58 protein-coding genes (2 of these 58 cut by a window edge) are annotated in these 54986 nt (G+C 65.1%); 26 read left to right on the top strand and 32 right to left on the bottom strand.

Annotation, left to right across the window (positions count from 1 at the left end; translation table 11 throughout):
* The 5 genes from gatA to JEY66_RS21320 all read right to left on the bottom strand — a co-directional run.
* A protein-coding gene (gatA, locus tag JEY66_RS21340) for an Asp-tRNA(Asn)/Glu-tRNA(Gln) amidotransferase subunit GatA (RefSeq protein WP_018271960.1) crosses the window boundary here: on the bottom strand, window positions 1–1034 show its 5' portion. Its footprint begins 442 nt before the window's first position; only the first 1034 of its 1476 coding nucleotides appear in the window; it begins with the start codon at window positions 1032–1034; the stop codon falls past the left edge of the window.
* Complete coding sequence (locus JEY66_RS21335) at window positions 1031–1261, bottom strand: hypothetical protein (protein WP_016843981.1); 231 nt, start codon at window positions 1259–1261, stop codon at window positions 1031–1033. Before JEY66_RS21335 ends, gatA begins: the two co-directional genes overlap by 4 nt.
* Window positions 1262–1339: 78 nt before the next feature.
* Entirely contained in the window at window positions 1340–1627 is a 288-nt protein-coding gene (gatC, locus tag JEY66_RS21330; protein WP_016843980.1) for an Asp-tRNA(Asn)/Glu-tRNA(Gln) amidotransferase subunit GatC, read from the bottom strand.
* Between the two features lie 372 nt (window positions 1628–1999).
* Window positions 2000–3079 (bottom strand): NAD(P)H-dependent flavin oxidoreductase, encoded by a 1080-nt coding sequence (locus tag JEY66_RS21325; RefSeq protein WP_018271962.1) that lies wholly within the window; start codon window positions 3077–3079, stop codon window positions 2000–2002.
* A gap of 18 nt (window positions 3080–3097) precedes the next feature.
* Window positions 3098–4138 (bottom strand): NAD(P)H-dependent flavin oxidoreductase, encoded by a 1041-nt coding sequence (locus tag JEY66_RS21320; protein WP_080650373.1) that lies wholly within the window; start codon window positions 4136–4138, stop codon window positions 3098–3100.
* Window positions 4139–4196: 58 nt separating this feature from the next.
* Here JEY66_RS21320 and JEY66_RS21315 point away from each other — a divergent pair, with 58 nt between their 5' ends.
* Complete coding sequence (locus JEY66_RS21315) at window positions 4197–5087, top strand: LysR family transcriptional regulator (RefSeq protein WP_016843973.1); 891 nt, start codon at window positions 4197–4199, stop codon at window positions 5085–5087.
* 268 nt (window positions 5088–5355) lie between these two features.
* On the opposite strand, the gene JEY66_RS21310 is transcribed toward JEY66_RS21315, so the two are convergent.
* Complete coding sequence (locus tag JEY66_RS21310; RefSeq protein ID WP_018271964.1) at window positions 5356–6636, bottom strand: serine hydrolase domain-containing protein; 1281 nt, start codon at window positions 6634–6636, stop codon at window positions 5356–5358.
* A 532-nt stretch (window positions 6637–7168) separates the two neighbouring features.
* On the opposite strand from JEY66_RS21310, the gene ruvX reads away from it, so the two are divergent.
* Entirely contained in the window at window positions 7169–7651 is a 483-nt protein-coding gene (ruvX, locus tag JEY66_RS21305) for a Holliday junction resolvase RuvX (RefSeq protein WP_018271965.1), read from the top strand.
* Window positions 7652–7653: 2 nt separating this feature from the next.
* The gene (locus JEY66_RS21300) at window positions 7654–8580 is read left to right on the top strand and encodes an AEC family transporter (protein ID WP_018271966.1); all 927 of its coding nucleotides are present in this window, start codon (window positions 7654–7656) and stop codon (window positions 8578–8580) included.
* 45 nt (window positions 8581–8625) lie between these two features.
* On the opposite strand, the gene JEY66_RS21295 is transcribed toward JEY66_RS21300, so the two are convergent.
* The 8 genes from JEY66_RS21295 to JEY66_RS21260 form a co-directional block, all read right to left on the bottom strand.
* Complete coding sequence (locus JEY66_RS21295; protein WP_244620832.1) at window positions 8626–9744, bottom strand: GNAT family N-acetyltransferase; 1119 nt, start codon at window positions 9742–9744, stop codon at window positions 8626–8628.
* Between the two features lie 331 nt (window positions 9745–10075).
* Window positions 10076–11287 carry an ABC transporter substrate-binding protein gene (locus tag JEY66_RS21290; RefSeq protein WP_018271968.1) on the bottom strand — a complete coding sequence of 404 codons (1212 nt, stop codon included), beginning with the start codon at window positions 11285–11287 and terminating at the stop codon, window positions 10076–10078.
* A 210-nt stretch (window positions 11288–11497) separates the two neighbouring features.
* On the bottom strand, window positions 11498–12262 hold the full coding sequence (locus JEY66_RS21285; protein WP_018271969.1) for a CPBP family intramembrane glutamic endopeptidase: 765 nt from the start codon (window positions 12260–12262) through the stop codon (window positions 11498–11500).
* Window positions 12263–12328: 66 nt separating this feature from the next.
* Window positions 12329–13099 (bottom strand): CPBP family intramembrane glutamic endopeptidase, encoded by a 771-nt coding sequence (locus JEY66_RS21280; protein ID WP_018271970.1) that lies wholly within the window; start codon window positions 13097–13099, stop codon window positions 12329–12331.
* Between the two features lie 128 nt (window positions 13100–13227).
* The gene (locus JEY66_RS21275; RefSeq protein ID WP_018271971.1) at window positions 13228–14871 is read right to left on the bottom strand and encodes an acyl-CoA dehydrogenase family protein; all 1644 of its coding nucleotides are present in this window, start codon (window positions 14869–14871) and stop codon (window positions 13228–13230) included.
* 160 nt (window positions 14872–15031) lie between these two features.
* Entirely contained in the window at window positions 15032–15484 is a 453-nt protein-coding gene (locus tag JEY66_RS21270; protein ID WP_016843964.1) for a hypothetical protein, read from the bottom strand.
* A gap of 32 nt (window positions 15485–15516) precedes the next feature.
* A complete protein-coding gene (locus JEY66_RS21265) occupies window positions 15517–15930 on the bottom strand; it encodes a hypothetical protein (RefSeq protein ID WP_018271972.1) in 414 nt (137 codons plus the stop codon).
* Between the two features lie 126 nt (window positions 15931–16056).
* Entirely contained in the window at window positions 16057–16791 is a 735-nt protein-coding gene (locus JEY66_RS21260; protein ID WP_041482873.1) for a M15 family metallopeptidase, read from the bottom strand.
* A 269-nt stretch (window positions 16792–17060) separates the two neighbouring features.
* Here JEY66_RS21260 and JEY66_RS21255 point away from each other — a divergent pair, with 269 nt between their 5' ends.
* The 3 genes from JEY66_RS21255 to plsY all read left to right on the top strand — a co-directional run bounded on the left by JEY66_RS21255 (window position 17061) and on the right by plsY (window position 20141).
* On the top strand, window positions 17061–18014 hold the full coding sequence (locus JEY66_RS21255; protein ID WP_026192854.1) for an aspartate carbamoyltransferase catalytic subunit: 954 nt from the start codon (window positions 17061–17063) through the stop codon (window positions 18012–18014).
* A gap of 4 nt (window positions 18015–18018) precedes the next feature.
* Complete coding sequence (locus tag JEY66_RS21250) at window positions 18019–19320, top strand: dihydroorotase (RefSeq protein WP_018271974.1); 1302 nt, start codon at window positions 18019–18021, stop codon at window positions 19318–19320.
* 224 nt (window positions 19321–19544) lie between these two features.
* A complete protein-coding gene (gene plsY, locus JEY66_RS21245) occupies window positions 19545–20141 on the top strand; it encodes a glycerol-3-phosphate 1-O-acyltransferase PlsY (RefSeq protein WP_018271975.1) in 597 nt (198 codons plus the stop codon).
* A gap of 8 nt (window positions 20142–20149) precedes the next feature.
* Here plsY and JEY66_RS21240 read toward each other — a convergent pair whose 3' ends face one another.
* Window positions 20150–21388, bottom strand: coding sequence for an amidase (locus JEY66_RS21240; RefSeq protein WP_018271976.1), 1239 nt, complete (start codon window positions 21386–21388; stop codon window positions 20150–20152).
* Window positions 21385–21519, bottom strand: a complete 135-nt coding sequence (locus JEY66_RS45165) for a hypothetical protein (RefSeq protein ID WP_016843957.1) — start codon at window positions 21517–21519, stop codon at window positions 21385–21387. The genes JEY66_RS21240 and JEY66_RS45165 overlap by 4 nt, the downstream gene beginning before the upstream one ends.
* Here JEY66_RS45165 and dprA point away from each other — a divergent pair.
* The gene (gene dprA, locus JEY66_RS21235) at window positions 21514–22629 is read left to right on the top strand and encodes a DNA-processing protein DprA (RefSeq protein ID WP_018271977.1); all 1116 of its coding nucleotides are present in this window, start codon (window positions 21514–21516) and stop codon (window positions 22627–22629) included. The genes JEY66_RS45165 and dprA overlap by 6 nt on opposite strands.
* A 195-nt stretch (window positions 22630–22824) precedes the next feature.
* On the opposite strand, the gene JEY66_RS21230 is transcribed toward dprA, so the two are convergent.
* Window positions 22825–23235, bottom strand: coding sequence for a winged helix-turn-helix transcriptional regulator (locus JEY66_RS21230; protein WP_018271978.1), 411 nt, complete (start codon window positions 23233–23235; stop codon window positions 22825–22827).
* Window positions 23236–23334: 99 nt separating this feature from the next.
* Here JEY66_RS21230 and JEY66_RS21225 point away from each other — a divergent pair, with 99 nt between their 5' ends.
* Window positions 23335–23943 carry an FMN-dependent NADH-azoreductase gene (locus JEY66_RS21225; protein ID WP_018271979.1) on the top strand — a complete coding sequence of 203 codons (609 nt, stop codon included), beginning with the start codon at window positions 23335–23337 and terminating at the stop codon, window positions 23941–23943.
* 57 nt (window positions 23944–24000) lie between these two features.
* Here the strand turns inward: JEY66_RS21225 and JEY66_RS21220 are convergent, their stop codons facing one another.
* A complete protein-coding gene (locus JEY66_RS21220; protein WP_016843954.1) occupies window positions 24001–24159 on the bottom strand; it encodes a hypothetical protein in 159 nt (52 codons plus the stop codon).
* A gap of 254 nt (window positions 24160–24413) precedes the next feature.
* Window positions 24414–25187, bottom strand: coding sequence for an SDR family NAD(P)-dependent oxidoreductase (locus JEY66_RS21215; protein ID WP_018271980.1), 774 nt, complete (start codon window positions 25185–25187; stop codon window positions 24414–24416).
* Window positions 25188–25296: 109 nt separating this feature from the next.
* Between JEY66_RS21215 and JEY66_RS21210 the strand changes: the two genes are divergently transcribed.
* From JEY66_RS21210 to JEY66_RS21170, 9 genes are all read left to right on the top strand, one after another.
* Complete coding sequence (locus tag JEY66_RS21210; RefSeq protein WP_018271981.1) at window positions 25297–25770, top strand: winged helix-turn-helix transcriptional regulator; 474 nt, start codon at window positions 25297–25299, stop codon at window positions 25768–25770.
* 61 nt (window positions 25771–25831) lie between these two features.
* Window positions 25832–26182 (top strand): hypothetical protein, encoded by a 351-nt coding sequence (locus JEY66_RS21205; RefSeq protein WP_157183463.1) that lies wholly within the window; start codon window positions 25832–25834, stop codon window positions 26180–26182.
* Between the two features lie 220 nt (window positions 26183–26402).
* Window positions 26403–29174, top strand: coding sequence for a type I DNA topoisomerase (gene topA, locus JEY66_RS21200; RefSeq protein ID WP_018271983.1), 2772 nt, complete (start codon window positions 26403–26405; stop codon window positions 29172–29174).
* Window positions 29175–31535 carry a ribonuclease R gene (gene rnr / locus JEY66_RS21195; protein WP_018271984.1) on the top strand — a complete coding sequence of 787 codons (2361 nt, stop codon included), beginning with the start codon at window positions 29175–29177 and terminating at the stop codon, window positions 31533–31535.
* Window positions 31526–31963 carry a DUF983 domain-containing protein gene (locus JEY66_RS21190; RefSeq protein ID WP_018271985.1) on the top strand — a complete coding sequence of 146 codons (438 nt, stop codon included), beginning with the start codon at window positions 31526–31528 and terminating at the stop codon, window positions 31961–31963. Before rnr ends, JEY66_RS21190 begins: the two co-directional genes overlap by 10 nt.
* Window positions 31964–31999: 36 nt before the next feature.
* Complete coding sequence (locus tag JEY66_RS21185) at window positions 32000–32749, top strand: NUDIX hydrolase (RefSeq protein ID WP_016848393.1); 750 nt, start codon at window positions 32000–32002, stop codon at window positions 32747–32749.
* Window positions 32750–32953: 204 nt separating this feature from the next.
* Entirely contained in the window at window positions 32954–34279 is a 1326-nt protein-coding gene (locus tag JEY66_RS21180) for an LLM class flavin-dependent oxidoreductase (RefSeq protein WP_018271987.1), read from the top strand.
* 128 nt (window positions 34280–34407) lie between these two features.
* Window positions 34408–34575 carry a 50S ribosomal protein L33 gene (rpmG, locus tag JEY66_RS21175; RefSeq protein ID WP_018271988.1) on the top strand — a complete coding sequence of 56 codons (168 nt, stop codon included), beginning with the start codon at window positions 34408–34410 and terminating at the stop codon, window positions 34573–34575.
* A gap of 109 nt (window positions 34576–34684) precedes the next feature.
* Window positions 34685–35215, top strand: a complete 531-nt coding sequence (locus tag JEY66_RS21170) for a hypothetical protein (RefSeq protein WP_018271989.1) — start codon at window positions 34685–34687, stop codon at window positions 35213–35215.
* Here JEY66_RS21170 and JEY66_RS45160 read toward each other — a convergent pair.
* The 3 genes from JEY66_RS45160 to JEY66_RS21160 all read right to left on the bottom strand — a co-directional run bounded on the left by JEY66_RS45160 (window position 35212) and on the right by JEY66_RS21160 (window position 38542).
* Entirely contained in the window at window positions 35212–35340 is a 129-nt protein-coding gene (locus JEY66_RS45160) for a hypothetical protein (RefSeq protein ID WP_256438757.1), read from the bottom strand. The two genes, JEY66_RS21170 and JEY66_RS45160, sit on opposite strands and share 4 nt — an antisense overlap.
* 71 nt (window positions 35341–35411) lie before the next feature.
* Window positions 35412–36809, bottom strand: a complete 1398-nt coding sequence (locus JEY66_RS21165) for an ammonium transporter (RefSeq protein WP_018271990.1) — start codon at window positions 36807–36809, stop codon at window positions 35412–35414.
* Window positions 36810–37309: 500 nt separating this feature from the next.
* Window positions 37310–38542, bottom strand: coding sequence for an MFS transporter (locus tag JEY66_RS21160; protein ID WP_018271992.1), 1233 nt, complete (start codon window positions 38540–38542; stop codon window positions 37310–37312).
* 133 nt (window positions 38543–38675) lie between these two features.
* Here JEY66_RS21160 and JEY66_RS21155 point away from each other — a divergent pair, with 133 nt between their 5' ends.
* Together JEY66_RS21155 and JEY66_RS21150 are read left to right on the top strand one after the other, a co-directional pair.
* Window positions 38676–39278, top strand: a complete 603-nt coding sequence (locus tag JEY66_RS21155; protein WP_026192855.1) for a TetR/AcrR family transcriptional regulator — start codon at window positions 38676–38678, stop codon at window positions 39276–39278.
* Window positions 39279–39426: 148 nt separating this feature from the next.
* Entirely contained in the window at window positions 39427–40632 is a 1206-nt protein-coding gene (locus JEY66_RS21150; protein ID WP_026192856.1) for a serine hydrolase domain-containing protein, read from the top strand.
* Window positions 40633–40713: 81 nt separating this feature from the next.
* Here the strand turns inward: JEY66_RS21150 and JEY66_RS21145 are convergent, their stop codons facing one another.
* Both JEY66_RS21145 and JEY66_RS21140 read right to left on the bottom strand, forming a co-directional pair.
* Window positions 40714–42087 carry a PleD family two-component system response regulator gene (locus tag JEY66_RS21145; RefSeq protein ID WP_016845969.1) on the bottom strand — a complete coding sequence of 458 codons (1374 nt, stop codon included), beginning with the start codon at window positions 42085–42087 and terminating at the stop codon, window positions 40714–40716.
* Window positions 42088–42102: 15 nt separating this feature from the next.
* Window positions 42103–42468 carry a response regulator gene (locus tag JEY66_RS21140; protein WP_016845968.1) on the bottom strand — a complete coding sequence of 122 codons (366 nt, stop codon included), beginning with the start codon at window positions 42466–42468 and terminating at the stop codon, window positions 42103–42105.
* Window positions 42469–42696: 228 nt separating this feature from the next.
* On the opposite strand from JEY66_RS21140, the gene JEY66_RS21135 reads away from it, so the two are divergent.
* Both JEY66_RS21135 and JEY66_RS21130 read left to right on the top strand, forming a co-directional pair.
* A complete protein-coding gene (locus JEY66_RS21135) occupies window positions 42697–42996 on the top strand; it encodes a DUF3572 domain-containing protein (RefSeq protein ID WP_016845967.1) in 300 nt (99 codons plus the stop codon).
* Window positions 42975–44294 carry a DNA polymerase IV gene (locus JEY66_RS21130; protein ID WP_018271994.1) on the top strand — a complete coding sequence of 440 codons (1320 nt, stop codon included), beginning with the start codon at window positions 42975–42977 and terminating at the stop codon, window positions 44292–44294. Before JEY66_RS21135 ends, JEY66_RS21130 begins: the two co-directional genes overlap by 22 nt.
* Window positions 44295–44437: 143 nt before the next feature.
* Here JEY66_RS21130 and JEY66_RS21125 read toward each other — a convergent pair whose 3' ends face one another.
* Window positions 44438–44839 carry a RidA family protein gene (locus tag JEY66_RS21125; protein WP_018271995.1) on the bottom strand — a complete coding sequence of 134 codons (402 nt, stop codon included), beginning with the start codon at window positions 44837–44839 and terminating at the stop codon, window positions 44438–44440.
* A 228-nt stretch (window positions 44840–45067) separates the two neighbouring features.
* A complete protein-coding gene (locus JEY66_RS21120; protein ID WP_018271996.1) occupies window positions 45068–45934 on the bottom strand; it encodes a cell envelope integrity EipB family protein in 867 nt (288 codons plus the stop codon).
* Between the two features lie 265 nt (window positions 45935–46199).
* Between JEY66_RS21120 and JEY66_RS21115 the strand changes: the two genes are divergently transcribed.
* The 4 genes from JEY66_RS21115 to JEY66_RS21100 all read left to right on the top strand — a co-directional run bounded on the left by JEY66_RS21115 (window position 46200) and on the right by JEY66_RS21100 (window position 49308).
* Window positions 46200–46667, top strand: coding sequence for a RidA family protein (locus JEY66_RS21115; RefSeq protein WP_016845428.1), 468 nt, complete (start codon window positions 46200–46202; stop codon window positions 46665–46667).
* A 3-nt stretch (window positions 46668–46670) separates the two neighbouring features.
* Window positions 46671–47423: a glycerophosphodiester phosphodiesterase gene (locus tag JEY66_RS21110; protein WP_018271997.1), complete on the top strand. Its 753-nt coding sequence runs from the start codon at window positions 46671–46673 to the stop codon at window positions 47421–47423.
* Between the two features lie 156 nt (window positions 47424–47579).
* A complete protein-coding gene (locus JEY66_RS21105) occupies window positions 47580–48830 on the top strand; it encodes a GNAT family N-acetyltransferase (protein WP_018271998.1) in 1251 nt (416 codons plus the stop codon).
* A gap of 52 nt (window positions 48831–48882) precedes the next feature.
* The gene (locus tag JEY66_RS21100; protein WP_018271999.1) at window positions 48883–49308 is read left to right on the top strand and encodes an HIT family protein; all 426 of its coding nucleotides are present in this window, start codon (window positions 48883–48885) and stop codon (window positions 49306–49308) included.
* 114 nt (window positions 49309–49422) lie between these two features.
* On the opposite strand, the gene tsaA is transcribed toward JEY66_RS21100, so the two are convergent.
* The 5 genes from tsaA to JEY66_RS21075 form a co-directional block, all read right to left on the bottom strand.
* Window positions 49423–49914, bottom strand: a complete 492-nt coding sequence (gene tsaA / locus JEY66_RS21095; protein ID WP_026192858.1) for a tRNA (N6-threonylcarbamoyladenosine(37)-N6)-methyltransferase TrmO — start codon at window positions 49912–49914, stop codon at window positions 49423–49425.
* A 3-nt stretch (window positions 49915–49917) separates the two neighbouring features.
* Window positions 49918–50898 (bottom strand): Bug family tripartite tricarboxylate transporter substrate binding protein, encoded by a 981-nt coding sequence (locus JEY66_RS21090; RefSeq protein ID WP_026192859.1) that lies wholly within the window; start codon window positions 50896–50898, stop codon window positions 49918–49920.
* A 61-nt stretch (window positions 50899–50959) separates the two neighbouring features.
* Complete coding sequence (locus JEY66_RS21085) at window positions 50960–51304, bottom strand: AzlD domain-containing protein (RefSeq protein ID WP_018272002.1); 345 nt, start codon at window positions 51302–51304, stop codon at window positions 50960–50962.
* Window positions 51301–52053, bottom strand: coding sequence for an AzlC family ABC transporter permease (locus JEY66_RS21080; protein ID WP_018272003.1), 753 nt, complete (start codon window positions 52051–52053; stop codon window positions 51301–51303). The genes JEY66_RS21085 and JEY66_RS21080 overlap by 4 nt, the downstream gene beginning before the upstream one ends.
* A 194-nt stretch (window positions 52054–52247) precedes the next feature.
* Entirely contained in the window at window positions 52248–53354 is a 1107-nt protein-coding gene (locus JEY66_RS21075; RefSeq protein ID WP_244620833.1) for a lytic transglycosylase domain-containing protein, read from the bottom strand.
* Window positions 53355–53446: 92 nt separating this feature from the next.
* Between JEY66_RS21075 and JEY66_RS21070 the strand changes: the two genes are divergently transcribed.
* Window positions 53447–54376, top strand: coding sequence for a glycine/sarcosine/betaine reductase selenoprotein B family protein (locus JEY66_RS21070; protein ID WP_018272005.1), 930 nt, complete (start codon window positions 53447–53449; stop codon window positions 54374–54376).
* A 213-nt stretch (window positions 54377–54589) separates the two neighbouring features.
* Here JEY66_RS21070 and JEY66_RS21065 read toward each other — a convergent pair whose 3' ends face one another.
* Window positions 54590–54986, bottom strand: partial view of an IS5 family transposase gene (locus JEY66_RS21065; RefSeq protein WP_026191947.1) — the final stretch only. The gene runs 428 nt beyond the window's last position; 397 of the gene's 825 nt are visible here — the last part of the coding sequence; its start codon lies off the right edge, out of view — the gene reads right to left on this strand; it ends in the stop codon at window positions 54590–54592.

Genomic DNA, 54986 nt, shown 5'->3' with positions numbered 1-54986 from the left:
ATCTCGATGATGTTCCTGCCCGGTTCGCGCAGCCCGTAGCGCACGCCGTCATAGCGCGCGAGGTTCGACGAGGCCTCGGCCGGCGCCACGATGTAATAGGCCGGCAGCGCATATTTGGTGTGCGGCAGCGACACCTCGACGAGCTCGGCGCCGGCGGCCTTCAGCCACTGCGCGCCCTCGCTCCAGAGCTTTTCGATCTCGGCCGGCATTCCGTCGAGCCGATATTCCCTGGGGATGCCGATCTTCATGCCCTTCACGGACTTGCCGACCGCGGCCTCGTAATCCGGCACGGCGATGTCGACCGACGTGGTGTCCTTGGGATCGTGCCCCGCCATCGAGCGCATCAGGATCGCGGCATCGCGCGTCGAGCGCGCGATCGGGCCGGCCTGGTCGAGCGAGGACGCAAACGCGACGATGCCCCAGCGCGAGCAGCGGCCATAGGTCGGCTTGATGCCGACGGTTGCGGTGAACGCGGCGGGCTGGCGGATCGAGCCGCCGGTGTCGGTCGCGGTCGCGCCCATGCAGAGAGCCGCCGCCACCGCCGAAGCCGAGCCGCCGGACGAGCCGCCCGGCACCAGCGTGGTGTTGGAGCCCTCGCGCCGCCACGGGTTTGTGACCGGGCCGAAGCACGAGGTCTCGTTCGACGAGCCCATCGCGAACTCGTCATTGTTGAGTTTGCCGAGCAGCACCGCACCGTCGCGCCACAGCTGCGAAGTCACCGTCGACTCGTAGGGCGGAATGAAATTGCCGAGGATTTTCGAGCACGCGGTCGTCCTGATGTCGCGGGTCGCGAACAGGTCCTTGATGCCGAGCGGGATGCCGGCGAGAGGACCGCCCTCGCCTTTCGCAATTTTCGCGTCGGCGGCCTTGGCCATCTCGCGGGCGCGGTCGGGCGTCTCGAGCACATAGGCATTGAGCACGCGCGCGGCTTCGATCGCGGCGAGATGCGCATCGGTCAGTTCGCGAGCGGTGAAAGACTTGCTCGCCAGGCCCTCGCGGGCCTCGGCGATCGTCAGCGATGTCAAATCAGTCATTTATTGATCGGGCTGCAGAAGAACGGAGACAGGGTCTTGTCGTTGGCGGGGTCGTCCTGCCGGGCTTTGGCATTTTCCTTGGCTCGCTCGGCGTCGAGCGCCTCGAGATGGTCGAGCACGGCGTCCATCGCCGCGTTGGGATCGGCGACCTTCCCCTTGCGCTCCATGGCATCGAGGAAGTCCATATAGGCCTTGTAGGCCTTCTCATCGTCGCACAGCAGACACATTGGACTTTGTCGCTTTTGTTTGACGCGTTTTCTTCACGCGAACCGGTATCCACTTCGCTTGAAAATGCGATGCTTACGTTACTCGACCACCTTCGGCACCAGGAAGAAGTCGTTCACGGTGTCGGGCGCGTTGCGGACGATGACGTCGGCGATCTCGCCGTCATTGACCACGTCGGCGCGCTTCCTCATCTCCATCGGCGTCACCGAGGTCATCGGCTCGACACCGTCGATATTCACTTCCGACAGCTGCTCCACAAAGGCCAGCATCGCGTTCAGCTCGCCCTGGAGATGGGGAACTTCGGCGTCACTGACCGCGATCCGCGCCAGATGCGCGATGCGGCGGACGGTCGTGGCGTCTACGGACATTATATAGGGCCTCGGGGCTGAAAGGTCAGGCTGAAAGGTCAGCCTGCCGTATAGCAGAGGCCGGTTTTGCGCCGCAACCGCGTGAATTTGCCCGCCAACGGGGCTTTGGAGCCATCCGGCGACCGGGGAAGACATCCTGCCACGCATTTCGGCTGCGAAACGCATGACGAAACCACTTCGCGGCCGCCGCGAAGTGGTCCCGAAACATTCACGGCGCCTACTTGATCCAAACAAAAAGTTCGGAGCGCGTCATGTCAATGCTCAACGGCAGCCCCCGCCCGGAGGGCTGGGACCCCGCCCTGTGGTCGATCGGCACGGCGCTGGGGTTCGCGATCCTCTACGTGGCCTGCCTCGTCTGAAAGAGCTCGCGCGTCAGGCCTGAGACAGAGTCCCCATCCGCGCCAACGCGGCGCCGGCCAGCGCCCGGGTCAAGTCGGCCGCCGGCATTTCCTTGCCCATCCGCACTGCCTGCCCGGCCCACAGATTGGTGAAATCGACCTTGCCGAGCTTTTCGGCCGCCACCTTGAGCGGTCCGAGGGCGGTCGCGGCATGCGGGAACGCCGGCGCGTCGGGCGAGATCGGCCCGACCTCGCGCATCAGACGGTTGGCGACGCCGCGCGCCGGGCGGCCGGTCATCACATTGGTGATGACGGTCGATTCGTCGCTCGCCTGCGCCAGCATCACCCGCGCCGCCGGAATGACCTTGGACTCCGGGCAGCGCAAATAGGCGGTGCCGATCTGCACACCTGATGCGCCGAGCGCGAACGCCGCCGCGATCCCGCGCCCGTCAGCGATGCCGCCGGCTGCGATGACGGGCACCCTCACCGCATCGACCACCTGCGGCACCAGCGCGAAAGTGCCCGGCTGCTGGGCGATGTTCTCGGTCAGGAACATGCCGCGATGGCCGCCGGCCTCCGCACCCTGCGCGATGATGACATCGGCGCCGTTCTCCTCGAGCCAGATCGCCTCCTTGACCGTCGTCGCCGACGACAGGATGACGGCGCCGGTCGCCTTCACGCGCTCAAGCAGCTTCGGCTCCGGCAGGCCGAAATGGAAGCTGACGATCTCGGGCTTCAGCTCCTCGACAACAGCGCAGAACGCGGCATCGAACGGCGCGCGGTTCGCGGCATTGATTTGCGCGTTCGGGTCGAGCCCGTGCTCCCGATAATAGGGTGCGAGCCGCTGCCGCCAGATCGCTTCGCGCGCCGGATCGGCGTCGACCGCCTTGTGACAAAAGAAGTTCAGGTTGATCGGTGCCGAAACGCGCTGGCGGAAGATGTGGACCTGTTCGCGCGCCTTGTCCGGCGTGATCATCGCACACGGCAGCGAGGCGACGCCGCCGCCCTGTGCGACCGCAGTCGCAAGCTCCGCATCCATCACGCCCGCCATCGGCCCCAGCACGATCGGGAATTCAGTCTTGAAGAGGTCGATAATCCGGCGGTCCGGCCACATGGTGTGTCTCGCGCTTGTTCAGGTCAAAGAGGAAAGAGAGTTGCGCCGGCCCTGCAACGATTGCTCGGCCTCGGCGACGATACGGCCGACGATCTCGGCCGCCGGGACGATATCATGGATCAGGCCGACGGACTCGCCGGCAAACACCGCGGCGACATCGAAATTGGCCGCGGCCTTTGCGGCGGCATACTCCACCGCGACCTTGTCCGCACGCTGCATCAGCTCGATCTCGCGCCCGCTCCAGCGCCGCAGATGATCGTTGGCAAGCGAACGCGCGGTGAATGGCGCCGGCCACATCAGCTTGCGCGACCAGTCGAACACCACGCCGCGCACCGTCTCGCCGCTCCTTGCCGCGCAGATCAGCTGTTTGGCCTGCTCGGCCGCGTCGGCCTCGACGCTGGCGTAGAAGCGCGTTCCCATCAGCACGCCGGATGCGCCGAGCATCATCATCGCCGCGAGGCCCCGGCCGTCCGCGATGCCGCCGGCCGCGACGACAGGCACGCGCCTCGCCGCGAAATCGATGATCGCCGGCACGATGTCGAGCGTGGTGCGCGATGCGCCGTGACCGCCCGCCTCGGTGCCCTGCGCGATCAGGATATCGGCGCCGCAATCGAGCGCCTGCTGTGCCATCTCCTCGCTCTGCACCTGGCAGATCAGCAGCGCGCCTGCGGCCTTGATCTTCGGCGCGAATGGCGCGGGATCGCCGAATGACAGCATCACCGCGCGCGGCCTCGCCTCCAGCGCGATGTCGATCAGCTCGGGCTGCCTGGCGAGGCTCCAGGTGATGAAGCCGATGCCGAACGGCTTTGCAAACCCCTTCAGCTTCGCGGTCTCGGTCTGCAGCCGCGTCTTGTCGCCGTAGCCGCCGCCCAGAATGCCGAAGCCGCCGGCATCGCTGACCGCCTTGACCAGCCCGCTGCCGGCAATCGTGTCCATCGGCGCGAGCAGGATCGGATGCTCGATGCCCAGACGTGCCGTCAATTCGGTGCTGATCGGCATGCGCTTGCTCCCTGTTCTGGACTTGCTGTTCTGGACTTGCAGCCTAAGCGGGCCTAACATTCTCGGATAATGAATACTAGAGAACGCTACCATCTCTAAATCAGAACGGTGGTCCCAGATGGAATTGACCGACCTGCTCACCTTTTCCACGGTCGCCCGGCTCGGCGGCATCACCCGGGCCGCCGACGAGCTGAACACCGTGCAATCCAACGTCACCCAGCGCATCAAGGCGCTGGAGGCCGAGATCGGCACCGCACTGTTCGAGCGCCACAGCCGCGGCATGTCGCTGACCGGCGCCGGCCGCCGCCTGTTGCCCTATGCGCAGCGCATGGCGGCGCTGTCGCGCGAAGCCGTGCTCGCCGCGCGCGACGATGGCGAGCCGAAGGGTCCGCTGTCGATCGGCTCGATGGAAACCACGGCCGCGGTGCGGCTGCCGACGCTGCTCGCCGAGTTTCATCGCCGTTATCCGGCGGTGCGCCTGACTTTGCGTACCGCGCCGACCGCCGACCTCGTGGCCGCCGTGCTCGACGGCTCGCTCGACGGCGCCTTTGTCGCCGGTCCGATCGAGCATGCCGAACTGTCGGCGACATCAGCCTTCACCGAGGAACTGGTGCTGGTCACCGCGCAGCGCTGGAAATCGCTCGCCGCGTTGCGCGCCGGCACACCGGAGTCGGGCCCGACCGCGCTGGTGTTCCGCACCGGCTGCACTTACCGGCAGCGTCTGGAACAGGTGTTCACCGAGTTCGGCTGGCCGTCGGCCGTCCGCTTCGAGTTCGGCACGCTCGACGGCATGGTCGGCTGCGTCGCCGCCGACATGGGCGTCACCCTGCTGCCGCGCGCCGTCGTCGAGCGCGATCACGTCCAGCGCGACATCAACATCCACAAGCTCAACCCGCAGCATGCGCGTGTCGAGACGCTGTTCATCCAGCGCCGCACTGCGCATCAGTACAGCGCCTTGCAGGGACTGGCCGCGTGCCTTCCCGGCGACGAGCGGGTGATCGCCGCCTGACCGGCGGGGCAATCACAATTGGGGGATCGGCACGATCAGTGTCTCCAAAAACTCTTCATGCCCGGGCTGACTCTAACCGAGGCAGACATCTGTTGACCGTGGCGATTTGCCGCTCGTTCCCCGACCGGTCTTCACACAAAACAGAACTACTGCATGTCTCATTGAGGAGAGGATCCGTTGTCTCTGTGGACGAGCGCCTGGAAGGCGACGGGCGCCAGCCGCTCCGCTCGCAGCCGGCTGCGGTGGCGCGCTCTTGTTCGTTGGACCGCTAACTGATGTTTGCCTGCAGATGCCTTTCGACGATGCTTGGGATGTTCGTCGAGGCGATGGGTGAATTCACGAAGACAGCGATTAAAGTATCATTTGGCGCGAAGGTGACCGAACATTGTTGCGTTCGACTCATGCCATCTGACCAGTAACCGCTCTTCATGAAGCAGTCCTGTACGCCGTCCGAGAGCTGCCACTCCTTCGTGTCGTCAAGACCGAAGTTATAGCGAAGAGCTTGATGCGATGCGGACTTGCGAACAATCCCGTCACCGTCCCAATAAGCCGACATGATGCTAAGAATCTCATCGACAGAGAACCACCAGGCGTCGGTACCGGCACCTAACCAGGGGTCGGCCTTCCAGCCTGGCGCTCGAAGTGATGCGGAATAGGCTAGGCTGTCCTCGTCGGCGGGATGGATTTTTGCAGTGACGGAGGCGGGCCTCAGAATATTGCGGCTCACGTATTTGACGTAATCATCAACCGAGAGGGCGTCCCAAAGCGTATCATGTGCATCGGGGTCTTCTGGAACGCCAAACTCAGCATTAGGATCGATCATGCCTGACATGACTGCCATTGCGATCCGAAGACCGATGAAGTTGCCGTTATGATAACTCCACTGACCGAAATTTGCCGGATCGACGCCGCGTTCGACGTACTGTTTAAAATCGTAATAAGTATAGCCGTCGTTTAGTCCTCCATATTGGATCTGGCGAAAGCCTGAAGTCATGGTGAGCAGATGGCGGAGGGTGATCTGCCGCGAGGTCGGAGCAACCCGAAAATGGCGTGGCAGAAAGTTTGTTATCGAGGTGTCGACATCGATACCCTTGTCGAGCAGGAGCTTCGTAACCGCCATCGACGTAACAAGCTTGCTGACGCTGGCCACGTGCATTTTGATAGTCGTGTCCCAGTTCTTTGCATCTGAGTCAGGCGAAATCCTTGCTGACCCGCCATTTAGGGTGAAGACAGTTTGTCCGCGGCGACGCACGCGCATAGAGTACCCGGCGACGCCTAAACCGCTCAGAGCCGCGCTCATGTCGGCCTCGAAATTGCTATCGTTGACGGTACGCCGAGTCTTCGGATCGGTGTTAGCTCCGACGATCGGGAAGTCTGGTTCTTTGACGTTTGGCGGAGTGCTGACAATCGTCGCTGTATCGAACGTATCGCGCGCGTCTAGATATCGATCGATGCCTTCTGGCGTTAGATGATGCTTAGAGAGAAACTTTGAGGCTTGCGCTGATCGGAAGGTTTTCCTCAATTCAGAGGATTTGCGGTTCTCAATCATTTTCACTCCTGGAAAAATTATGTGCAAGACTGCGATTGCTTCAGCACATGACTTGAACTCATCGCGATCGCAGATCTGGAGTCATTCGAAAGTCTACTGCCGGCGAGAAATCCGCCTGCTTGAGACGCTGCTCCGATGCGGTAACGAGTGTCGGCTTGATCAGCATGATGCTCTCCGTTCAAAATCAAAAATAAAATGGCGCGCCGTGAAAGCCTTGCGAATTCACGTCAATGAAACGACCGGCCGAAACGGGTCGATTGCTGCCCCGGATCACAACTTGACGTAATATCGTAACAGAAATTCACGCGTATCATGTGACCTCCCTCACAAACTGAACCACAATCACAACGACAGTTTGTCACAACACGAACGTTTTGGGTGTATGCGGCCAAGCCGGTTGATGTGACCGTGACCCGAGCCGGTCGCCGACTTACGCGGGCCGCCCGCTCCCCGCGCTGTGGCGTTTTCGCATGGACGCCCGCCCGCCGCCGGGCTTTGCCTCGGCGCGCGGCCGCGTGCTAATCGCAAGGGCATGCCCGCCCCCATCCTTCCCCTGATCGAAGCTGCGCCGCACTGGCCCGAGCGCGGCGCGCTTGTCGGCCTCGACCTCGGCACCAAGACCATCGGGGTCGCCGCCTCCGATCCGGACCGGCGGCTGGCGACCGGCGTCGAGACCATCCAGCGCAAACAGTTCAAGGCCGACGCGGCGCGGCTGCTCGCGATCGCCGCCGAACGCAACGCCGTCGGCTTCGTGCTCGGGCTGCCGATCAACATGGACGGCAGCGAAGGCCCGCGCGCGCAATCGACCCGGGCATTTGCCCGCAACCTCGCCGGCCTCACCGCGCTTGCGATCGGGCTGTGGGACGAGCGGCTCTCGACCGCGGCGGTCGAGCGCGAGCTGATCGGGATGGACGTCAGCCGCGCCCGGCGCGCCGAGGTGATCGACGAGCACGCCGCGATCTTCATCCTGCAGGGTGCGCTGGACCGGCTCGCGAAGCTGCGCGGAGAGCGCTGACCATGGCCGTGGTGATCGCGGCGCTGCTGCCGGTGTTCCTCTTGATCGTGCTCGGCTTCGTCCTGAAGCGCACGCTGATGCCGCTCGATACGCAATGGCATGGGCTGGAGCGGCTGACCTATTACGTGCTGTTCCCGGTGCTCCTGGTGCAGACACTGGTGAAGGCCGACCTGATCAAGGTGCCGGTCGCGGGTGCCGGCGGCGCGCTGCTGCTCGCGGCGCTGGTGATGTCGCTGTTCTGTCTCGCGCTGCGCGGCCCGCTGGCCCGCGCCGGGGTCGACGGTCCCGCCTTCACCTCGATCTTCCAGGGCGCGACCCGCTGGCAGACCTATGTCGCGCTGTCGGTGTCGCGCAATCTCTATGGCAGCACAGGCCTTGCGCTGGCTTCGGTCGCGATGGTCGCGATCATCCCGCTGGTCAATGTGTTCAGCGTCGCCGTGCTGGCGAAATATGCCTCGTCCGAAAAGCGTTCGACCGGCGTCATCGTGACGACGGTCGTGAAGAACCCGCTGATCTGGGCCTGCGTCATCGGGCTCGTCATCAATGTCGCGCACGTCCCGCTGCCGCAGATCTGGCATGACGTCGCCGACGCGCTCGGCGGCTCGTCGCTGGCGATCGGCCTGCTCGTCACCGGGGCCGGGCTGCATCTGGAAGGCATCTTCCGGCTCAGCCTCGCCGCTAGTATCGCGCTGGTGCTGAAACTCGTGCTGATGCCCGTCTTGACCGTCGCGCTCGCGGTGGGGTTCGGCGTTGCCGGGTCCAATCTCGCCATCGTCGCAGCCTGCGCCGCGGTGCCGACCTCGCCGTCAGCCTATGTGCTGGCGCGCCAAATGGGCGGCGACGCGCCGCTGCTCGCCCAGATCATCACGCTGCAGACGATTCTGGCGGCGATCACGATGCCGATCGTGATCGCCGCGGTGGGGTCATAGAGGGCGTATCCGAGCGGCCTGGAATAGCGCCGCGCCTATCGGCTGCTACCAGACTTCGCGATAGTTCGCGAACTTGCGCAGGGTCTTGTCATAGCGGGCCGGTACGATCCAGGGCAACAGAAGCCTGAAGATCGCGTTCGGAAGCGGAGAGCGAAGCCGCACATAGAGGTCGAGCGGATCGAGGTCATGCCGCATCCGGAATTTCGGTTCGTAGCTGAGACCCGTGCTTCGAAGCCACCTGTAACCGTTGGCGATCGCCCAATTCATCATGTCGCGAATGGTGTAGTAATAAAGATGAAGGTCGAGTGCGACGCCATAGTCGAGGCCGACATACTCCCAGAACAAACTGTCGCCTTCGACCATGCAAAGGCTGAAGGCGATCACCTTCCCGCCACGGCGCCAGATGAAGAAGCGGACCTTGTCCTTCATGTCGCTGCCGAGCCGGCGGAGATAGTCGGCTGTCAGTTTCTCGAACCGGAATTTCGAACGGTCGAAGACCTGCAGGTAGAGCGGATAGATCTCGTCGACGGCATCCCTTGCGTCGTCGGTGACGGTAAGAGCGATGGCTTCACCGTCGGTTGCCTTGAATTTCTTGCGGAGCTGCCAGCGCGCCGACCGCGGCAGCGCATTTTGCATGTAGGCATCGAAGTCGTCGTGCTCGATATTGAGCGCCGTCATCGGCATGCTCGGCGCGCGGGCGAAGCCGCGCCGGACGAAACAATCCAGCACTGGCCGGTAGCGCGCGGGGAATTCCTTCAGGACGATGAGCTGCGCCCGGCACGATCTTGCGAGCGTGACGATTTCGCTGCAAAGAATCTCCGCGATCTTGCCGGACGGCACCGTGCTTGATCCCGCCAGATGCCCTTCCCCGGCGAAGCATCCGACCATCAGGGTGCGCATCCTGAGAAACCCGGGAACGAAGCGTCGGATGCGCGCCAGCAACGGCTGCCATTCCGCTCCGAGTCCTTCGAGAACGTCCTGATCGAGAAGAAAAAACGGCTGGACGGCGTGGAGACAGCCCGCCCGGTCGATGATCGCGAAGTACCGGTATTCGACACGCTCGCGGAGCGTATCCTCCAGGATCTCGTAGTAACGGTGATCCTTGCGCAGGTCGGCAAAACTGGCAACCCACGCGGGACAACCGGCGATTTCGTCGCGCGTCACGATCTTCACGCAAAATGGCGCTGTAGCAGCCGCCGCGTGCGCTACACTTGGTGTATCAGCCAGACTGACTGCGTCTGACGCCAACGCAATGCTCCGGGTGATGAAAAGTCTTTCAATACAGTATCAATGTACCTGATTTGGCCGGAGGCTCCTGTACCATCCGCGCAACAAGTCATTTCTTTCGTAGCCGCGTCGCGCCGGGCGGCGCGCGCTCTCCCGCAACAGACCGGCCCGCCGGTCGCAGCAGCGCCACAACTCGCCCTTGCGCTTCAGCAAGCAGCGAAGGCCTGCAACAGTCGGGCGCGGCTCGTACGGCTTCTCCTGATCGTCGCTATTTCCCGGACGAACCGACGAACGCCGTATCGAGCACATCACCGATCGGCTGCCAGCTACGGCCGTCGAACTGAAGCAACCGCAATTGCTCGACCGGGCGGAACTGAGCGGTGTTGATCTTGATGCCGGGGAGCAAGGCGGACGCCTGATAATCCCTGAGCGCCGCAGCCTGCTTCATGACGTTCTCGCGCGACAGGTCGTTGCCGCATTGCCTGAGCACCTCGACCATCGTTTCGGCGGCGGCATAGCCGTAGACTGCCGCCGCGTCATCCTTGCCGCCGGCTTTGGCATACTTGTCCAGGAAGCTGTGCCAGCCGCCCTGCTCTTCTCTCCAGGCCGGATCGCTCGCATCCTTCAGGAACGCGGCGGTGATGACGCCGGTCGCATTCTCCGTGCCGGCCGGCTTGAGCACCGTCTCGATCGATGACGCCATCTGGTTCACGACAAACACCGGCCGCCAGCCGTGGTCGGCCGCGGCCCGGATCACCTTGGCGGCATTTTCCGGCACTCCGGCAAATACAAAGACCTCGGCGCCCGATTGCTTCAGGATCGAGACGTGGCCGTCCAGATGCTGATCGTCGACATCATAGGCGATGTCGACCCTGATGTTGTGGGCGACGTCACCCAGCCCTTGCACCAGTCCCTTGAACAATTCCCGCCCGAACTGGTCATTCTCCCAAAGCGCCACGATTTTCTTGCCGGGGTAGAAAGCCTGGATGTAGTTGGCATAGATGCGCCCTTCCTCGCGGTACGAAGGCTGCCAGCCCATGGTCCACGGATAGAGCGACGGCTCGCTGAGATCGTGATCGCCGGAGGCAACAAAAAGCTGGGGGACTTGCCGCTCGTTGAGATATTTCCGCACCGCCAGATTCCCCGGCGTGCCGAACGAACCGAACATCAAAAGCACATTGTCGGTCTCGACGAGAATGCGCGTGAGATCCATGGCGTTGGAGGGATCCGACAGATCGTCGTAGGACATGAACCGGATCTTGCGGCCATTGACGCCGCCGCGTTCGTTGATCATCTCGAAATAGGCGGCTTCCGCCTTGCCGATCTGGCCGAAAATCTCCAGCGCGCCACTATACGGCATGACATTGCCGATGCGGATTTCGGTGTCGGTGACGCCCTGGTCGCGCACTTTCTGCGTGATGGCGCCGAGAGACGCCAGCGCGACGACGCCGGCCAGGATTGCTCGGATCAGGATAGCCATGAGAAGAGCTCGCACGACGGCAGCCGCCGCTGCCTGATTTCAGTCCGGCCCGCGCTCGTTCATTGATTCAGATCATAGCACTCGAGGGGGCCGCTGGCATCCTCCATCCTTCCGATGGCTGGCGACGCACCGGCGCTGGTTCCGGATGATGATCACGCCGCAGACGATCCCGGACATCACGATGCCAATCGTGATCGCAGCCGTTGGGCCCTAGACGTACGGGCCTGTCACGAAGCAGATGTAAGTGTTGAGTGCAGAATGCATCATGACCGTCAGCCAGGTTGAGTTGCTGCGCCAACGGCAATAACCCAGGGCCAATCCCATCCCGAAAATCTCCAACTTCCCATAAACGTCGTACTGTGTGTGGGTCATCGCCCAGACGGAGGCGGTCAGTACGATCGCTCCAATCGGACCGAGAAACGACTCTGACCAGCCGCGATACAAGAAGCCGCGGATGAGGAATTCTTCCATGACGGGTCCGGCAATGCAGGTACCGATGAGAAAGATCAGCAGGCCGCCCGCCCCGTTGACCACGTACATGCGCTGGTCATCCAACGCGGAGCCGTCGTCGCCGACACACCATTTGATGACCGACTCAACGAGCAGAATGCCGGCGAAGATTGCAAATGCGCGCATGACTTCGGCCGTGCTCGGCCAGTTGAGCGCGAGATATTCTGCGAACCCACGGCGAACCTTCCGGATCGCGATCCAGAGCACGCCAATCGTTAGCGGGCTCGCGACGGTAAGGCCAGCGCCGTACCATCGCCCCTGGGCCGCGAAATCCCGCAATTGAGCTGGCGACATCCTGGCTACGCCGTCTTGCGCCGCGATGATGATCGTCATGGCCCAACCTCCTGCCAGCGTAAAAACCCCATAGGCGATCAGGATAACGAATGCCGTCTCCCAGAAATCCCAGGTCCGCAGCGGCGGAGCCGAAGCAGGTGTCCGCGCGCCGGCATTTTCGAAGTTCGACATATGGATTTTTTCTGCAACAATTTTGCAGCGAAGGTGGGCCTAGCTTCAACCTAGCATAGGGAACTCTCAGCCCGCCAGCCACCAGGTCTGGATCGTCGCCGCAAAATTGTTCAACCCGTGCAGCAGGATGGTCAGCCAGGTCGAGCCGGTGCGGAAGCGCAGATAGCCGAACAGGAGGCCGATCGTCAGCACCTGGCAGAGGAAGAACCAGTCGTACTGCAGGTGCATCACGGTCCAGACGATCGACGACAGCAGGATCGCGCCATAGGGTCCGAGCGCGGATTCCGACCAGCCGCGATAGAGCCAGCCGCGCGCGAACAGTTCCTCCCAGAGCGGCGCGGCGACGGCGAAGGCGATCACCAGGAGCCACAGCGCGCTGTGCTCCTGCGCCGATTTCAGCACGTCGCCCATGAAGCCCGGCGCCACCTCGCGGCCGGCGGCACGGGAGACCATGTCCCAGGCTCCGACCAGCACGACGAGCGCGACGACGCCGATGATCACGTTCTTCCACGACGTCCCGCGCAGCCCGAGGTAGTCGGCGAACGGGATCCGGGTCCGGCGGATCGCGAACCACAGCACCAGGAGCACCATCGGCAGGCCGGCGAGGACCGAGAGCGAGATCGTCAGGCCGTCGGCGACCACATGGGTGATACCGGCCGTCGATACCTCCCCGCCCTGCGCGACGATGCGCCAGACGATGACCGTGACCTGGCCGACGAACATCGCGGCGAAGATCAGAAGGCCCCACAGCGCGGTGCCCCAGAATTTCCAGACCCGCGGGGGGAGCGGCGGCGGTTCGATAGCGGCAGTCGCGTCTTGCGGTGTGAGAGAATCCATCAGCGAACCTCGGCTCTATCAATTCGTCATGGCCGGGCATGTCCCGGCCATCCACGTCTTTCCTTGCCCTGTCGAAGCAAAGACGTGGATGCCCGGCACAAGGCCAGGCATGACGGTGGTCAATGTGGTCATGGCAGCGCCCGCGCCAGCAGCGCGCGCTGATCGGCATCGGATAAGTCCACGGCGCCGTACATGCCGGCGTGGCGTTCGGCAAGCCGTGTCGCCGCGAACAGCTCGGCGTTTTTCGGCGAGACCTGGTTGAGCGCCGCGGTTGCCGCCAGGAGCGCCAACTGCTCGACCGCAAGCCGGGCGACGCGCTCGCTGTCCGGCCGCCGGAACGACTGCCCGATCGAGGCAACAGCCTCAGCGGCGCCGGGCAGCCCCCTGGTCTCGTCGGCGAGCGCGCGGAGCACCGCGAGTGCGGCATCGGCCTCGCGGCCGAGCGCGCGCAGCACGTCGAGGCACATCACGTTGCCGGAACCCTCCCAGATCGCGTTGACCGGCGACTCCCGGTAATGGCGCGCCAAAATGCCTTCCTCGACATAGCCATTGCCGCCGAGGCACTCCATCGCCTCATAGAGGAAGCCGGGCGCGCTCTTGCAGGTCCAGTATTTGATCGCCGGCGTCAGCAGCCGCATATAGGCGGCCTCGCCCGCATCGGCCGGCGCGCGATCGAAAGCACGGCAGAGCCGCAACACCAGCGCGATGGACGCCTCGACATGCAACGCCATGTCCGACAGCACCGCTTGCATCAGCGGCTGGTCGGCGAGATGTTTCTGGAACACGCTGCGGTGCCGCGCGTGATTGAGCGCGTGCGCCAGCCCCGAGCGCATCAGCCCGGCGGAGGCGATCGCGCAATCCTGCCGCGTCAGCTGCACCATCTGGATGATGGTGCGGATGCCCTTGCCCTCCTCGCCGATCAGCTCGGCATGAGCGCCGTGGAATTCGACCTCCGACGAGGCGTTGGAGCGGTTGCCGAGCTTGTCCTTCAGGCGCTGGAAGTGGATCGCATTGACCGTGCCGTCGGGCGCAAAGCGCGGCATGAAGAAACAGCCCAGCCCGTCCATCGTCTGCGCCAGCACCAGGAAGGCGTCGCACATCGGCGCCGACATGAACCATTTGTGCCCGGTGACACGCCAGGCGCCGCCGTCGCGCTCGGCGCGCGTCATGTTGGCGCGCACATCCGTGCCGCCCTGCTTTTCGGTCATGCCCATGCCGACGGTCATGCCGCGCTTGGTCCACCACGGCGCAAAGGTGGGGTCGTAGGCGCGCGTTCCGATGACCGGCATCGTCTTCGCCAGAATGTCCGGCTGCGAGGCCAGCGCCGCGACCGAGGCGCGCGTCATCGTGATCGGGCAGAGATGGCCGGTCTCGACCTGGGAAGCGATGTAGAACTTTGCCGCACGCACCACCTCGGCCGCTCCGCCGGCCGGCTTGCCGTCCGTGGCCCAGGTCGAATTGTGCACGCCGGCATGTGCGGAGTGCGTCATCAGCTCATGATAGGCCGGATGAAACTCGACCTCGTCGCGGCGATTGCCCCTGGCATCGAACAAACGCAGCTTCGGCGTGTTCTCGTTGGCAACGCGGCCGCGCTCCGCCATGGCAGCGGATCCCCAATGCTTGCCGAAATCGGACAGCTCAGCCGTTGCCGCCGCCCCGCCATTGGCGGCAACCGCCGCGGCGAGCGGCGCATCCACCGTGAACAGGTCGACATTTTCGAACGGCGGCGACTGGTTGAAGACGTCGTGGGTGGCAAACGGAGCCTGCGTCATGGTCTCCTCGGGAACTGGTCTATACGCATGCGGCCCGGACAACCGGCCTCCTCCGGCCGGGATCACGGGCCAGCCGCGGCGCAATGGAATCGGAGGATCATAAGCCTGCGAGCCGGCGCGGGGCAGCGAAAAGTACAGGTCTGCTGGATGCTTCCATGCCTTAGATGCTTGCGCGCTTGGGCGCATGGCGGCCGAGCCAGCGGTCGACCCAGTCATTGGCGCGGGTCCGGTTCGCCTCCTTCCTGGAAGCCTGGACAGGAAAAATGTCGCCGCTGCTGAGTTGCCGGTTATCGGGATAGGCCGCCAACTGAAGGTCGGACTCATGCGCGGCGCCGTCCACCGGCGAGATGTAGGCAAACCGGATCTCGATCTTGTGCTTGATGTCGGCGCCCAGCCATTTCGGATGATGGCGCGCCAGCAACTCGGTAAGCTCGCACGGCAACAGATCGGAGGTCGAGCTTCGCGCCCCCTCGGTCTTCTCCATGTAGCATTGCTCCTTGACGCTGCTGACGCGCGCGTCGATCGGCCGGAAGTTCAGCCGCTTGTCGAGCTCGCCGTAGACATAGAAGCTCGCGACGGCGATAGCGATCACACCGTAAAGGCCAAGGCGCATGGTTGTGCTCCCGTCCCGTCGAACCGTGGTGGTCAGATCGAACGCGTCTTGTTCGCCTTGGTCTTGGAGGCAAGGACAGGAAACACGTCCCCGGCGCGCAGCGGCTTGCCATTGGGGAAATAGGACATCTGCAGGCTCGACTGGTGCGTGGCCCCGTCGACCGGCGAGACATAGACGACCTTCACCTCGATCTTGTGCTTGAGGTCATAGCCCTGCCACTTCGGATGCTCCTTGCGCAGCAGCTCGGCGATCTCACACCGGGTCAGGTCGGAGGTCCACGTCGTCTTGGTGATGACGCCGCGCTCGACCTTTTCCAGATAGCATTGTTCGCTGACACCGCTGATGCGGGCATCGACGCGCTGATAATTCGCGCTCTTGTCGTGTCGATCGTAGATCAAGACGCCGGCGACGCCGACGACAACAATTGCGATGGCTGCGAACCGCATGCTGCATGCTCCCGTGTTGCCCGCACTTCATAGGGCCACAATTAAGGAGTGTTGAAAGCGCGCTCGGCTACTTTTGCGATGACAAGCATCGTCTTGCGAAAATGCTTCGGATTTGAGGAAAATGCCCTATCGCGCCCGGACGATCGGGAAGTCGTAGGCCGGCCCGCCTGCCCCCGGCAGCGAAAAGTGCCACCATTCCTTGGCATAGTTCGCGAACCCCTGCCGGGCCATCGCCGCGACCAGCATGGCGCGCCAGCGTCTTTGCGCCGGCGTGATCGAGCCCGTCGCGGTGTGCGCCTTCACGTCGGAACAGTCGTAGCCGGTACCCATGTCGACGCTGCCCTCCGGGGCGCGCGCGGCGGCCGGCGCGGTGCAGTCGGCATAATCCCTGGCCGGATCGAACTTGCGCGCGTTGTCGGCACCAAGATCGACCAGCGTGAGATCGACCGCGCCCCCGGTCGAATGCCCCGAATGGGTGGCGATATAGCCGAGGCGGAACAGGTCCGCCTTCGAGAAGGCCGGGTTGTAGCGCCGCTCGGCGGCGGTCTCGGTGCCGTTCCTCGACCATGCCACCATGTCGGCGACGGCGCGGGCCGGCCGGTAGCAATCGAACATCTTCAGCGACAGTCTTTGCCGGGCCAGTTCCTGCTGCACGGCCTTGAGGCGAAGCCCCACCTGCCGCTTCACCACGCATTCCGCCGCGCCATAGCCCGCGATCGGCCGGCCCATGAAATTGTTCGCGCTGGCGTAGCGGATGTCCTGGATGATGGTCGGGTCGATGTCGCGGAGGAACGCGAAGTCGCCGGGCAAGTTCTGAGCGAAGGCAGGCGCGATCGCCCCCGGGATCAACGCGATGGCCATCCATGCGATCACGACAATTTTCACGAGGTCTCGCTCCGGCGTCACGGACCGGGTATAGCCCGTCAGGAGGACAGCGTCGCTGCCGCTCCGCCTGTGCCCGGCCATCCACGTCTTGTTCCGGAAATCCCCGCAAAAGCAAGGCGCGGATGTCCCGCGGCGAGCCCCGGCAGGACTGCCGAGAAGGCGGCGACATCTTACTCGGGGAAAACTCCCGCGAGCCCTCTTCGCGCTTGCCCCACCGGCCATCCGCGCCTATAGCTCTCGCTTTAATGACCCCATCATTGAAATCGACTTTTGTCCTCGGTCACCGGCATCTGCTGGGTATCGAGGGCCTTTCCGCTGACGACATCACGGGCCTGCTCGACCTCTCCGAGGAGTATGTCGAGCTCAACCGCCAGGTCGACAAGAAGCGCGCCAGCCTGCGCGGCCGCACCCAGGTCAATCTGTTCTTCGAGGCCTCGACCCGGACCCAGTCCTCGTTCGAGATCGCCGGAAAACGCCTGGGCGCCGACGTCATGAACATGTCGGTGTCGTCGATGTCGACCCGCAAGGGCGAGACCCTGATGGACACCGCGGTGACGCTGAATGCGATGCACCCGGACATCCTGGTGGTACGCCACCACGCCTCCGGCGCGGTCGAGCTCCTGGCGCGCAAGGTTGACGGTTCCGTGATCAACGCTGGCGACGGCAGCCACGAGCACCCGACCCAGGCGCTGCTCGATGCGCTGACGATCCGGCGCAACAAGGGCCGGCTCGAGGGGCTGACGATCGCGATCTGCGGCGACGTGCTGCATTCGCGCGTCGCGCGCTCCAACATCTTCCTGCTCAACACCATGGGCGCGCGCGTCCGCGTGGTTGCCCCCTCGACCTTGCTGCCGCCCGGCATCGAGCGGATGGGCGTCGAGGTCGCGCGCGACATGCGCGAGGGACTGAACGGCGCCGATATCGTGATGATGCTGCGGCTGCAGCGCGAGCGCATGAACGGCTCCTTCGTGCCGTCGTCGGGCGAGTATTTCCACTATTTCGGCCTCGACCAGAAGAAGCTCGGCTACGCCAAGCCGGATGCGCTGGTGATGCATCCCGGCCCGATGAACCGCGGTGTCGAGATCGACACCTTCGTCGCCGACGGCGCGCAGTCGCTGATCCGTGAACAAGTCGAAATGGGTGTGGCAGTGCGTATGGCGGTGCTGGAAGCGCTCGCCCGCAACCTGCCGAACGCGTGATGCCATGCTGACCGACCGCCGCCCCATCCTGCTCGCCAACGCCCGCGTCATCGATCCCTCGCGTGATTTCGACGGTCCGGGCGACGTCCTGATCGCCGACGGCGTCATCCGTGACGCCAAGCGCGGCATCGGCGCCGCCGGCGTCCCCGAAGGCACCGACATCGTCAATTGCGCCGGCAAGATCGTGGCCCCCGGCCTGATCGACATGCGCGCCTTTGTCGGCGAGCCCGGCGCCAGCCATCGCGAGACTTTCGCCTCCGCCAGCCAGGCCGCCGCGGCCGGCGGCATCACCACCATCATCTGCCAGCCCGACACCTCGCCGGTGATCGACAATTCCGCGACCGTGGATTTCGTGCTGCGCCGCGCCCGCGACACCGCGATCGTCAACATCCATCCGATGGCGGCGCTGACCAAGGGCATGCAGGGCCAGGAGATGACCGAGATCGGCCTGCTCAAGGCCGCCGGCGCCGTCGCCTTCACCGACGGCGACCGCAGCGTCACCAACGCGCAGGTGATGCGGCGCGCGCTGACCTATGCCCGCGATTTCGACGCGCTGATCGTGCATCACACCGAGGACCCGCATCTGGTGGGCGAAGGCGTGATGAACGAGGGCGAATTCGCCACAAGGCTCGGTCTCGCGGGGATTCCCACGGCGGCCGAGTCGATCATGCTCGAGCGCGACATGCGGCTCGCCGGGCTGACCGGTGGGCGCTATCACGCGGCCTCGCTGACCTCGATCGAGTCGCTGGAGATCCTCAAGCGCGCCCGCGACGCCGGCCACAATGTCTCGGCCTCGGTCTCGATCAACCACGTGACGCTGAACGAGAACGACATCGGCCCCTACCGCACCTTCCTGAAGCTGGCGCCGCCGCTGCGCACCGAGGAGGACCGCAAGGCGCTGGTCGCAGCGCTCGCCTCCGGGCTGATCGACGTCGTGATGAGCGACCACAATCCGCAGGACGTCGAGGTCAAGCGGCTGCCGTTCGCGGAGGCGGCGAGCGGTGCGGTCGGCCTGCAGACCATGCTGCCGGCGGCGCTGCGTCTGATCCACAATGGCGAGATGGCCTTCAAGACGCTGATCCGGGCGATGTCGACGCGGCCGGCGGAGCTGCTCGGCCTGCCCGGCGGCACGCTGCGCGCGGGCGCGCCGGCCGACGTCATCGTGATCGACGCCGACACGCCCTGGGTGCTCGACCGCGACGATCTCAAATCACTGTGCAAGAACACGCCGTTCGACGACGCCCGCTTCTCGGGCCGCGTGACGCGGACGATCGTCGGCGGACGGACCGTGTACGAGCACGTCTGAAACCGGGGTGGAACTCAGCGCGACGCGAGTTGCGACATCGCTTCCATCGTTGTGCCAACGACGATGGCCGCGACGTAAACGACAAAGAAAAACTGCTCCAGCCGCCTGCGAACAGAAGCCATGATAAGCTCCCTCATTACCAAGGCCATGGTGCGGATTTATGGTTAATATTTCATTGACGGCATTGCCCCATTCGGGCGGGACCGACCGAAGGAACCACCGCGATGTCTGCTGATGGCTTGCTGCCGGTCGCCTTCCTGATCGGCTACCTGCTGGGCTCGATCCCGTTCGGCATGGTGCTGACCAGGATGGCCGGCACGCAGGATCTGCGCACGGTCGGCTCGGGCAATATCGGCGCCACCAATGTGCTGCGCACCGGCCGCAAGGGCCTCGCCGCGGCGACGCTGCTCGGCGACATGCTGAAGGGCACCGTCGCCGTCATCATCGCCGGCACCATCGACGGCCCGAACGCGGCGATGCTGGCGGCGCTGGGGGCTTTCCTCGGCCACCTCTTCCCGGTCTGGCTCAAGTTTCGCGGCGGCAAGGGTGTCGCGACCTATCTCGGCGTGCTGCTCGGCCTGTTCTGGCCGGCGGCGCTGATCTTCGCCATGATCTGGCTCGGCACCGCCTACACCACGCGCTACTCGTCGCTGTCGGCGCTGATCGCGGCGTTCGTGACGCCGCTGTTCCTGTGGTGGTTCGGCCACAACGCGCTCGCCTCGCTGTTCGCCGTGCTGACGCTGCTGCTGTTCTACATGCACCGCGAAAACATCCAGCGCCTGCAGGCCGGCACCGAAGGCAAGATCGGCGAGAGGAAGTAGCGCAGCCGCTACCGCTTCAGCGCGTCCTCGACAAAGCTCGCCGCCGCCAGCGCCTTCGCGTCATCGCCAAAACCCGCGATCACGGTCACACCGACCGGCAATCGGCCCTCGGCGACAAGCGTCGGCACGTTGACGCACGGCACGCCCATCAAGGTCCAGAGCCGGTTGTAACGGGGATCGCCGGTCGACGCCAAACCCTTGGGCGCCGCGCCCGGCGCCGACAGCGTCACGAGCACGTCGACCTCGGTGAGGATCGCGGCCAGCACCTGCCGCGCGCGCAGCGTGACGTCCATCGCCGCGTCGTACTCCGCCGGCGTGCCGCCCTTGCTCTCGTCGAGCCGGCCGCGCAGCAGCGGCGGCATCGCGTCGTAGTTCTGGCCGTATTCCCAGGCGAACGACTGATGCGCCTCGAACTCCTGCACCACCGGATGGATCCGCCAGGCTTCCGCGATGATCTCGGGCATCGCGAGCTCGCGCACGCTCGCACCCGCCTGCTCCGCCGCACGCGCGGCCTTCTGCAACGCCTCCGCGCCGGAAGGTTCCGGCGAACCGGCGAAGGCCTGCGTGGCCACGCCGATGCGCGGCGCGGAAACCTTTGACGGAACCACCAGCTCAGGCCGCCTGGTCATCGCGGCGAGCCCCAGCGCGACGTCGCGCACGCCGGCGCCGAACAGCCCGACGGTGTCGAGCGTCCAGGAGAAGCATTTCACGCCGACGGTCGGCAGCAGGCGGTAGCTCGGCTTGATCGCGGCGACGCCGCAGAACGAGGCCGGCCGGATCACCGAGCCGCCGGTCTGCGTGCCGAGCGCCAGCGGGATCATCCCGGCGGCAACGGCTGCGGCCGAGCCCGACGACGAGCCGCCCGGCGTGTGCGCGTGATTGTGCGGATTGAGCGTTGCGGTCGGATCGTTCGCCGCGAACGCCGTCGTGGTGGTCTTGCCGATGATGGTGGCGCCGGCCTGCTTCAGTGCCATCACGACCGGCGCGTCGGCGCGCGGCTGATGCCCGCGATAGATCGCGGCGCCCATCTCGGTCGGGAAGTCAGCGGTATCGATGATGTCCTTGATACCGACCGCAATCCCGCGCAACGGCCCGGCTTGCTGCGCACGCGCCGTCTCGTCGAGGCGGACGAAGGCGCCGATGGCTTTGTCCTGCGCCGCGATGGCGTCCCGCGTCTGCGTGATGGCGGCATCGGTGGACAATTCGCCGGAGGCGATGCGGCGTTGGAGATCGGCAAGCGAAATCATCGGCGGACATCCTGTTTCTTGACGGTTTTTGGCGGCTTCTTGGCAAGCGCTTTTAGCGCGTCGCGCGCGGCTGCGCCAATGTCGCAGTTGATCACAATCTCAGGTTGGGCGAAGCTGCGCCCCGCATGCATGACCGCTCGCCCAGCCCCGCAAAACTCACCGACACCGAACGGCTCAACCGCCTGCGGCTGATCCGCTCCGACAATGTCGGCCCGCGCACCTTTGCATCGCTGCTCCGCCATTTTGGCGATGCGGCGCATGCGCTGGAGCGCCTGCCTGACCTCGCGCGCCGCGGCGGCGCATCCGGCCCCGGACGCATCTGCAGCGAGGCCGATGCTGCTGCCGAGCTCGCGGCCTGCCGCAGGTTCGGCATCGATCTCGTCGCACCGGAGGAAGCGCACTATCCGGCGCGGCTTGCCACCATCGACGACGCGCCGCCACTGCTTGCCGTGCGCGGCGCGCGCGAGGTCCTGATGCGGCCGATGATCGCGATCGTCGGCTCCCGCAACGCCTCCGGCGCCGGGCTGAAATTTGCAGGCACCCTTGCGCGCGATCTCGGCGATGCCGGCTTTGTCGTGATCTCCGGCCTCGCCCGCGGCATCGATCAGGCGGCGCATCGCGCCACCGTCGCGAGCGGCACGGTCGCCGTGCTGGCCGGCGGCCACGACAGGATCTACCCACCCGAGCACGAGGATCTGCTGGCCGCCCTGCTCGAACACGGCGCGGCGATCTCGGAGATGCCGCTCGGTCACGTGCCGCGGGCGCGCGACTTCCCCCGCCGCAACCGCCTGATTTCGGGCGCCTCGCTCGGCGTCGTGATCGTCGAGGCCGCGCATCGCTCGGGCTCGCTGATCACGGCGCGGATGGCGGCCGAACAGGGCCGCGAGGTGTTCGCGGTGCCGGGCTCGCCGATCGATCCGCGTGCCGCCGGCGCCAACGACCTGATCAAGCAAGGTGCCACCTTGGTCACCGAAGCCGCCGACGTCGTCAGCGCGGTGACGCCGATCATGGAGCGGCCGGTGATGCTTGGCGCGCGCGAGGACGACGAGCCGCTGGACTTTGCCACCGATAGCGGCAATCGCGAGCGCATCATCGACCTGCTCGGGCCGAGCCCGATCAGCATCGACGATCTGATCCGGATGGCCGATGTGTCACCCGCCGTGGTCCGCGCGGTGCTGCTCGAGCTCGAGCTCGCCGGCAGGCTCGAGCGCCACAGCGGCGGGCTGGTGTCGATGATTTGACGAGCTGAATATCTCGCTCGCGCAAACGCCTCTCCGTCATCCTGTGGAGCGCGCAGCGCGTCTCGAAGGATCGACGGCCCGACTGGTGGCCGTGCATCCTTCGAGACGCCTGCTACGCAGGCTCCTCCAGCGACAAAGGCGAAGCCTTTGCGCGGGGATGACGGGTCTACTTGTCCGAACGCGAAGGCTCCGAACTCAGCCTTCGGCATTCCGCGCATCGAAGTCGTTTCGCGCGCCCTCGATCTCCGGCAGATGCGCGAACGCCCATTCGCCGAGCGCCATGACAGGCACGGCCAGTCCGCGCCCGAGATCGGTCAGTTCGTAGTCGACCCGCGGCGGAATGGTCGGAAACACCGTGCGCGTCACCAAGCCATCGCGCTCCAGCCCGCGCAGCGTCAAGGTCAGCATGCGCTGCGAGATGCCGTTGATCGTGCGCTTCAGCTCGTTGAAGCGGCGCGGTCCATCGCGCAGCAGCATGATCACCAGCACGCTCCATTTGTCGCCGACCCGCGACAGCACGGAGGCCACGCCGCGGCAGTCCTGATGCGTCCCGGGACCACGCGGCAGGCCGGTCTCGGCGGTTACATCGATGTGCTCGGGTTCCATAGGTGTGCTCGGGTTTCAAAAATGTGCGTTCTTGCGGAGATTTAGGGCGGTCACTCATATAGCGCCAGTTACAAACCTATACCAAAGGTGACCTCTGCCATGAAACTTCTGCACATCGACTCCTCGGTCCTCGGCCCCCACTCCGTCAGCCGCCAGGTCTCCGCCGCCGCCGTCGAGCGGCTGCGCCAGGCCAATCCCGGCCTCGTCGTCAGCTACCGCGATCTCAGCCAGACCCCGCTCGCCCACCTCTCCGGCCTGCACCTCGCCGCCAGCCAGGGCGCGGCGCCGGATCCGTCGGTACGCGATGACATCGCGACCGGCCAGGCGGTGCTGGACGAGTTCCTGGCCGCCGACATCGTCGTGATCGGTGCGCCCATGTACAATTTCACGATTCCGAGCCAGCTCAAGGCTTGGATCGACCGCATCCTGGTTGCGGGTAAGACCTTCAAATACGGCGCCGGCGGCGTCGAGGGATTGGCCGGCAACAAGCGCGTCATCATCGCGATCTCGCGCGGTGGTTATTACGGCGCCGACACGCCGATGGCCGCGCTCGAGCACCTCGAGACCTATCTGCGCGGGGTGTTCGGCTTCATCGGCGTCAGGAATGTCGAGTTCATCCCCGCTGACGGCATCCAGGTCGGCCCCGAGCATCGCGAAAAGGCCGTTGCGGGCGCGCTGCAGGCGGCCGGCAGCCTGAACGCCGCCTGATGTAATTCAAAGCGCCTGCCGTCGCCCGGCGGCGGCAGGCCGTTCAGGTGGAGAAACTCAGAACCAGACGCCCTGAATGCCGAGGATGACGGCCACCAGCGAAATCAACAGGCCGATGCCGGAGAACAGTGCGACGGTTACGAACTGCGTTGTATCCGAACTTTCCGATGCGGACGAAACCGGGATCGACGTCGAAATGCGGGCTGCTTTCGGCATGGCGGCACTCCAAATGATTCCGTGGTGAAAAATTCCCCGCCCAATCAGGAGTCCGGGGAGTACGTCAAAGGTTCAATACACGCGATGATAGTCGCGCACGAAATCGACCGGTGTGAAGCGCTTCACACCGGCCGTTCGTTACAATGAGAAACAAACCAGAGCGTTTTCGAGCGAAGTGGATACCGGTTCGCGTGAAGAAAACGCGTCAGAATAAAACCAGAGCCCCGTTCCGATTTAGTCGGAACGGAAAGGCTCTATCCGCGATAGATCGGCGCGCCTGCCGGCGACGCCGTCGCGCCGCCATCGATGAACAATTCCTGCCCCTGCACATGCGCGGCGTCGTCGGACGCCAGGAACAGCACGGTCTTCGAGATGTGATCGGGTTCGCCGATCCGCCCGAGCGGCGTGGTCTTGCCGATCCGCTGCTCGAAGATCTTCTCGGCCTCCGGCGTCGCGATCGCGGCGCCCCAGATCGGGGTGCGCACCGCGCCCGGCGCCACCACATTGACGCGGATGTTGCGCGGCGACAATTCTGACGCCATCACCCGCGCCATCGCGCGCACGCCGGCCTTGCTCGCGGCATAGGCCGAATAGCCGGGATTGCCGAGCACGGAGATCACCGAGCCGTTGAGAATGATCGACGCGCCGTCGTTGAGGTACGGCGCGACCGCCTGCACCGTGAAGAACACGCCGGTGAGATTGGTGCGGATCACATTCTCGAATGCGGCCAGCGTGGTGCCGCCGACCGGCGTCTGGCCGGGAATACCGGCATTGGCGAACAGCACGTCATACTTGCCGAACTTCTCGGCGCCCTGCTTCACCGCGGCTTCCAGCGCCGCGACGTCGGTGGCATCGGCCGCCACCGCGAGCGCGTTCGGCCCGAGCTCCCTGGCTGCCGCCGCAAGCGTCTCCTTGTTGCGCCCGGTGATGACGACCTTGGCGCCCTCCGCCACGAACAGCTTTGCTGTCGCGAGCCCGATGCCACTGTTGCCGCCGGTGATCAACGCCGTCTTGTTCGCCAGTCTCATGTCCGCCTCCAGTTGGTTGCATTATTAAACTTCATTGCCTAGCTAGGGCAAACGGTTTAATATTGCAACCACACAAGGTCGTGATGGCCCAAATTCCTGGAGACGGTAGGTGAAACGAACCAGCCTTGCAGGCGACAGCTGTCCCGTCGCGCGCGCGCTCGACGTGTTCGGCGACTGGTGGTCGCTCCTGATCATCCGCGACGCCAGCCTCGGCCGCCGCCGCTTCGGCGAATTCCAGGCGAGCCTCGGGCTTGCCAAGAACATCCTTGCCACAAGGCTGCGCACGCTGGTCGAGCGCGGCATCCTGAAGACCGTCCCCGCCTCCGACGGCAGCGCCTATCAGGAATATGTCCTGACGCCGAAGGGCCACGGCATCTTTCCGATCCTGGTCGCGCTGCGGCAATGGACCGAGGAATTCGACGAGCATCCGGACGAGATCGCGACCATCCTGGTCGACCGCGACAAGGGCAAGCCGGTGAAAAAGCTCGCGCTCTATTCGCAGGATGGACGCGTGCTTGGCGCGGCCGACACCGCTCTGAAGCCGCGGCCTGCGCGGAAAGCGGCAAAGCGCGTATCGGCGTAGCGCCACCCTCATCCTGACACACTTCCAAGACACAGGGACCCATTACCCCAAATGAGAGTTGTTGCGCGACGCTGGGGCCGCGATCCCGTTCATCACCGAATGCGGTGGTTATGGTCTTGGCTTTCGCCAGGACTACGCGGCGAGAGTTTGGGTGCGCCCCTCACGACAACTTCCGCCGGCTGCGCGAACGCTGTTGCTCGTCGGCCTCGAGGCGGGCCATCGCGAACAGGCGCTCGAGGACTTCGAATTTGTGGCGCCGGGCAAGTTTGGCGAGTTCGGTCGCGGCGGCTCCGATCAGGACCAGGGCGTCGTCCGGGCCGCCCTCCCCAGCTGTCTCGTCGCCCGCCGGTCGTCGCCGCCGGCCGGACGCCTTGCGCTTCCGGCCGCCCCCTGTGCTGTTCAAAAGGCCTAATCCGATTCCCACCCTATATATAAAGAGATACGCCCTTTCCCGCCGCAACTCTAGGGCGTATTTTGCAACCCTTGGGATAGAAACTCCACAGCTTGGCCCCGCCCTTCAATATCTGGCGATTTGACAGGGACCGCCCCAGCACCCATGTTCGCCCCGACACGGCGGGCCGCGAGTCTAGCGGAATCCGCCTTCAAGTTTTCCCGTAAGCTATTGGAATGACATGAATATCGTCATTGTGGAGTCGCCGGCCAAGGCCAAGACGATCAACAAATATCTGGGGTCCTCCTACGAGGTCCTGGCGTCGTTCGGCCATGTTCGCGACCTCCCGGCCAAGAATGGTTCCGTCGATCCCGATGCCAATTTCCAGATGATCTGGGAGGTCGATGCCAAGGCCGCGAGCCGGCTCAACGACATCGCCAAGGCGCTCAAGGGGGCCGACCGCCTGATCCTCGCCACCGACCCTGATCGCGAAGGCGAGGCGATCTCCTGGCACGTGCTGGAGGTGATGAAGGAGAAGCGCGCGCTGAAGGACCAGAAGGTCGAGCGCGTGGTGTTCAACGCCATCACCAAGCAGGCCGTCTCGGAGGCGATGAAGGCGCCGCGCCAGATCGATGGCGCGCTGGTCGACGCCTATATGGCGCGCCGTGCGCTGGACTATCTGGTCGGCTTCACCCTCTCCCCCGTGCTGTGGCGCAAGCTGCCCGGCGCCCGCTCCGCCGGCCGCGTGCAATCGGTCGCACTGCGGCTGGTCTGCGACCGCGAGCTCGAGATCGAGAAGTTCGTGCCGAGGGAGTACTGGTCGCTGGTCGCGACGCTCCTGACGCCGCGCGGCGACGCCTTCGAGGCGCGGCTGGTCGGCGCCGACGGCAAGAAGATCGCACGGCTCGACATCGGCTCCGGCGCGGAAGCCGAGGATTTCAAGAAGGCCATCGAGGCCGCCCTGTTCAAGGTCGCGACCGTCGAGGCCAAGCCGGCTCGGCGCAATCCGCAGGCGCCCTTCACCACCTCGACCCTGCAGCAGGAAGCAAGCCGCAAGCTCGGCTTCGCGCCGGCGCACACCATGCGCATCGCGCAGCGGCTCTACGAGGGCATCGACATCGGCGGCGAGACCACCGGCCTCATCACCTATATGCGAACCGACGGCGTGCAGATCGCGCCCGAAGCGATCACGCAGGCGCGCAAGGTGATCGGCGAGGACTACGGCAACGCCTATGTGCCGGACGCCCCGCGGCAGTACCAGGCCAAGGCCAAGAACGCGCAGGAAGCGCACGAAGCGATCCGCCCGACCGATCTGTCGCGTCGCCCCGCCACCATCGGCCGAAGGCTCGATGCCGATCAGGCGCGGCTCTATGAATTGATCTGGAAGCGCACCATTGCGAGCCAGATGGAGTCGGCCGAGCTCGAGCGCACCACCGTCGACATCGAGGCCAAGGCCGGCTCGCGTGTGCTGGAATTGCGCGCCTCCGGCCAGGTCATCAAGTTCGACGGCTTCCTCGCGCTCTATCAGGAAAGCCGCGACGACGAGGAGGACGAGGATTCGCGCCGCCTGCCCGCGATGAGCGAGGGCGAGGCCGTGAAGCGCCAGAGCCTCGCCGTCACCCAGCATTTCACCGAGCCGCCGCCGCGCTTCTCGGAAGCCTCGCTGGTGAAGCGGATGGAAGAGCTCGGCATCGGCCGCCCCTCGACCTACGCCTCGATCCTGCAGGTCCTGAAGGACCGCGGCTATGTCAAGCTCGAGAAGAAGCGGCTGCACGGCGAGGACAAGGGCCGCGTCGTGGTCGCGTTCCTGGAGAACTTCTTCTCGCGCTATGTCGAGTACGACTTCACCGCCGATCTGGAGGAGCAGCTCGATCGCATCTCCAACAACGAGATCGCCTGGCAGCAGGTGCTGCAGGACTTCTGGCGCGGCTTCATCGGCGCGGTCAACGACATCAAGGACCTCCGGGTCGCCGAGGTGCTCGATGCGCTCGACGAGATGCTCGGCCCGCACATCTATCCGCCGCGCGCGGATGGCGGCGACGTCAGGCAATGCCCGACCTGTGGCACCGGCCGGCTCAACCTCAAGGCCGGCAAGTTCGGCGCCTTCGTTGGCTGCTCGAACTATCCGGAATGCCGCTACACCCGCCCGCTCGCGGCCGACAGCGCCGAAAGCGCCGACCGCGTGCTCGGCACCGATCCCGACACCGGCTTCGATGTCACGGTGAAGGCCGGCCGCTTCGGCCCCTACATCCAGCTCGGCGAGCAGAAGGATTACGCCGAAGGCGAGAAGCCGAAGCGCGCGGGCATTCCAAAGGGCACCTCGCCCGCCGATGTCGATCTCGAACTGGCGCTGAAACTGCTGTCGCTGCCGCGCGAGATCGGCAAGCATCCGGAAACCGGGCAGCCGATCACCGCCGGCCTCGGCCGGTTCGGGCCGTTCGTCAAGCACGAGAAGACCTATGCCAGCCTCGAGGCCGGCGACGAGGTGTTCGACATCGGGTTGAACCGCGCCGTCACGCTGATCGCGGAGAAGATCGCCAAGGGCCCGAGCGGCCGCCGCTTCGGCGCCGATCCCGGCAAGCCGCTCGGCGATCACCCGACGCTCGGCGCGGTCGCGCTGAAGAACGGCCGCTACGGCGCCTATGTCGCGGCGGGCGGCGTCAACGCGACGATCCCGAGCGACCGCACGCCCGACCAGATCACGCTCGCGGAAGCGATCGCGCTGATCGACGAGCGCGCGGCCAAGGGCGGCGGCAAGAAGGCCAAGAAGGCGAAGGCGGAAAAGCCTGCCAAGGCGAAGAAAGCCAAGTCCCAGGCGACCGAGACTGACGGCGACGCCGAGGCCAAGCCCGCCAAGAAGGCTGCATCGAAGAAGGCCGCGGCGAAGCCGAAGACGGATGCGACCAGCAAGGCGCGCGCGCCGGTCGCTTCCGGTGCCAAGACGTCGCCTGCAAAATCATCGGCACCAGCGAAAGCGCCCGCGAAGAAAAGCGCCGGCAAGGCACGAGGATAAGTGAAACGAAAACCCGACCATGGCTTTCCGGGCCGGGATGCCATCGTCGCCTTCATCCGCGCCAATCCAGGCAAGGTAGGCACCCGCGAGATCGCGCGCGAGTTCGGCCTGAAGAACGCCGACCGCGTCGAGCTGAAGCGGATCCTCCGCGAGCTCGCCGACGACGGCACGATTGCCAAACGCGGCCGCAAGATCCACGAGCCGGCGGCGCTGCCGCCGACCGTGCTGGCCGACATCACCGGCCGCGACAGCGACGGCGAGCTGATCGCCGCGCCCGCCGAGTGGGACTCGGACGAGAACGGCACCGCCCCGAAAATCCGCATCGAGATGCCGCGGCGACCGAAGCCCGGCACCACCGCCGGCGTCGGCGACCGCGCGCTGCTGCGCGTCGAAGTCACGGACGAGCAAGACGGCACGCCCTATCGCGGCCGCGTCATCAAGGTGATCGATCACGGGCGCACGCGGATCCTCGGCATCTTCCGCCGCAATCCCGATGGCGGCGGACGCCTGATCCCGGTCGACAAGAAGCAGGCCGGCCGCGAGCTCAACATCGCCAAGGCCGACAGCGGCGGCGCCGAGGACGGCGACCTGATCAGCGTCGACCTGATCCGCACCCGCGGCTATGGGCTGGCCTCCGCCCGCGTCAAGGAGCGGCTCGGCTCGATTGCCAGCGAAAAGGCGATCAGCCTGATCGCGATCAACACCCACGACATCCCGCAGGTGTTCTCGTCCTCTGCGCTGCGTGAAGCGGAAGAGGCAAAACCCGCGACCTTGCAGGGCCGCGAGGATTGGCGCGACGTGCCGCTCGTCACCATCGATCCGCCGGATGCCAAGGATCACGACGACGCGGTGCATGCGGAAGTCGATCCCGATCCGAACAACAAGGGCGGCTTCATCGTCCATGTCGCGATCGCCGACGTCGCCTACTATGTGCGGCCCGGTTCGGCGCTCGACCGCGACGCATTGCAGCGCGGCAACTCGGTCTATTTCCCTGATCGCGTCGTGCCGATGCTGCCCGAGCGCATCTCCAACGATCTCTGCTCGCTGGTGCCGGGCGAGCCGCGCGGCGCGCTCGCGGTGCGGATGGTGATCGGCGCCGACGGCCGCAAGCGCTCGCATACCTTCCACCGCGTGCTGATGCGCTCGGCCGCAAAGCTCAATTACGCGCAGGCGCAGGCCGCGATCGACGGCGGGCCCGATGACACGACGGGCCCTATCCTCGATCCGGTCCTCAAGCCGCTGTGGTCGGCCTACGAGCTGGTCAAGCTTGCACGCAACGAGCGCGACCCGCTCGATCTTGATCTGCCCGAGCGCAAGATCCTGCTGAAGGCCGACGGCACCGTCGATCGCGTGATCGTGCCGCAGCGGCTCGATGCGCACCGGCTGATCGAGGAGTTCATGATCCTCGCCAACGTCGCCGCGGCCGAGATGCTGGAGAAGAAGGCGCTGCCGCTGATCTACCGCGTGCACGACGAGCCGAGCCAGGAGAAGGTGCACAACCTGCAGGAATTCCTGAAGACGCTCGACCTGCCCTTCACCAAGCAGGGCGCGCTGCGTCCCACGCAATTCAACCGTGTGCTGGCGCAGGTTGCCGGCGAGGACTACGAACCGCTGGTCAACGAGGTGGTGCTGCGTTCGCAGGCGCAGGCCGAATACTCCGCCGAGAACTACGGCCATTTCGGCTTGAACCTGCGCCGCTACGCGCACTTCACCTCGCCGATCCGTCGCTATGCCGATCTGATCGTGCACCGCGCGCTGATCCGCGCGCTCGGGCTTGGCGAAGGCGCGTTGCCGACGGATGAGACCGTGGAGACGCTCGCCGAGATCGCCGCGCAGATTTCCGTCACCGAGCGCCGCGCGATGAAGGCGGAGCGCGAGACCACCGACCGACTGATCGCACATTTCCTTGCCGATAAGGTCGGCGCCTCGTTCCAGGGCCGCATTTCCGGCGTGACGCGATCCGGCCTGTTCGTGAAGCTCGACGACACCGGCGCCGACGGCCTGATCCCGATCCGCACCATCGGCAGCGAATATTTCAACTACGACGAAACCCGCCACACGCTGATCGGCACGCGCAGCGGCACCATGTATCGGCTGGGCGATGTCGTCGATGTACGTCTGGTGGAAGCCGCGCCGATAGCGGGCGCGCTGCGGTTTGAGTTATTATCCGATGGTCAGGCAATTCCGCGCGGCAGAAAACGCGACAGCGTAAGGGCCGAGCGCCGTGCCGCCGGATTTGGCAAGGGACCAAAAGGATCGGGCAAGAAGGCACACAAGGAGCGGAAATCGCGCAGCAAGAAGGATCGCAAGCCGGCGCAGCAGAAGTCCGGCAAATCGAAGCGAGGCAAGTCATGGAAGTGACACCGCCGACAGTGGTCTGGACTCGCGAGGCGGCCGAGCCCGAGAAGCGCGACGTGTGGAGCGCGATGAAGCGCGGGTTCCGCTGCCGCTGTCCGCGCTGCGGAAAAGGCAGACTGTTCCGCAAGTTTCTCAAATGCGACGGCCATTGCCCGGTCTGCGACCTCGACTTCACGCCGCATCGCGCCGACGATCTGCCTGCCTATCTCGTCATCGTTATCGTCGGCCATATCGTGGTACCGATGGCGCTGTGGATCGAGACTAACTATTCGCCGCCGGTGTGGCTGCAGCTTGCGATCTATCTGCCGTTCACGCTGTTCGCATCGCTGGCGCTATTGCAGCCGGTGAAGGGAGCCGTGATCGGCTTGCAATGGGCCCTGCGCATGCATGGCTTTGACGAGAATCCCCCTAGCGACATCCCGCCGGTCTAGCTAAACCGGGCCGCAAGAAGAAATGAAAGGGATGAAATGACTGAAGCTGCCGCACCCGCCGCTGTCGTGCACCAAGGCGAAAAAGAAGCCGATCATCATGCGTATTTCCGGCCGAAGGATGCCGCGACGCTGATCCTGATCGATCGCTCCGGCGCCAAGCCGAAGGTGCTGGTCGGCAAGCGCCACGACAAGGTCGTGTTCATGCCCGGCAAATTCGTTTTCCCCGGCGGCCGCGTCGACAAGGCCGACAACCGCGTGCCGGTTGCAGCGCCGATCACGCCGGAGCTCGAAGCCAATCTGTTGAAAGGCAGCCCGAAGATCACGACCGGCCGCGCGCGCGCGCTTGCCAACGCCGCGATCCGCGAGGCCTGCGAAGAGACCGGGCTCTGCCTCGGCCGCAAGGTCGAGAAATCGCACAAGCTCGAGGGCCCGTGGGCGCCGTTCGCCGACGCAGGTCTGTTGCCCGATCCGTCCGGCCTGTTCCTGATCGCGCGCGCGATCACCCCGCCCGGCCGCGTCCGCCGCTTCGACACGCGCTTCTTCACCGCCGACGCTTCGACCATCGCGCATCGTGTCGAGGGCGTGGTGCATGCCGATGCCGAACTGGTGGAGCTCGTGTGGGTCGAGATCGGCTCCGAGCCGCTCGCCGACGCGCATGCCATGACCAAGAACGTGCTCGCCGAGCTCGACCGCCGTCTCGCCACCGGCCCGCTCCGCCACGACGCGCCGGTGCCGTTCTTCCATTTCTACGGCGGCAAGATGCAGAAGGACGTGCTGGGGGCGTAAGATGATCCGCGTCATTCCGGGGCGATGCGCAGCATCGAACCCGGAATCCCGAGATTGCGGCACGAGATTCCGGGTTCATCGCTGCGCGATGCCCGGAATGACAATGTCGAGAGAGCGGCCAAAAACAAAATAATCTTCCCGATGGCGCGCCGCAAAACGCCTCCCTATCTGTTCCGCTAACGACATCAAGGACGGAACGGGGCAATGGCGAAGCGTCAACTCAAGCTCGGCGCGTTCATGCGGCCGATCAGCATCCACACCGGCGCCTGGCGCTATCCCGGGGCGTGGCCCGACGCCAATTTCAACTTCGACCACATCAAGACGCTGATCCGCAAGCTCGAGGCGGGCAAGTTCGACGCCTTCTTCATGGCCGACCACCTGGCCGTGCTGAACATGCCGATCAATGCGCTGAAGCGCAGCCATACCGTGACCTCGTTCGAGCCGTTCACCCTGCTCTCTGCGCTGTCCGCCGTCACCGAGAATATCGGACTGATCGCGACCGGTTCGACCACCTTCGACGAGCCCTATCACGTCGCGCGGCGCTTCGCCTCGCTCGACCACATCTCGGGCGGCCGCGCCGGCTGGAATATCGTCACCACGTCCAATCCGGACGCGGCGCTGAATTTCGGCCTCGACGATCACATGGAGCACGCCGAGCGCTACAAGCGCGCCCGCGAGTTCTACGACGTCGTCACCGGCCTGTGGGATTCCTTCGCCGACGATGCGTTCGTGCGTGACGTCGAGTCCGGGCTGTTCGTCGATCCCGACAAGATGCATGTGCTCAATCACAAGGGCAAATATCTCTCGGTCCGCGGCCCGCTGAACATCGCCCGCCCCGTGCAGGGCTGGCCGGTGATCGTGCAGGCCGGCGCGTCCGATGACGGCAGGCAGCTTGCGGCCGAGACAGCGGAAGCCGTGTTCACCGGCGGCGGCAACCTTGCCGACGGACAGAAACTCTACGCCGACATCAAGGGCCGCATGGAGAAGATCGGCCGCGATCCCGAGCATCTGAAGATCCTGCCCGGTGCCTTCGTCGTGGTCGGCGACAGCGTCGAGGAAGCAAAAGAGAAGCGCGCGCTGCTCGACAGCCGCGTGCATTACGACAGCGCGATCGCCTCGCTGTCGGTGATCCTCGGCACCGATGCGTCCGGCTTCGATCCCGACGGACAGTTGCCGCCGATCCCGGAAACCAATGCAAGCAAGAGCGGCCGCCAGCGCCTCGTCGATGTCGCGGCGCGCGACAAGCTCACCGTGCGCCAGCTCGCCCAGCGCGTCGGCGGCTATGGCGGGCTCGCCTTCGTCGGCACGCCGCAGACCATCGCCGACCAGATGGAGGAATGGCTGACCGGCCGGGGCAGCGACGGCTTCAACATCATGTTTCCCTATCTGCCGCAGGGTTTGTTCGACTTCGTCGACAAGGTGGTCCCGGAACTGCAAAGGCGCGGGATTTTCCGCACAGAGTACGAGGGGCGGACCTTGCGCGAGAATTTGGGCCTGCCGCGGCCGAAAAATCAGTTCTTCGAGGGGTAATCGGCCCGGAATCGGGGGTGTTTTGGCTCGGAAATCCTTGACTTTGGGTGGTTTGTGGCTAGTTTCCCGGCCAAACGCGGGCCGATTTGGCCGGCTCCTGAATTCCCCCGATTTTCGAGGTTTTGCACATGGCCAAGGCGGTCACCATCAAGGTCAAGCTCGTGTCGACGGCCGATACCGGCTTCTATTACGTCGCCAAGAAGAATTCGCGCACCATGACCGACAAGCTGGTCAAGAAGAAGTATGACCCGGTCGCGCGCAAGCACGTCGAGTTCAAGGAAGCCAAGATCAAGTAAGATCGCCCGCTTCCGACGTTTCGAACGGGGCCCTCGCGGCCCCGTTTTTGCTTTCTAAGCTTGCGTCATCCCTCATGATTCCCGGACCGGTCCCGGGCGCAGGGCTCAGATGATCGCAAGCTTGGACGAGGGAAACGTCGGCGGCTATTCGGTCGCCTACGGCCGAGAGGACATCTACTTTCCGGTCTATGTCACGGCGGCGCTGGCCGCGGTCTTCCTGACCGCGAGCTGGATCACCGGTGCGATCTACTGGCTGGCGCCGGCGGCGGCCGCCGCCGGCTTCACCTATTACAACATCCCCCTGCTGGAGGCCGGTCGTCCGACCATCGGGGCCAACCAGTACGGCATCTTCATCCAGGCCTTCGGGCTGATCCGCTGGCGCGCCATCGCGCGCATCGACCTCGTCGAGATCGCCGAGCGCGCGATGACCGTTCACGAGTTGCAAATCGCGCTCGACGGACCGCTCGGCAGCGCGCTGGTAGCCGATTGGCGCAAGCGGCCGGCCTATCGGCTGCTGATGCGCCTGCCGTGGCGCATGGACCACCGTGGCGTGGTTCGCGTCAATCTCGAGCCATTCGACCGGGCGCCCGATGAGATCCACCGGACGTTCCTCAGGATGTGGCGCTATTACCGGAGCTAGCCCTTGAACGCCTCATCGCGCAGATGCGCATCTGCGATCTGCGCATCCGGATTGTGTGTGATGGTCATGAACCAAACGAGGCTGAAGAACAGCGACCACGCTGTGTTCCAATAGAACCAGTTCATCGGATCACCTCGAACAGCTTTGTCCCGCGCCGGCCGGCGAACATCGCCGGCCTTGCGGAATGCCGCCAAGCCTACTGCACGACCTCGCCGTGCAGTGCCAGATCCAACCCCTCGCGCTCGATGTCCTGCGTCACGCGAAGCCCGACGAAGAGATTGATCACGAACAGGATGATCAGACTCACGACGGCATCATACACGAAGACCGTCGCGACGCCGATGCATTGATTGACGAACTGCCCGGCATTTCCCTCCAGAACGCCGGCGGTCCCACCATACTGCTCGACCGCGAAAACCCCGGTCAGCAGCGCCCCGACGATGCCGCCGAGGGCATGGACGCCGAAGCAGTCCAGCGCGTCATCGTAGCTGAACAAACGCTTCAGGCCGGTGCATCCCCAGTAGCAGCAGACGCCGGCGGCGATGCCGATGGCGAAAGCGCCGACCGGGCCGACGAAGCCGGAGGCCGGCGTGATCGCGACGAGGCCGGCGACGGCACCCGAGCAGATGCCGACGACGGTCGGCTTGCCCTTCAGCGCCCACTCCACCAGCATCCACGTGAAGCCCGCCACCGCGGTCGCGATCTGGGTCACCAGCATGGCCATGCCCGCCTGCATTCCGGCCGTGACGGCGGAGCCGGCGTTGAAGCCGAACCAGCCGACCCACAGCAGCGAGGCGCCGATGAAGGTCAGCACCATATTGTGCGCCGGCCCCGTCTCGACGCGCTTGCCGAGCATGATCGCGCACATCAGTCCGGCGACGCCGGCATTGATGTGCACCACGGTGCCGCCGGCGAAATCGAGAACCTTGACATAGGCAGCGTCGTTGCCCGCCGAGAAGATGCCGTCGGGTCCCCAGACCCAGTGCGCGATCGGCGCATAGACGAAGATCGCCCACAGCCCGATGAACCAGAGCATCGCCGAGAATTTCATCCGCTCGGCAAACGCGCCGGCGATCAGCGCCGGCGTGATAATGGCGAACGTCATCTGGAAGCAGATGTAGACGGCCTCAGGGATGGTCGCGGCGAGCGGATTGGGATTGCCGATGCCACCCTTGCCGATGTCGCTCAGGATGTCCTTGAGGAACAGCCGATCCAGACCGCCGATAAACGGCGTGCCGGCACGAAACGCCAGGCTGTAGGTCAGGACGGCGAACAGGATCGTGACCAGGCAGGTGACGGCGAAGCTGGTCATCACGGTATCGCCGACGTTCTTCTTGCGCACCATGCCGCCATAGAACAGGCCGAGCCCCGGGACCGTCATCATCAGGACGAGCGCGACTGACGTGAGCATCCAGGCGGTGTCGCCGGAATTCGGCGTGCACTTCTCAAGGATCTTGCCGCCGCAGGCGGGCGGCGCCGCCGCATCCTCGGCCAGCGCAGGATCGCTGAACAGCAGGCAAAGGAACGCCACTCCCAGCAGGGCAACCACGATTCTCACGAGCTTCTGGCGCGTGTATGTCGCAGACTCCATCATCGACCTCCCATCACAAGAAATGCTGGTGTTCGGAATGGGCGCGGCGCGTTCGGAGCGCGAGCGCCGAAAGACAGCGCACGTTCGGTTATCGGGATGTCGCGATGTGCAGCGATGCGGGTGGCGGGATGCAGCGAAGTCGCAGCGGCATCGACCCGGACACGAGGCACAAGGGCGACTTGCTCGGCGGCGCGGCGAAGGCCGTGGTGCGCGGATGGCTGGAGAATGACGGCGACTAGCCTCATCGCGGCCAGCCCTTCCCAAAAGTCCCCAGGCCGGAACCTCAGCGAGGGCTTCCGGCAAGATTTCTAGCCAAATTGAAACAAGATTCGTGCCACCGAAGCGCGCCGCGTAACACTTTGAAAGCGCTACGACTTCGATCCGCGACCGGAACGGCATCGCGCTCCATTGCACATTCTCGCAGCACGCCACCGATCGAAAAATAGGCAATAACGATGACTGCCCTCACAAGGGGCAGTTACCGACCTCACCGGGATCTGAAGCTAAGCGGTCTTGAGCAATGGCGGTTGCGCCGGCCGGATCAGGGCGAAGGCGACCTGGATGATGCCGCCGGCGAGGCCCAGCGCGACGCCGATGCGCCAGGCCATGGTGTAGGAGCCGAGCGAGTCGTAGATCAGTCCTCCTCCGTAGGCGCCGAGGAAGCTGCCGACCTGGTGGCTCATGAAGGCAAGGCCCTGGATCATCGCCTGCCAGCGCAAGCCGAACATCTCGGCCACCGCGCCCGCGACCAGCGGACCGACGCCCATCCAGAGGAAGCCCATGATGGCGCCGAACAGCAGCGTCGAGCCGGGCGTTGCCGGCAGCATGAAGTACCAGGCGAGCGCCAGCGACCGCAGGATGTAGATCGCGCCGAGCAGCGCCAGCTTGTTCCAGCGCTGGCCGGCCCAGCCAAAGAACAGCGAGCCCAACACGTTGAAGCCGCCGATCATGCCGAGCGTCTGCGCGCTCAGCATCGGATCGAGTCCGCAGATCGCCAGATACGACGGCAGATGCGTGGTGAGGAAGACGAGTTGCATGCCGCAGACCATGTAGGCGCAGGTCATCACCACGAAGGCTGCGTTGCCGAACGCGGTCTTCGCCGCCGTCGCCGCGGTGGCGTTGCCGATATCGTCGGCCGCGGGCTTCGGCAGCGGAATCTTGTCGACGCGCCCGGCGTACAACGCGGCCGGGATCATGAAGATCGAGAGAATGACAAAACCGGCAAGTCCGACGCGCCAGCCGAAACCCTCATTGAGCATCTGTCCGATCGGCGCCGACAGCAGCGCGCCGAGCGAGCCGGCGGCGGAGACCATGCCGAGCACGGTCGAGCGTACCGTCTCCGGCACCGCGCGCGCCGAGACCGACATTGCGATCGCATTCGCCGTGCATGCGAGCGAAAGGCCGATCAGCACACCGGCGCCGATCATGATGGCAACAAGCCCATGCGCCGTCGTCATCAAGACGAGGCCCGCGATGTAGGCCAGCGCGCCGACCACCATGATCGGGCGGAAGCCGTAACGCACCGTCATCGCGCCGGCGACCGGCTGCAGAAAACCCCAGGCAAGGTTCTGCACCGCGAGCGCCAGCGTGAAGTGGGATATCGAGATGCCGATGTCGTGCGTCAACGGCTGCATGAAGATGCCGAGGCTCTGCCGCAGCCCCATGCTCAGCGTGAGCATGATGGAGGCGCCGATCAGGATGGGAAGCGTGGGACGCAGGACCTGCAACAGGGGCATTGTTCTTATTCTCCCATGACGGCACGGCACGCGTGCCATGGCCTGCGATTCATGCAAGTTTTGGTTACACAGACCTGTGTACTTAGGCTATACAGGGGGCCGACTGTCAAGCGAAGAGGATCACGGCTGGCGCATGGCTTCCCCGCCTCCCAAACAGACCATGAAGGAGCGGATCCTCGAGACCGCCGACAGACTGTTCTACCTGCAAGGCATTCGCGCCATCGGCGTCGACACCATCGCGGCCGAGATCGGCATCAGCAAGCGCACGCTCTACAACCACTTCCCGTCGAAGGACGCGCTGATCGAGGCCTATCTGCAGCGCCGCTTCGTGCAGCCCCGCCCCTCCGACAAGCCGCCGGCCGAGCAGATCCTTGCAACTTTCGATTCGCTGGAGCGACGGTTCTCGGCGAAGGATTTTCGCGGCTGCCCGTTCGTGAACGCGGTCGCCGAGCTCGGCCCGGAGGACGAGGACCGCACGGTCCGAAACATCGCAATCGCCTTCAAGGAAAGCCGCCGCCTCTGGTTTCGCAATCTGCTGCGGCAGCTCGGCGTCGCCGATGCCGAGGGACTCGCGACCCAGCTCACGCTTCTGGTCGACGGCTCGATCGCGCAGGATCTGGTGCGCGACGATCCGGCGATGGCGCGCGCGGCCAGGGAAGCCGCGCGGGTGTTGCTGGCAAATGCGGGCATCAAGGTCGGCAGCCCCGCCCCCGCGGGCAAGAAACGCGCCGGATAAATCCGGTTGCGTGCGGAAGTCAGGTTTGGTTGTTAACACCGACCGCAGGCGACGGCATTCCCGATTGGATATTCCGTCCGGCGAGATTGACAGCGACCGCGCAAAGACCTGCTACACAGAAGACCTGCGGCACAACAGGGGAACGACCATGGAAGATCTGAAAGTGACGGCCACCGGCTATGATTTCGCGCCGGCGCGTGCGGCCATGCAGCGCTATATCGACAATGATCTCCTGTCCGGCATCTCCTGGACGGTTCTGGTCGGGCGCGACATCGCTGACACGGGCTGCGTCGGATGGGCCGACAAGGAAGCGCAGATTCCGCTGCGGACCGATCACATCTTCCGCGTCTTCTCCAACACCAAGCTGATCACCTCCTGCGCGGCGCTGCTGCTGGTCGAGGAAGGCCGCTTCCGGCTCGATGATCCGATCGAGACCTTCATCCCGCAGCTCAGAAACCGGAAGGTGCTGCGGCCGGGTGCGACGTCGATCGACGACACCGAGCCGGCGCAGCGGTCGATCACCGTTCGCCATCTGCTGAGCCACTCGGCCGGCCTCAGCTACGGCCTGTTCGATCCGGGCACACCGATCTTCAAGGCCTACAACGAGCGCAAGATCCTCAATCCGATGACGACGCTCGCCGACATGGTCGACGGTCTGTCCGATCTGCCGCTGGTGTTCCATCCCGGCTCGTCATGGGAATATTCCGTTGCCATCGACGTGGTCGCACGGCTGGTCGAGGTGGTGAGCAGCCAGCCGTTCGACAAGTTCGTCAAGGCGCGCATCCTCGAACCGCTGGGCATGGTCGACACCGGCTTCCATGTTCCGGAGAAGGACCACAACCGGCTCGTCGCCTACTACGCCGGCGCCGACCTGATGGATCCGATGAAGCCCGGGCTGACGCGCACCGACAACGCGCCCTATCCTGGCGCCTATCTGCGCCCGGTGCCGCGCTTCAACGGCGGCGGCGGCCTCGTCTCGACGCTGCATGACATGGTCGCGCTGATCCGCAGCCTGCTGCCCGGCGGGCCGACGCTGCTGAAGCCGGAGACGATCGCGCAGGCGATGACCAACCAGCTCACACCGGGCCAATGGATCCGCTTCGCGATGATGGGCGAGCAGCCCGGCAAGACCTATGGTCTTACCGGCGGACTGATCCTCAACCCCTCCTCGATCGATCATCCTGACGCCGCCGGCGAGCTCTATTGGGGCGGCGTCGCAGGCACGCAGTGGTGGATTTCGCCCAAAACGGGCATCGCCGGCGTGATGATGGCGCAGCGCCAGATGGCGTTCGTCCATCCGTTCTCGTTCGAGTTCAAGCGGATGGCCTATGACGCGGTGAAGCGCGGCCGCTAAGGCCACTTCGTAGCCCGGAGGGAGCCAACGGGTCACGCGAACGCGCGCCCCGTTGGCTCCATCCGGGCTACAGGAGACTGACTACGCGGCGGCCGACACCACGCGGTTGCGGCCGTCGTGCTTGGCGCGATAGAGCGCGGTGTCGGCGCGCTTGAGCACATCGGTGACCTGCTCGCCCTTGCGCTCCAGCGTGGTGAGACCGATCGAGATCGTGACGGTGATCCGCTTGCCGCCCTTGTCGACGCTGAAGGGCTCGCCCGCGATCGAGCGGCGCAGCCGCTCGGCGACCATGCCGGCGACATGCAGGTCGGTCTCGGGCATCACGATCACGAACTCCTCGCCGCCATAGCGGCAGGCGAGATCGATGCCGCGGATCGACTTGCGGATCCGGACCGCGAATTCGCGCAGCACATCGTCGCCGGCATCGTGGCCGTAGGTGTCGTTGATCGCCTTGAAGTAGTCGATGTCGAGGATCATCAGCGCGAGCGGCTTGCCGCGGATCGAAGCCTGCTCTGCGAGCGTCGCGAGGTGGCTTTCCATATAGCGCCGGTTATTGAGACCGGTCAGCGCATCCGTGATCGCCATCTCGATCGAGTTCTGCACATTGTCACGCAGATGATCGGTGTAACGGCGGCGGCGGATCTGGGTGCGCGCGCGCGCCAGGAGTTCGTTCTTGTCGACCGGACGCAGCAGATAATCGTTGACGCCGATCTCGAGCCCGCGCATCAGCCGCGTGTTGTTGTCGGCATCCGAGATCGCGAGGATCGGGACCTGGCGCGTGCGCTCCAGCGAGCGGGCCTGGCTGCACAGCCGCAAGCCGTCGTAATTGTCGAGGCTGAGTGACACGATCAGCAAGTCGTAATTGCCCTCGGCGGCATGGAACAATGCTTCCGACGGATTGATCTCGACGTCGACGGTATGCTCAGCCGAGAGGATCGGCGCCAGCTTCTCGTAGGACGACGGCCGGTCGTCGACCAGAAGGATGCGGCCGCCGGTACCCTTGTCGGCGATCGCGCTGCGCTCGGGCGCCTGCATGCCGATCTCGAGCGAGGTGATGGCGCGCATGCGCAACTCGTCGGTCATCATCTTCAGCCGCGTCAGCGAGCGTACGCGCGCGATCAGCACGACGTCGGACACCGGCTTGGTCAGGAAGTCATCGGCGCCGGCCTCAAGGCCGCGCACGCGATCAGCCGGGCTGTCGAGCGCGGTGACGATGACGACCGGAATGAAATGGGTCGCCGGATTCGACTTCAGCCGGCGGCAGACCTCGAAGCCGTCCATGTCAGGCATCATGACGTCGAGCAGGATGATGTCGCATTCGGCGCGTGCACAGATTTCCAGTGCCTCGGTCCCGTTGGAAGCAGTCAGCACATCGAAATATTCGGCTGACAGACGGGCTTCCAACAGCTTGACGTTCGCCGGAACGTCATCGACCACGAGGATACGCGCGGACATTGCACCACAACTCCCCTATCCGATAAAGCGTCGGACAGTCTCAATAAATTTGCCGACCGAGATCGGCTTGGACAAATAGGCTTCGCAGCCGCCCTCGCGGATGCGTTCTTCGTCGCCCTTCATGGCGAAGGCGGTGACCGCGACCACCGGAATCGTGCGCAGATCGGGATCGTCCTTGATCCAGCGCGTGACCTCGAGACCGGAAACCTGGGGTAGCTGGATGTCCATCAGGATAAGGTCGGGGCGCAGCTTGCGGACGAGATCGAGCGCTTCGAAGCCATTGCTGGTGCCCGAAGTCTGATAGCCGTGCGCTTCCAACAGATCGCGAAAGAGCTTCATGTTGAGCTCGTTGTCCTCCACGATCAGGACGGTTTTGGCCATCCCGTCCCTCCCAAACCCAAGAGACGGGCCCGGCTGCGGCACCTCACGCACCGCGCTCGGAGCGCGTCGAAAATGTGAATTCAAACTAGCGCCAGAATCGCTCTAACCCGTTAACCCGAAGTCCAACTTCCGCAGCGTGGTTTCCGTTGCTTGAACACACGCGGAAGACTCGGGCATGATGGGCCTCTCAATAGAGACCATAAGTTAACGGAAAGGCAAACCGGCGCGTTGAAAAAGCCTGTTCACAACCCCCGGGAAGTTGCTGAAATCGTTGCGATTCAGGCGCTCGGCTTCATTGCCGGCGATCCTGAGCGGCTGGGCCTGTTCCTGGCCGAAACCGGAATCGGTCCAGAGACGCTGCGGAACGCTGCGTCCGATCCTCAATTTCTTGCGAGCGTGCTCGATTTCGTGATGCGCGACGACGCCACCGTGACGGCGTTTGCCAAGGCCTCGGAACTGCACCCGACCAATATCGCCGCCGCCCATCAGGCGCTGGGCGACCCGAAATGGGAGCGCGACGTGCCGTGACGACGGCAGCGGCAGCTTCCGACGGCCCCCTCAGTTTCTGCCGAGACTGCCTCGGCGATCTCGATATCAAGGTGAAGCGGTGCAGCCATTGCGGCTCGCCGCGGCTGGTGCGTCATCGCGCCCTGCCCGCGCTGGCGCTGGCGCATATCGACTGCGACGCGTTCTATGCCACCGTCGAGAAGCGCGACAATCCTGAGATCGCCGATCGCCCGGTCATCATCGGCGGCGGCAAGCGCGGTGTGGTGTCCGCCGCCTGCTACATCGCCCGCACCTACGGCGTCCGCTCGGCGATGCCGATGTTCAAGGCTCTGGAACTCTGCCCGGACGCGACCGTGATTCCGCCGGACATGGCGAAGTATGTCCGGGTCGGGCGCGAGGTGCGGCAGGCGATGCAGGCACTGACGCCGCTGGTCGAGCCGCTGTCGATCGACGAGGCCTTCCTCGATCTCGCCGGCACGCAGCGCGTCCACGGCATGATCCCGGCCAAGGTGCTCGCCAAATTCGCCCGGGACGTCGAGCGCGACATCGGTATCACGGTGTCGGTCGGGCTGTCCTGCAACAAGTTCCTCGCCAAGATCGCCTCCGACCTCGACAAGCCGAGGGGCTTTGCTGCGCTCGACCAGGACGAGGCGCGCGAGATGCTGGCGAGCAAGCCGGTCGGGTTCATCTACGGCGTCGGCCCTGCGACCCAGGAGAAGCTGGTGCAGCGCGGCTTCCGCATCATCGCCGACCTGCAGCGCGCCGACGAGAACGAATTGATGAAGCAGTTCGCGAGCGAAGGCCGCCGGCTGTGGCGACTGGCGCGCGGCATCGACGACCGCAGCGTGGTCGCCGACCGCGGCGCCAAGACGATATCGAGCGAGACCACGTTCGAGACCGACATCCGCGACTTCGCGACGCTGGAGAAACTGCTCTGGAAACTGTCCGAGAAGGTCTCGGCGCGGCTGAAGACCAGCGAGCTCTCGGGCTGCACCATCACGCTGAAGCTGAAGACCGCGGACTTCCGCCAGCGCACCCGCTCGCAATCGATCCAGACCCCGACCCAGCTTGCCGCCAAGATCTTTGCGGTCTCGCGCGAGATGCTTGCAAAGGAAATCGACGGCACCGCTTTCCGCCTGATGGGCACCGGCGTCAGCGCGCTGCGCCCGGGCGCGCAGGCCAATGATTCCGACATGCTCGACCGCCGCTCGGCGCACGCCGAACGCGCGATGGACAATCTGCGCAAGAAGTTCGGCAATGCCGCCGTGATCAGGGGCATTGCCTATGAGGGGCCGGGGAAGAGCGCGGAGGAGCAGTAGATCTCAGTTGACGTCACCCTGAGGAGCGCGCTCTTGCGCGCGTCTCGAAGGGTCGACGGCCACCAGCCCCGGCCGTTCATCCTTCGGGACGCCGCTTCGCGGTTCCTCAGGATGACGGTTCCCCGAGCTTCGCGGTGAGTTCTTCAATCCGTGACCGCCACCGCCTCGATCTCGATCAGCCATTCCGGCGCCGCGAGCGCGGTGACGCCGACCAGCGTAGAGGCCGGCGGCTCCATGCCCTCGAAGAATGCCGAGCGTGCCTTGCCGATGATCGGGCGGAGCTCCGGCTTGTAGCCGACGACGAAGGTCGTGATCTTGACGATATTGGAATAGCCGGCCCCGGCGGCCTTCAGCGCCATGCCGAGGTTCTGCATCACCTGCGTCGTCTGCGCGGCGAGATCGCCGGCGCCGACCACGCGGCCCTCCTCGTCGACGGAGACCTGTCCCGAAATGTAGATCGTGCGCGCGCCGGAGGCGACGACAACGTGGGAGTAAGCCGGATTGTGATGCAGGCCGCTGGGGCGAAGATGGTTGAGCTCGCTCATGATGTGCCTCCCTGACACGCGTGTTTGTGGGAAGCCTACTCGTGTCGGACGGTTCCGGCCAGCGCGGTCGTGCAAAGTGCTCCGCCGTCGTCCCGGCGAAGGCCGGGACCATTACCACTGAAGGTGACTATTGCGCGACGCCGGGGGCCACAGCCCCTTCAACAACTCGGCCCTGTGGTTATGGGTCCCGGGTCGCGCTTCGCTTGCCCGGGACGACGCCGAATGGTATCACTTGCAGGGCTTGGAATCCCTGACGTCGAATTTGTCGAGCGCGCCCGAGATCACGAAATCGTTGTAATCCAGTACCAGCGCGCGAGAGACGCCGTTCTCGTAGAGCTCGAACGACATCGCGTAGACCGGCGTCTGCTCGCCGTCCTTCGCGCGCGCGTCGCTGTCGTAATAGCTCACCGTCACGGGCCAGCGCGTCATCGCCTTCATCGCATTGCTCGCCGTCGACGGATCAGGCGATGACGGCGCGCGATCGCCCGCGATCGGCCGCCCGATCACGGTCAGCGTGTTGTAGATCTTCTCGCCGTTGTCGGAGCCGTCATAGACGGTTTGCTCGAGCACCGATTTGCCATCGCGGGCGGCAGCGATGATGTGCTGGATTTGCTCGGTCGGGAACACGATCTTGCCGTCGATATTGAACGTCTTCTTCACCGGCTGGGTCAGCTTCACGGTGATATGATCGCCGACCCGCTCGGCGATGCCGTCGACCGGCGACGATTCGCTGTCGTTCATCCGCGTGTCGATCTTGAAGCGGTAGCTTTTGCCCGACGCGTCCTCCCAGGACGTCGAGCGAAGATCTGATAGCGTCACCTTGCCTTCGCCGCTGTCGAGCTCGGACACCTGGCGGAATTCGGAGGTATAGCCTTCGCAGGAGTTGCCGGAGAAATTGTAGAGGATGCGCCCGCGCGCATCGCTCACCGAGTTGGAGCCGCGCGACTTCACCAGGCTGAGGTCGTAGAGCGCCTGATGCGCGAGAAACGGCCCGCTTGCCGCCGCGACCGCGGGCCCCTGAACCAGGCCGGATCCTGCGGCAACGGCGATCGCAAACACCAGGGCACGCGACGGAGTCCGGAACGGCAGGGTCATGTGGTTTCCTCAAGGAGGCAGGGATTCGCCACAATAGTGACGGTGGTATTGCGCCGCAACTGGGGCAAGTCTGACAAAATGGCAATGTACGCAGCGAAAATGCCGTCATTTTCGGCAGCTTTCCATGCGATTCGGCACATCATAGCCGCGTTGTCCTCGCCTTACCGTCGCTTGCAACCGGCGGCACGATGCGCGAAACAATCGAAACAAACTTGGCCCTGACCGCGTTTCAGGCTTCGTGCAATCCAATTTGGGGGACCAAAAAATGGCGGGTACCGTCGAACAAAAACTGGCGTCACAGGGCATCACACTTCCGGAGCCGACCTCCCCGGTCGCAAACTATGTCCCCTTCGTCCGGAGCGGAAACCTGCTGTTCGTCTCGGGCCAGGTCTGCTTCAACGCCGAGGGCAAGCTGATCGCCAAGGGCAAGCTCGGTGCCGGTGTCACGCTCGAACAGGGCGCCGCTGCCGCGCGCGGCTGCGCAATCAACCTGCTGGCCCAGATCAAGGCCGCGCTCGGCGATCTCGACAAGGTGGTGCGCGTGGTGCGGCTCGGCGGCTTCATCAATTCGGCGCCCGACTTCTTCGACGGGCCGAAGGTGCTGAACGGCGCCTCCGACCTGATGGTCGAAGCATTCGGCGACAAGGGCCGCCATGCCCGCACCACCGTCGGCGTCGCCTCGCTGCCCGCGGACGCCGCGGTCGAAGTCGAAGGCGTGTTCGAAGTCGCCTGATCGATGCGCGCGCCTGATTGGCTGACGAAACGGCCGGTCGCCCATCGCGGCCTGCATGATGCCGCGCGCGGCATCATCGAGAACATGCCGGCCGCGGCCACCGCCGCGGTCGCCGGCAATTTTGCCATCGAGTGCGATATCCAGCTCACCGCCGACGGCGAGGCCATGGTGCATCACGACGATGCGCTCGGCCGCCTCACCGAGGGCTCGGGCCTGCTGGCGACCAAGACGGCGGCCGAGCTGAAGGCCGTCAGGTTCAAGGACACCGCCGAGCAGATGATGACGCTCGGCGATCTCTGCGCGCTGGTCGCCGGCCGCGTGCCGCTGGTGGTCGAGGTGAAGAGCCATTTCGACGGCGACCGCAAGCTGGTGCGGCGGATGGCCGAGGTGCTGGCGTCCTATTCCGGCCCGGTGGTCGGCATGTCCTTCGATCCCGACCAGGTGCTGGCACTGCGCGAGATCATGCCGAACCTGCCGCGCGGCATCACCGCCCAGCGCACCTATGACGACGGCCATTGGGACAAGCTGACGCCGGCGCAGCGCGACAGCATGCTGTACCTGCGGCACGGCTTTACGACCGAGCCGCATTTCGTCGCCTATTGGGTCAACCAGCTGCCGGCGCCGGAGCCGTGGATCGCCCGCAACGTCTTCGGCTGTCCGCTGCTGGCCTGGACTGTCCGAACCGCGGAACAGCGCGAGCGTGCGGCGCGCTACGCCGACCAGATAATTTTCGAGGGGTTTGTGCCGGGAACCTGACATACCCTCTTGCAGTCTTGAACTCGTCGCTGCGACGCACGATGTTGGCGAAGGTTGGTCGTCATCGGCGATGGCGGAATGCGGGGCATGATCCGGAAGTGGAGCCAGCTGTTCCGGAAAGATCATGCTCAAACGAGGCACCGGTCTTCATTCTCGATGGCGTCTTCTGAAATCACCCTAGAGGCTGTAGCTGACATCGGCGGCATTCCGGCCGCCGAATGGGACGCCTGCGCCAATCCCAAGGCGGACGCGGACAGCATCCATAACCTCGACACGCTGGCCTCGCCCGGCTCCGCAAACGATTGCCAGACCGCCGCAAGTTCGAGCTATAACCCGTTCGTTTCCCACGCCTTTTTCGCTGCCGCCGAAGCCTCCAATTCGGCCTGCCCGCGGACCGGCTGGGGCCCGCGGCATCTGGTCGCCAAACTCGATGGCCGGATCGTCGGCGTCGTGCCCTGCTATCTGAAATCGCATTCGCAGGGCGAATACGTGTTCGATCGCGGCTGGGCCGAGGCCTATCACCGCGCCGGCGGCAGCTATTACCCGAAGCTCCAGGTGTCCGTCCCCTTCACGCCCGCGACCGGACCGCGGCTGTTGATCCGTGACGGCGTCGACCGCGAGGTGATCGGCTCGGCGCTGGCGCGAGGCCTGCGGGCACTCTGCAACGCCACCGAGGCCTCCTCCGTGCATGTGACGTTCGCCCGCGAGGACGAGGCCAGGTTCCTCGGCGCACATGGTTTCCTGCAGCGGACCGACCAGCAGTTCCACTGGCACAATGGGGGCTACAAGACCTTCGACGACTTTCTCGGCTCGCTGAACTCGCGCCACCGCAAGGGCATCAAGCGCGAGCGTCGCGAGGCGGTTGCCGCCGGGATCACCATCCACTGGCTGACCGGTTCCGACATCACCGAGGACGCCTGGGATGCGTTCTTCGAGTTCTACATGGAGACCGGGTCGCGCAAATGGGGCCGGCCGTATCTGACCCGAGAATTCTTCTCGCTGATCGGCGAGACGATGAGCCGGGACGTGCTGCTGGTGATGGCCAAGCGCAACGGCCGCTGGATCGCGGGTGCGATCAACTTCATCGGCTCCGACACGCTGTTCGGCCGCAACTGGGGCGCGATCGAGCACCACCCGTTCCTGCATTTCGAGGTCTGCTACTATCAGGCGATCGATTTCGCGGTTCAGCGCGGGCTCAAGGTGGTCGAGGCCGGCGCGCAGGGCGAGCACAAGCTGGCGCGCGGCTACCTGCCGCAGACCACCTATTCGGCGCATTTCATCGCCGATCCCGGACTGCGCCGGGCGATCGCCGATTACCTCAAGCGCGAGCGCGACTATGTCGCCGAGGTCGGCCGCGAGCTCGCCGAGGCCGGCCCGTTCCGCAAGACGGTCGACGACGACGCTTGACGCCTCCGTCGCCACCTAGGCAATAAAGCAACACAATCGAGGAGCCGCCGCCATGCCCGCCGCCTACGACAGCAACAACATCTTCGCAAAGATCCTGCGCGGCGAGCTGCCTTGCTACAAGGTCTATGAGGACGAGCACGTGTTCGCCTTCCTCGACATCATGCCGCGCTCGCCGGGGCATACGCTCGTCATTCCGAAGGCCCCTGCCCGTAACATCCTCGACATCAAGCCCGACGACTACGCGCACGTCGCGCGCGCATCGCACAAGATCGCCGCCGCCGCGATGAAGGCGTTCGAAGCCGACGGCATCACCGTGCAGCAATTCAACGAGCCAGCCGGCGGCCAAGTCGTGTTCCATCTGCACATGCACGTCATGCCGCGCAAGGACGGCGTCGCGCTGCTGCCGCCTGCGAGCCACAAGGAAGACGGCAAGGTGCTGGAGGCGAGCGCGGCGAAGCTGATCGCGGCGTTGAAGTAGGCCACGGCGCGTACGCGATCCCGTAGCCCGGATGAAGCGCGGCGCAATCCGGGAATCTCTGCCGCGTCGTAAGACCACCCCGGATTTCGCGTCGCTCCATCCGGGCTACGGATCCTACTCCGTCTCGAAGTCCCCCGCCTGCGGCGGGGCCAGCGGGGTGAACTCGCAGCGGTCGGGCTTGACGTCGATCAGCGGCGTCTCGTCGAGGCAGTCGAGGCCGCGCACCAAAATGACGTTGCCCTCGACGCCGACCAGCTTGACGATCGAGGTGCCGATCGGGTTGGGGCGTACCGGCGAGCGCAGCGAGAAGGTGCCGCGGGTATTGCCGTTGTTCTTCGGGCTTTGCAGCACAATGTCGCGGCGCGACTGGTGCAGCCAGTACAGCACCTCGAGATTTGAATAGAAATCGACGCCCTTGATCGCCGCGACCCAGGGCTCGAAAATCTCGAGCCGGCACACCGGGCCGTCATGCCGCCCCTGCCGCGGCGTCGCCAGCCGCGAGGTCCAGGGCGTGCGGATGCGGCCGATGAAGACGAGCGCGGCATCGCGCGCCGTCGGCATGTCGACGGCGACCTCGCCCTGGCGCAGTTCCATTTCACGTACCATGTGTCAATCCAGCGATATGTTCAGCGCCTTGACCACGCCCGCCCACCGCGCGCGATCGGTATTCACGAACTCGTCGATCTCGGCCTGGCTCTTCGCGTGCAGCGGCGGGAAGCCGATCTTGAGCAGCGAAGCGCGGAACGCCTCGTCGTTCAAGGCCCGGTCGAGGCTCGCCTTGACCTTGCCTGCCACGTCGTCAGGCACCTTCGACGGCGCTGCGATACCATACCAGACGCTGACCGCATAATCGGGATAGCCGCTCTCGGCGATCGTCGGCAGATCGGGCAAATCGGGGATGCGCTCGGTCGAGCTGACGCCGAGCGGCCGCAGCATGCCCGATTTGACCGGCGGCAGCGCGGTGCCGAGCGTGTCGAACATCAGCTGGATGTTGCCTGACAGCAAATCCTGCAGCGCGGGTCCGGCGCCCTTGTAGGGCACGTGGGTCATCTCGACGCCGGCCATCTGCTTGAACATCTCGCCGGCGAGATGAACCGTGCCGCCGGTGCCGGCCGATCCGAAATTGAGCTTCCCGGGATTCTTCTTGGCATAGACCACGAACTCCGCGATCGTCCTGGCCGGCACCGAGGGATGCACCTCCATGATCATCGGCGCATCCGTGATGACAGACAGCAGGCGAAAATCCCTGGCCGGATCGTAGGGCAGCTTTTTGTAGAGCAGCGGATTGAGCACGAAGATCGAGGCCGCCGTCACGAACAGCGTGTAGCCGTCGGGATCGGAGCGCGCCACGGCTTCGGCGCCGATCGCGCCCTGCGCGCCGGCCTTGTTCTCGACCACGACCACCTGCTTGAGATCGCGCCCGAGATATTCGCCGACGATGCGGCCGAGCACGTCAGTCGGCCCGCCCGCGGCATAGGGCACCACGAGCTTGATCGGTCGCGTCGGATAGTCCGCGGCACGCGCCGGCAGCGTCGCCGCCAGCAACGCCGTCAGAACAACAATGAATAGCGATGATGCGCGCCGCTGCATGCCGTTTCCCCGTTGTCTTGTTCTTGGGGAGCGAGAGTAGCGGATAATGCGGACGCCGCAATCAGCCGAGCCAGTATTTGCCTGCGATCATGACGATTTCGCCTGCGATCACGCCGGCGAAGATCGATTTCCTCCCCAGCATGAACACGACAAAGCCCGCGGCGACGGCGCCGTAGCGTAGCCAATCCGGCACGCTGGCGAGCGCGCCCGGCGGCTGCACCACGATCTGCGCGATGATCCCGGCGAGGATCGCGGTGGCGACCGCCCTCACCCAGACCAAGAGTTCGGAGTTCTCGTCGATGCCGCCGCCGAACCACAGGCCGAGCATGCGCCAGATCTGGTTGGGAATGACGCCCGCGACGAACAGGATTGCAAGCGCGTGCCAGTCGCCGATGAAACCGATCATGCACGCGCCCCGACGATGCCCGCCCTCGCCCGGTGCACGGCATAGGCAATGGTGCCTGCGACGACCCCGCTGACCAGGATGTCGACGCCGCTGTTCAGCATCGCGGCCAGCGGGAACAACAATAGGCCGAGCACCAGCGCGATGACATCGGCGAGTTCGCGGCAATTGCGTGCCGTGGAGAACAGGAAGGCGAGCGGCGTCAGCATCAGCATGCCGGCGGCGAACAGCGGCGTGAGATTGGCCGCGAGCATGTAACCGATCGTGTTGGCGATCAGGCAGACCGAGACCAGCCCCAAGCCGAGCCCGTGGATGAAGGCGATCCGCCGGTTGCGCGGCACCTGCGGCAGGAAGCGGAAGCACTCGACCCACAGCGTCACGGCGGTGAGATGCGCCACCAGGATCAGATGCCGCCGCTTGGTCTGTTCGGTGCGCATCATCGGCAACACCGAGACCACCATCGGGAACAGGCGGATCGCGCTGACGGTGACCGCGATTGCCGATTGCAGCACCGTGGCGCCGGAGCCGAGCGTCGTGATCACGATGATCTGCGCGGGCCCTGCCCAGACGAAGGCGGTGCTCGCCAGGGTCCAGCCCAGCGAGAAGCCGGAATCATGCGCCAGCGCGCCGATGCCAAGATAGGTCGCAAACAGCACCAGGGTCAGCACGGTCGCGCCGATCGACCGCGCACCCCACAGGAAGGCGCGGAACGAGGTGTGCCATTGCGGAGAATCGAGCGGAGGAAGCGCCACGGGGAACCGGATGGTTTTGCAATCGCGGCGGCTTAGGGCGCGGTGCTCAATGGGTCAAGCAAGTGACGGCGCACGGCGGGTATGCGCCTTGGTAGCCCGGATGAAGCGCCAGCGAAATCCGGGGCCACTTTTGCAACCGGTGAGAGCTGTCCCGGATTGCGCTTCGCTTCATCCGGGCTACGGGATCAAAGCAATCACGCCCGGTTCTTCAGCACGAAGCACGCCCCGCCCGCCTTGCGAATGCGGTTGCACAGGCCGTCGGCTTCGGGGCGCGTGTCGGCGCCGATGCGCACCTGGTAGAAGGTCGCGCTGCCGCGAGTGCGTAGCCGCGAAGAAAGCAAGCTCGGATCCTGATCGCCGATCACGTTCGACAGCCGCTTGATGGCACGGGCATACATCGCGAGCGCCTTGTCGCGGCTGAAGCCGGCGGCAAGCTGCACGCCCCAGACCTTGGCCGCCGACAGCGTGATGTGCTGCTCGAGCCCTGCGACGAAGGGGTTGGGCGCGCGCTTCAGCAGCGCCATCAGTTCGCGGCAACTCTTGGTCGGCGCGCGCTGTGGCATCTTGCCGTTGCGCCCGGCCGCGGCCCAGTCGTCGACGCTGGAGCCGGTGATCGCGGAGACGTAATTGCGCGTCTCCTGCGGCATGTAGCCAGAGCCGGCGAGCCAGTCCTGGATCCGGCGCGGACCGGCATTGTAGGCAGCGGCCGCGAGGCCGAGATTGCCGAACTGGTTGCGCAGCTCGCTGAGGAATTCGGCCGACTTCGGCAGCGCCTGCACCGGATTGAACGGATCGAGCAGCCCGCGCTCGTTTGCCGTGCCCGGCATGAATTGCGCGATGCCCTGCGCGCGCTGGCCGTTGCGGGTCATCGGACCAACCGCATCGGCCTGGAAGCGGCTCTCCTGCCAGATCACGCGTGCGAAGAATTCGAGCGGCAAATCGTTCGCCCGTGCCGCCGACTCGATCATCAGGCACATCGCCTCGCGGGTGTCGCTCTCGCGCGCGTCGTCCGCGGGCTTGTCGGTCGCTGCGGCGGGCTTCTCGGCAGGCGTCGCGGGCGCATCCGCCGGGGGCGCCGCAGGTTTCTCGGCCGATGGTGCGGCCTGCTCTCCTGGCGGTGGCGCAGGCTGATCCGCCGGCACGGCCGCGGGCTTCTCAGCGGGCTTGTCCGCGGGCGGCGCTGCCGGCCGCTCGGCGCCTGACTGCGGTGCCGGGGCGGCCGGTGCGTCCTCCGCGCCGACCCGGGCCGGCGGCACCAGCAGCACAAGCATGACCAATGCGGCGCAACGACCTGTTCGCATGGCAATTCTGTTCCCGCGCGGGCGCGGCTTGACACCGCAAGCTCGTGGTCTAGCTATGGACTGAAATGATGGCGCGCAAAAGGGAGCGCAAAATGGCCGCAGTATCCGACGATCAACCCGGCTTTGCCCCCGATGACGACGCCCCGATCGGCTATATGCAGCGGACCCGCGATTATTACGCGGCGATCGGCTACACCACCCCCTACCGCTGGGCGCATTACACCTCCGCCCCGTTCCAGCCCCTGAAGAAGCCGCTGAACCAGTCCCGCATCGCCATCATCACGACCGCGGCACCGTTCGACCCCGCAAGGGGCGACCAGGGTCCCGGCGCGAAATACAATGGCGGGGCCAAGTTCTATGCGGTCTATGACGGCGACACGTCGGAGCAGCACGATCTGCGGATTTCGCACATCGCCTATGACCGCACCCACACCACGGCGACCGACAGCGGCACCTGGTTCCCGCTGGCGCAATTGAAGCGCCTCGCCGCGGCCGGCACGATCGGCGAAGTCGCCCCGCGCTTCTTCGGCGCCCCGACCAACCGCAGCCACCGCGTCACCATCGAGACCGATGCGCCCGAGATCCTCAAGCGCTGCCGCGATGACAAGGTCGACGCCGCGGTGCTGGTGCCGAACTGCCCGGTCTGCCACCAGACCGTCAGCCTGGTCGCGCGGCATCTCGAGGCAAACGGCATCTCCACCGTCGTGATGGGCTGCGCCAAGGATATCGTCGAGCACGCCGCGGTGCCGCGCTTCCTGTTCTCCGATTTCCCGCTCGGCAATTCCGCCGGCAAGCCGCAGGACGTCGCCTCGCAGGCGTTCACGCTGGAGCTGGCGCTGCGCGTGCTGGAGTCCGCGCCCGGCCCGCAGACCACGGTGCAGTCGCCGCTGCGCTGGAGCGAGGACGCGGCCTGGAAGCGCGACTACAGCAACGCCGATGCGCTGAGCGCCGAGGAGCTGGCACGCCTGCGCCGCGAGTTCGACGCGCAGAAGGAAATCGCCAAGGGCCTGCGCGTCGCGTAAGGCTCGGTGTTAGACACGAGCACTTTGCCAACTCACGGTGTCGTCGCCCGGCTTGACCGGGCGATCGGGTATTCCAGAGACACCAGCCAGTCACGGAGAACCTCGGCGTACCGGGTCCCCCGGTCAAACCCTAGTTGATTCACACATCGCGAGCGATCCTCCAGCCTTTGAGCATGGCCCTGAGAGTCTGACTCAAAACAAGTCATTGAGATCTCACGCTCTGGCCAATCGGCGGGAGAGCAGGCGGATGCTTGCAATGAGAACCCAAGCCTCCGCGCTGGCGATGGTTGCCTCGAAGTCTTTGGCAAGTCGTCGATTGCGGCCGAACCAGGCAAAGGTACGCTCGACGACCCAACGTCGAGGCTCGGCCTTGAACGTTCCAACGCTCTGCGAGCGGGTGACGATTTCAATCGTCCATTGGCCCAAATCAGCGATGGCATCGAGCAGCTTAGGGCCACGGTAGACGCGATCGGCGAAGATGTGGCGCAGGTTGGGGAACAGGCGGCCGATGAGCCGCAACAGCGGGACTGCACCGTGATTGTCTTGAAGGTTGGCGGGATGCACCTGCACAGCCAGCAAGGAGCCCTCGGTGTCGGTGACGATATGACGC

The organism is Bradyrhizobium elkanii USDA 76 (assembly GCF_023278185.1).
Lineage (GTDB): Bacteria > Pseudomonadota > Alphaproteobacteria > Rhizobiales > Xanthobacteraceae > Bradyrhizobium > Bradyrhizobium elkanii.
The sequence above is the reverse complement of the archived record's forward strand: the minus strand, read 5'-3'. Positions and strand labels throughout refer to the sequence as shown.

What these genes read in the sequence shown, in the direction of transcription:
- JEY66_RS21335 (WP_016843981.1), bottom strand. Translation starts at nt 1,261, where the DNA reads ATGTGTCTGCTGTGCGACGATGAGAAGGCCTACAAGGCCTATATGGAC.
- gatC (WP_016843980.1), bottom strand. Translation starts at nt 1,627, where the DNA reads ATGTCCGTAGACGCCACGACCGTCCGCCGCATCGCGCATCTGGCGCGG.
- JEY66_RS21325 (WP_018271962.1), bottom strand. Translation starts at nt 3,079, where the DNA reads ATGTGGCCGGACCGCCGGATTATCGACCTCTTCAAGACTGAATTCCCG.
- JEY66_RS21320 (WP_080650373.1), bottom strand. Translation starts at nt 4,138, where the DNA reads ATGTTAGGCCCGCTTAGGCTGCAAGTCCAGAACAGCAAGTCCAGAACA.
- JEY66_RS21315 (WP_016843973.1), top strand. Translation starts at nt 4,197, where the DNA reads ATGGAATTGACCGACCTGCTCACCTTTTCCACGGTCGCCCGGCTCGGC.
- JEY66_RS21310 (WP_018271964.1), bottom strand. Translation starts at nt 6,636, where the DNA reads ATGATTGAGAACCGCAAATCCTCTGAATTGAGGAAAACCTTCCGATCA.
- ruvX (WP_018271965.1), top strand. Translation starts at nt 7,169, where the DNA reads ATGCCCGCCCCCATCCTTCCCCTGATCGAAGCTGCGCCGCACTGGCCC.
- JEY66_RS21300 (WP_018271966.1), top strand. Translation starts at nt 7,654, where the DNA reads ATGGCCGTGGTGATCGCGGCGCTGCTGCCGGTGTTCCTCTTGATCGTG.
- JEY66_RS21290 (WP_018271968.1), bottom strand. Translation starts at nt 11,287, where the DNA reads ATGGCTATCCTGATCCGAGCAATCCTGGCCGGCGTCGTCGCGCTGGCG.
- JEY66_RS21285 (WP_018271969.1), bottom strand. Translation starts at nt 12,262, where the DNA reads ATGTCGAACTTCGAAAATGCCGGCGCGCGGACACCTGCTTCGGCTCCG.
- JEY66_RS21280 (WP_018271970.1), bottom strand. Translation starts at nt 13,099, where the DNA reads ATGGATTCTCTCACACCGCAAGACGCGACTGCCGCTATCGAACCGCCG.
- JEY66_RS21275 (WP_018271971.1), bottom strand. Translation starts at nt 14,871, where the DNA reads ATGACGCAGGCTCCGTTTGCCACCCACGACGTCTTCAACCAGTCGCCG.
- JEY66_RS21270 (WP_016843964.1), bottom strand. Translation starts at nt 15,484, where the DNA reads ATGCGCCTTGGCCTTTACGGTGTGATCGCTATCGCCGTCGCGAGCTTC.
- JEY66_RS21265 (WP_018271972.1), bottom strand. Translation starts at nt 15,930, where the DNA reads ATGCGGTTCGCAGCCATCGCAATTGTTGTCGTCGGCGTCGCCGGCGTC.
- JEY66_RS21260 (WP_041482873.1), bottom strand. Translation starts at nt 16,791, where the DNA reads ATGGCCATCGCGTTGATCCCGGGGGCGATCGCGCCTGCCTTCGCTCAG.
- JEY66_RS21255 (WP_026192854.1), top strand. Translation starts at nt 17,061, where the DNA reads ATGACCCCATCATTGAAATCGACTTTTGTCCTCGGTCACCGGCATCTG.
- JEY66_RS21250 (WP_018271974.1), top strand. Translation starts at nt 18,019, where the DNA reads ATGCTGACCGACCGCCGCCCCATCCTGCTCGCCAACGCCCGCGTCATC.
- plsY (WP_018271975.1), top strand. Translation starts at nt 19,545, where the DNA reads ATGTCTGCTGATGGCTTGCTGCCGGTCGCCTTCCTGATCGGCTACCTG.
- JEY66_RS21240 (WP_018271976.1), bottom strand. Translation starts at nt 21,388, where the DNA reads ATGATTTCGCTTGCCGATCTCCAACGCCGCATCGCCTCCGGCGAATTG.
- dprA (WP_018271977.1), top strand. Translation starts at nt 21,514, where the DNA reads ATGCATGACCGCTCGCCCAGCCCCGCAAAACTCACCGACACCGAACGG.
- JEY66_RS45165 (WP_016843957.1), bottom strand. Translation starts at nt 21,519, where the DNA reads ATGCATGCGGGGCGCAGCTTCGCCCAACCTGAGATTGTGATCAACTGC.
- JEY66_RS21230 (WP_018271978.1), bottom strand. Translation starts at nt 23,235, where the DNA reads ATGGAACCCGAGCACATCGATGTAACCGCCGAGACCGGCCTGCCGCGT.
- JEY66_RS21225 (WP_018271979.1), top strand. Translation starts at nt 23,335, where the DNA reads ATGAAACTTCTGCACATCGACTCCTCGGTCCTCGGCCCCCACTCCGTC.
- JEY66_RS21220 (WP_016843954.1), bottom strand. Translation starts at nt 24,159, where the DNA reads ATGCCGAAAGCAGCCCGCATTTCGACGTCGATCCCGGTTTCGTCCGCA.
- JEY66_RS21215 (WP_018271980.1), bottom strand. Translation starts at nt 25,187, where the DNA reads ATGAGACTGGCGAACAAGACGGCGTTGATCACCGGCGGCAACAGTGGC.
- topA (WP_018271983.1), top strand. Translation starts at nt 26,403, where the DNA reads ATGAATATCGTCATTGTGGAGTCGCCGGCCAAGGCCAAGACGATCAAC.
- JEY66_RS21190 (WP_018271985.1), top strand. Translation starts at nt 31,526, where the DNA reads ATGGAAGTGACACCGCCGACAGTGGTCTGGACTCGCGAGGCGGCCGAG.
- JEY66_RS21185 (WP_016848393.1), top strand. Translation starts at nt 32,000, where the DNA reads ATGACTGAAGCTGCCGCACCCGCCGCTGTCGTGCACCAAGGCGAAAAA.
- JEY66_RS21180 (WP_018271987.1), top strand. Translation starts at nt 32,954, where the DNA reads ATGGCGAAGCGTCAACTCAAGCTCGGCGCGTTCATGCGGCCGATCAGC.
- rpmG (WP_018271988.1), top strand. Translation starts at nt 34,408, where the DNA reads ATGGCCAAGGCGGTCACCATCAAGGTCAAGCTCGTGTCGACGGCCGAT.
- JEY66_RS21170 (WP_018271989.1), top strand. Translation starts at nt 34,685, where the DNA reads ATGATCGCAAGCTTGGACGAGGGAAACGTCGGCGGCTATTCGGTCGCC.
- JEY66_RS45160 (WP_256438757.1), bottom strand. Translation starts at nt 35,340, where the DNA reads ATGAACTGGTTCTATTGGAACACAGCGTGGTCGCTGTTCTTCAGCCTC.
- JEY66_RS21165 (WP_018271990.1), bottom strand. Translation starts at nt 36,809, where the DNA reads ATGATGGAGTCTGCGACATACACGCGCCAGAAGCTCGTGAGAATCGTG.
- JEY66_RS21160 (WP_018271992.1), bottom strand. Translation starts at nt 38,542, where the DNA reads ATGCCCCTGTTGCAGGTCCTGCGTCCCACGCTTCCCATCCTGATCGGC.
- JEY66_RS21155 (WP_026192855.1), top strand. Translation starts at nt 38,676, where the DNA reads ATGGCTTCCCCGCCTCCCAAACAGACCATGAAGGAGCGGATCCTCGAG.
- JEY66_RS21150 (WP_026192856.1), top strand. Translation starts at nt 39,427, where the DNA reads ATGGAAGATCTGAAAGTGACGGCCACCGGCTATGATTTCGCGCCGGCG.
- JEY66_RS21145 (WP_016845969.1), bottom strand. Translation starts at nt 42,087, where the DNA reads ATGTCCGCGCGTATCCTCGTGGTCGATGACGTTCCGGCGAACGTCAAG.
- JEY66_RS21140 (WP_016845968.1), bottom strand. Translation starts at nt 42,468, where the DNA reads ATGGCCAAAACCGTCCTGATCGTGGAGGACAACGAGCTCAACATGAAG.
- JEY66_RS21130 (WP_018271994.1), top strand. Translation starts at nt 42,975, where the DNA reads ATGGGAGCGCGACGTGCCGTGACGACGGCAGCGGCAGCTTCCGACGGC.
- JEY66_RS21125 (WP_018271995.1), bottom strand. Translation starts at nt 44,839, where the DNA reads ATGAGCGAGCTCAACCATCTTCGCCCCAGCGGCCTGCATCACAATCCG.
- JEY66_RS21120 (WP_018271996.1), bottom strand. Translation starts at nt 45,934, where the DNA reads ATGACCCTGCCGTTCCGGACTCCGTCGCGTGCCCTGGTGTTTGCGATC.
- JEY66_RS21115 (WP_016845428.1), top strand. Translation starts at nt 46,200, where the DNA reads ATGGCGGGTACCGTCGAACAAAAACTGGCGTCACAGGGCATCACACTT.
- JEY66_RS21110 (WP_018271997.1), top strand. Translation starts at nt 46,671, where the DNA reads ATGCGCGCGCCTGATTGGCTGACGAAACGGCCGGTCGCCCATCGCGGC.
- JEY66_RS21105 (WP_018271998.1), top strand. Translation starts at nt 47,580, where the DNA reads ATGGCGTCTTCTGAAATCACCCTAGAGGCTGTAGCTGACATCGGCGGC.
- JEY66_RS21100 (WP_018271999.1), top strand. Translation starts at nt 48,883, where the DNA reads ATGCCCGCCGCCTACGACAGCAACAACATCTTCGCAAAGATCCTGCGC.
- tsaA (WP_026192858.1), bottom strand. Translation starts at nt 49,914, where the DNA reads ATGGTACGTGAAATGGAACTGCGCCAGGGCGAGGTCGCCGTCGACATG.
- JEY66_RS21090 (WP_026192859.1), bottom strand. Translation starts at nt 50,898, where the DNA reads ATGCAGCGGCGCGCATCATCGCTATTCATTGTTGTTCTGACGGCGTTG.
- JEY66_RS21085 (WP_018272002.1), bottom strand. Translation starts at nt 51,304, where the DNA reads ATGATCGGTTTCATCGGCGACTGGCACGCGCTTGCAATCCTGTTCGTC.
- JEY66_RS21075 (WP_244620833.1), bottom strand. Translation starts at nt 53,354, where the DNA reads ATGCGAACAGGTCGTTGCGCCGCATTGGTCATGCTTGTGCTGCTGGTG.
- JEY66_RS21070 (WP_018272005.1), top strand. Translation starts at nt 53,447, where the DNA reads ATGGCCGCAGTATCCGACGATCAACCCGGCTTTGCCCCCGATGACGAC.